The organism is Flavobacterium glycogeni, from assembly GCF_048286775.1.
Taxonomy (GTDB): domain Bacteria; phylum Bacteroidota; class Bacteroidia; order Flavobacteriales; family Flavobacteriaceae; genus Flavobacterium.
The window spans coordinates 56,560-111,260 of sequence record NZ_JBLVPV010000013.1; the positions used below are offsets into that span (position 1 = coordinate 56,560).

Sequence of the window (54,701 nt, forward strand, 5' to 3'; positions counted from 1 at the left end):
GAGTAGCCAAAGACAATAAAATTGTAGTTGAAAAATCGACGCTTCCTGTTAGAACTGCTGAAGCGATCAAAAGCATTTTGGATAATACCGGTAATGGGGTGCAGTTTCAAATTCTTTCTAATCCAGAGTTTCTGGCTGAAGGAACAGCGGTTCAAGATCTATTGAATCCTGATAGAATATTAATAGGTGGGGATTCTTCGGATGAAGGGCAGAAAGCGATTCAAGCTCTTGTTGCTGTGTATTCCAATTGGGTTGCTGCTGACAAAATATTAACGACTAATGTGTGGTCGTCAGAGTTGTCTAAACTGACGGCGAATGCTTTTTTAGCACAAAGAATTTCGTCCATAAATGCGATGTCAGAGCTATGTGAAAAAACGGGTGCAGCTATAAATGAAGTTGCTAAAGCCATAGGAATGGACAGTAGGATAGGATCAAAATTCTTGAAAGCTTCGGTTGGATTTGGAGGTTCTTGTTTTCAAAAAGATATTTTGAATTTGGTTTACATCGCAAAATCGTATGGTTTAAACGAAGTAGCCGATTATTGGGAACAAGTAATTATCATGAATGACCACCAAAAAAGACGTTTTTCTAACAACATCGTTCAAACGCTTTATAATACTGTTGCCGATAAAAAAATTGCATTTTTGGGTTGGGCTTTCAAGAAAGACACCAATGACACCAGAGAATCGGCGGCTATTTATGTTGCAGATGATTTAATAAATGAACATGCAAAAATCGCTGTTTACGATCCTAAAGTATCCCATAAAAAAATCATAGCCGATTTAAATTATTTAGAAACCAGAGCTGCTTCAAATAATGCCACTAGTGTTAGTTCATTTGATACTCCTTATGAAGCCTGTCAGAATGCACATGCTATAGCTGTGCTTACGGAATGGGATGAATTTATAAATTACGATTGGCAGAAAATATATGACTCCATGCAAAAGCCTGCTTTTGTTTTTGACGGGAGAAACCTGCTGAATGCATCGGAATTAAAAGCTATTGGGTTTGTGTATCAGGCTATAGGTTCGTAAATAATAGGCAACAAAGCAACAAAGTTAGAAAGTTAGAAAGAGGCAAAATAACAAAGAGAAATGGTTACAGGGTTACTAAGGAATGAAGCACGGCGTATTGTCGCGTGCAGAAGTTTATTCTGAATACTTACGCTGAAAACTAATTTTATTGCAATACAAAATACAAGATGAATTGGTATGTAGTTTATACAAAACCCAAGTGGGAGAAGAAAGTTGCAGAGCAATTAAAAAGCAGCGGAATAGCGTGCTATTGTCCTTTGATTACACAAGTACGACAATGGTCTGACAGGAAGAAAAAAGTAGAAGTACCGCTTTTTAATTCCTATGTTTTTGTTCAATTAGCAGATTCTGAAAGGAATGCAGTGTTTCAATCAGTAGGCGTGGTACGGTATTTATTTTGGTTGGGAAAACCGGCTATTGTTCGTGATGAAGAGATCAGTGTTATAAAAAAGTGGTTGGATCTTTCTGATGGTACTGATATTTCGGTGGCATCAGTTCAAGTTGGGGATGCCATACAATTAGATTCGGGTCCATTTTCAAATCAAAAAGCAATTGTCCAAGAGGTTAATAATACCCATTATGTATTGGTTTTGGAATCGTTGGGTTGTGTTTTAAAAATGAAATACAAATAAAAAAAAACACTTAGAATATCGTGTTACTATTGAAAAGACACTACTAAAAAGACAGTCTAAAAATTTTAGGCATTTGTTTTTGATTTGTCAATGAATTCAGGATTTTAATAAACAAAGAGATTAAGAGTAACCCGTTGGGTGTAATTAGTTTTTAATTATAATTTTCGTCAGTTCGAGTGTTTTTTATGGAGTATAACGGAACAAAAAATGTATCGAGAACCGTTTTTAATTCAAAATTTTCTTGTTCTCGATACAATTTTCTAACGAAAATCACTCGAACTGACGAAAATTATAATTAAAAACTAATTACACCCAACGGGTTAAGAGTAATATTTAAGTAAGTAACTCGATAAAAACACACACTAATAAAAAAGACAGTCTAAAAATTTTAGGTATTTGTTTTTGATTTGTCAATACATTCAGGACTTTAATAAACAAAGAGATTAAGAGATTAAGAGTGGTATTTAAGTAAGTAATTCGATAAAAATAATACCTCTGTGCTGGGGCTTCGGGATAGGGATGTGTTGTGATTTTGAAAAATATTTCTCGGTAGCATTTCTAATGCTTAAAATACAATTGTATTCATTTTTTGGCGCCTTTTTTGGTTCTTTTTTATATATTAAAGGAGTGTTCTTGCTTAGAATACGTCTTTTTTAGCATTTTTGAGATCACTAAATTAGGTGATTTTAAAAAAAAGAAACAGGTAATTCATTTTCTTCTTTTGATTGGTTATTAGTTGGTTGTCTGTTTTTTATTCTCCTTATTCATATTTTGAGATTCCGGATGACTTGAGATTTAAGAAAGAATAGTTTATTGTAACTATATTTGTGCACAAAATTTATTCCGAATTTAACTCATTTCTGTGAGTTTGAATGGCGTAGCGGTAGGCCGAAATTAACAATAGTTGATTAAAATTGTTTAAAAAAATGAGTTCAAATATAAAAATAGCAGTTATAGGTTTAGGTTATGTGGGTTTACCATTGGCACGATTATTTGCCACAAAATATGCTGTTGTAGGATTTGACATTAATCAAGACAGAGTTGCTTCATTGCAATCGGGTACAGATACCACTTGTGAAGTAACTGATGCTACCTTGCAAAAAGTACTGTTAGGTGAACCTGCGAGTGGTGCTGTTGGATTGTATTGCACCACTGTTTTGGCTGATATAGCGGAGTGTAATTATTATATAGTTACCGTTCCCACTCCGGTGGATAAAAATAATCGTCCTGATTTAACTCCTTTATATAAGTCAAGTGAAGCCATAGGAAACGTTCTGAAAAAAGGAGATATCGTCATTTACGAATCTACTGTTTATCCCGGGGTAACTGAGGAGGAATGTGTGCCTGTTTTAGCACGGATTTCAGGATTAACGTTTAATGTTGATTTTTTTGCAGGTTACTCCCCTGAAAGAATAAATCCAGGAGATAAAGAACATACTGTTGATAAAATTTTAAAAGTCACTTCTGGTTCCACTCCAGAAATCGGGCATAAAGTAGATGATTTGTATAAATCTGTCATCTCAGCCGGAACACACTTAGCATCTTCTATAAAAGTTGCCGAAGCGGCTAAAGTAATTGAAAATTCCCAACGGGATATTAATATTGCTTTTGTAAACGAATTGGCTAAAATATTCAATTTGATGCATATAGATACGCATGCCGTTTTGGAAGCTGCGAGTACTAAATGGAATTTTTTGCCTTTTAAACCTGGATTGGTTGGAGGGCATTGTATCGGGGTTGATCCTTATTATTTGGCTCAACGTGCCCAGGAATTTGGATATCATCCTGAAATCATCTTGGCAGGAAGACGTTTAAATGACAGTATGGGGGATTATGTAGCTTCACAAGTGGTAAAGTTGATGATTAAGAAAGGTATTTCGGTTAATGGCGCAACGCTTTTAATGTTAGGAATTACTTTCAAAGAAAACTGTCCTGATGTTCGTAATACTAAAATTGTCGATGTCATAGCTGCTTTAACGGATTATGGAATTACAGTAACGATTTATGATCCTTTGGCCAGTCCAAGTGAGGTTGAACATGAATATGGTTTGTTAACTACGAATGTGGTGCCCAATCAACGATTTGATGCTGTAGTTTTAGGTGTTGCACATGCGGCATTTTTGAACATGGACTTGTCACAATTGCAAAATACAAATAGCTTATTGTATGATGTAAAAGGAGTTTTAGGGGGTGCCGTCGATGGAAGATTGTAGATCTCGGTTATCAGTTATTAACCCTTTGGATGTGATTCAAAAAGGATTTCTTTTTACCACATAGAAACATAGAAATAAAACTTCTAATTAAAGAAATAATAGAAAATAGCACTATTTTTCGCATAGTTTGACTATGTGAAAAGTTAAACATTTATCAAACTCTTTTCAAATACTATAATTTCTATGTGGTGAAAAATTAATTACACCCAACGGGTAGTTATCGGTTGCCGGTTATCTGATCTCAGGTTATAGATAGTAGTACACAACATCGCTGATGTAATTTATATAAAAGTGAAGCGCCTGATTTATTTTAAATTATACCATTAATTAGTTCATTATAGTCCAATTGTTTTTTGTCACATCGAGCGCAGTCGAGATGTCACAACGGTTCTCGACTGCGCTCGAACTGACAATTGGACTATTTTATAATAATGAATGGTATTAAATCTATGTTTCCGAAAATAAGAGTTGTGAGTCCTAACAGTAGTTCGTTTTTTAGACTACAACTGAAATTACAAATAAAAAATAACATATGAGAGTAGGAATAACCTTCAGTGCATTCGATTTACTTCATGCGGGGCATATTAAAATGTTGGAAGAAGCAAAAAGGCAATGTGATTATTTAATTGTCGCTTTGCAAACTGATCCAACTATTGATCGTCCAGAAAAGAACAGACCTTCATAGTCTGTTGTGGAGCGTTATATTCAGCTCAAAGGATGCAGGCATGTTGATGAAATTGTGCCTTATGCAACAGAACAAGATTTAGAGGATATTTTACGTTCCTTTAAAATTGATGTACGTATTATTGGGGATGAATATAAAGATAAAGACTTTAGTGGTCGCAGTTATTGTGAGGAGAAAGGAATTGAGCTTTATTTTAATGTTCGTGACCATCGCTTCTCCAGCAGCAGTCTGCGTAAAGAAGTAGCTGAAAAAGAATTAAAAAAAATAATGTAAGGGTATAAATCCTTAAAACTAAATTATGGAAAAGAATTCAATTACACATGTCATTCTTACGGGTGGTGTTGGCAGCAGGTTGTGGCCTCTATCACGTAAAAGCCAGCCAAAACAATATCTGGATATATTTGATGGAAAGTCTTTGTTTGAAATGACAGTGGATCGTAATCGCAATATAGCTGATAAAGTTATGGTGGTAGGAAATATTGATAATTGCCATCTTAGTAAAAAAGTTTTAGAAAAGTCGAATACGTCCTATATTGATATCATCGAGTCTACCCCAAGAAACACAGCTGCTGCCATAGCTTTTGCTGCTTTTGCTTCTGATCCGGATGCTATTTTAATCGTAACTCCATCGGATCACATTATCGATGAAATGGAGCATTATGAAGAGGCGATTAATGAAGCTGTCGAAAAGGCTTCCAAAGGATATATAGTCACTTTCGGGATTATTCCCACTAAACCGGAAACGGGATATGGTTATATTGAACGCAAAGGAGATGATGTTGTCTCTTTTCGTGAAAAACCAAACCAGGTTTCTGCCAGAGATTTTATAGCGAAAGGAAATTTTTTATGGAACAGTGGTATGTTTTGTTTTAAAGCTGGAGTATTTCTGGAAGAATTGAAATTGTTTCATCCCGAAGTATATGAAAAATCAAAAATTGCATGGGAGGCCAATATCAATGGGAATTTAGATTTGGACTTGTCTCTCGAAATCCCTTCTATCAGTATTGACTATGCTGTTATGGAAAGGAGTAAAAAAATTAAAGTAGTGTCCTCTAAATTTGCCTGGTCTGATTTAGGTTCTTTTGAATCCGTTTATGATTACTTGGTCTCCACAGGTCATCCGGTTGATAAAAACGGGAATATGGTTATTGGTACCAATAATTATACTGCTTTTGTCGGGCTTATAAATACCATTTTTGTGTATACCGATACAGCCAATTTAATTTTGCAGAAAGATAATTCCCAAGATGTCAAGAATGTATATAATGAGCTTGAAAGAGAAAATTCAGACTTGTTGGATTAAAAATAAAAGGGTGTAATCTATTTTCTTGGTTTTGCCCCAGCCCTAAAGAGAATAAAGGATCTTCTTGGTTTTAGCCTGATCCGCCGCGGCGGAAGCCCAAGAAGATGCGTTACGATAATTTTTTTACTGGAGATCCACAGATTTTTAAAATGATTTTCAATAATCTGTGAATCTGCGGTCTCCTTTTTTTGTTTTCACAGTGCGGACTTTTAGTCTGCTGAACCGAAACTATAGACAAGATATGGGAGATTAAACAAAATCATTGCATCTTGATTTTTCAAAAGTATTTAATGTGTCTTAAAGCAGAATAAAAGGGGGTAAAAAAACGTTAATTTAAAATTTTAATTTTTGTAAGATTACTTGCTTAGATAATGAGCTGGTATTTAGCGCTTTGTAAAAATAGTATAAGATATGTCTTATGCTATTTTTTTCGTTTAATAAATCAGGGTTTAAATCTTTTAAACTAAATTTGCTGTCGCAAAGAAAATCTGGTAAAACCTAATGGGACTTACCAAGGCGAAGCCATTTGGGGTTATTGCTGTTTACCATTGAAATATATTTATAAGTCGAACTACAATATGACTAACAGATTGTAGATTTGAAGAATTTAAATTTTAGAATAGATATGAGAAAAATAATTACAGTCACTTTATTGTTCATAGCACTTTTCCAATCTTCCACTTTGTTGGCGCAAGATTTGTTAAAAAGTACCGATTTAAGTACGTTAAAAGTAGATTATTTATCGGATAGTGATATTGCAAAAATAAAAGCACAGTTGCAAACTAATAATGTGACTATTGAGCAGGCGGAACCTATGGCTTTGGCAAAAGGAATGCCTGCCAGCGAATTTGCAAAATTAAAGGAGCGCCTTGCGATGCCGGCAACCAAAACCGATGTAGTTAAAAAGGATCGTAAAGATGACGATGAGGATAAAGACAAAGGATTAGAGAAGGAATCTGGAAGAAAACAAGAAAAGATTGTCAATACTAAAGTTAAGGATTCGATTAATGCATTGGTTTTTGGTTCAGAACTATTCGATAATCCAACTTTAAATTTTGAGCCGAATCTGAAATTGGCCACACCCGTGAATTACATTTTAGGGCCTGGTGATGAATTGCAAGTCAGCGTTTATGGCGTTCAGGAATTTAATGCCAGTATCCCAGTAAGCGTTGAAGGGAAAATAACGATTCAATATGTGGGTCAAATAGCTGTTTCCGGAATGACTATCGAGGCTGCAACCCAAAAAATCAGAAATGCGATTGCTGGTGTTTATAGCACCGTACGATCAGGACAATCACAGGTAAGTGTTAATCTGACTCGTATCAGAACGATTAAAGTAACTTTGATAGGCAGTAAGCAACCAGGAAACTATTCTATCTCTTCTTTGGCAACGGTTTATAATGCGTTGTTTTTAGGCGGTGGGCCAGGGAAAAATGGCAGTTATAGAAATATTGAATTGATTCGAAATAACAAAGTGTTTACAAAAGTCGATATTTATAATTTTTTGGTCAATGGAAATCAATCTGATAATGTTGGGTTAAAAGATAATGATGTTATTCGAATACCAGCCTATAATCAGCGAGTTACCCTTGAAGGGCAGGTTAAACGCCCGGGCATTTTTGAAATGAAAGCGGGAGAAACCTTTACTGATTTATTATCATTCGCTTCAGGATTTAATGAGTTTGCTTACACTGCATCTGTAAATGTATTGCAGAAAACGGATAAAGAATTTAAAGTGCGAGACATAAAAGCGTCAGAGTTTACCAGCTACACCCCTTTATCCGGGGATGTATTCCGAGTGACTAAAATTTTAAACCGATTCGAAAATCGTATCAAAATTGATGGTGCCGTTTTTAGACCGGATACCTATTCTTTTTACGAAGGCATGCGTATCTCCGATTTGATTGCAAAAGCCGATGGATTAAAAGAAGATGCTTATAGTAACAGAGCCAGAATCATTAGATTGAAATCAGACTTGACTACGGAAATCGTCAACGTGAATTTGGCTAAAGCTTTGAAGGGAGATCTTGAGGCTGATGTTGCTTTGAAAAAAGAAGACATCGTAACTGTTTATTCTGTTTTAGATTTCGTTGAAGAATATAAAATAACGATCGATGGCGAAATTAAAAAGCCTGGAGTTTATGATTATCATGAAAATTTGACGTTAAATGATTTATTGGTGCAGGCTGGCGGATTAACGGGTTCAGCTTCAAAAAGAGTGGAAGTGGCACGAATGATTCAATCAGAAGAAATTGATGATGCCAATCCTAATAAAGCGCAACTATTTAATATTGAAATTACGGCAGAAAACAACGAGCAGTTAAAAAACTTTGCCTTGCAACCTTTTGATGTAGTGAATATCCGTAAAATGGCGGTGTATGACAAACCAGAGATGGTGACTATAAGTGGTGCCGTGAATTATGCCGGAAAATATGTTTTGGCTAATAAGAAAGACAAAGTATATGATGTAGTACAAAGAGCCGGAGGATTGACTTCATTGGCGAATGTAGAAGGCGTTAAAATCAAAAGACCTATTCAAGCGAAACAAATTGAAGCGGTAGAAAGCGTTGATTTGAATTTGGGTACGAAAGACAGTATTCAAAAAAAATTGACCAAAAAATTGAAGGAAGATTTAAAATTTGCTATCATACCTGTAGATTGGAAAGCCATTGTCAAAAATCAAAATAGCAGTACCAATGTGACTTTGTTTCCCGGTGATGAAATTGAAGTCGCCACTTTTAATGAAGGAGTTAAAGTGACCGGAAATGTTTTGTTAACTTCTGAGATTCCTTACGATAAAGGAAAGTCATTTGGTTATTATTTGAATGCCGTGGGTGGCGTAGATGCGAAAGGCTGGAAGAAAAAAGCCTATATTATTTATCCTAATGGTAAAGCAGCAGTAGCCAGTTCATTCCTGTTTGTTAGATCTTATCCCAAAGTGAAACCAGGGTCTCAAATTATAGTGCCTGAAAAACCCGAAGTCAAAAAAATGAGTACGGGAGAGTTTGTCAGTATAGCTGGAGTGTTAGCAAGTTTGGCAGGGATTGTGATTGCTTTAATCCGATAATAGTGATCAGTTTGCAGTATACAGTGTTTAGTTTTTAGTTTCAGATGGCAGATAGTGGATTTCATTTGTTTTGCCCCAACCCTAAAGGGAGACAAATGAAAACAGACAACAGGTTTTTGTCGACACCGTTTAGAATGCACATTTCAATAATTAATAAAATACAAGCGTAAAATCTTGATACAATGAATAAAGAAATACCTAACGACGAAATATCGTTAAAGGAATTATTAGAAAAAGGAAGAGAATGGTTTGCTTATTTGTTTTGCCCCAGCCCTAAAGGGAGCCAAGTAAGAAACCGATAACCGATAGGCGTTTTTCATTTGTTTTACCCCAGCCCTAAAGGGAGCCAAATGAAAAACAGATAGCCGACTTCTCGATACGATTTTATAAAACGCTGTCGCTAATTTATAAAATCACTCGAAGTGACCCCTCGGTAAAAACTCGGGGCAGGCTGATTAACAGAATCCCGATAGCTATTGGGAGATAACAGAAAACCGAAAAATGAACGAACAAATACCCAACGACGAAATATCGTTAAAAGAATTACTGGAAAAAGCCAAGGAATGGTATGCCTATTTGCTTTCGCAATGGAAAATTATTGTGTTAGCAGGAATTATAGGGGCAGTTTTAGGCTTGGCCTATTCTTTTAGTAAAAAACCGGTTTATACTGCAACACTATCCTTTGCGCTAGAAGATGAGAAAGGCGGTGGATTGGGAGGTGCTCTTGGATTGGCGAGTTCGTTTGGTATTGACCTTGGTGGAGGGGGAGGCAGTATCTTTACCGGATCCAATTTAACCGAGTTGTTCAAGTCCCGCACTATGGTGGAACAAACCTTGTTGAGCCCAGTTGTTATTGATGGGAAAACTATTTCTTTGGCGGAGATGTACATTCAAAATCAGGGCTGGAGGGAAAAATGGAATGACAAACCAAAGTTTAAGGCTATCCAGTTTTTACCCGATACCAAGCGTACCTATTTTACCCGAGTTCATGACAGTATCTTGGGTGTGGTATATAAAGATTTGTCCAAAACCGGATTGACAGTAGGGCAAAAAGACAAAAAAATAGGCATCATTACTATAGATGTGAATGCTACTAATGAATTATTTTCCAAGTATTTTACGGAAGCCCTAGTCAAAGAAGTGTCTGATTTTTATGTCACGACCAAGAGTAAGAAGGCCAGAATGAATATGGATATACTGGAAAGGCAAACGGATTCTATCCGTGGCGAATTGAATGGTGCGATTACTGGTGTGGCGGTGGCCAATGACAATACGTTTATGTTAAACCCGGCGCTCAATGTGCGTCGTGCCCCTTCTGCCCGCAGACAGGTGGATGTGCAGGCCAATACAGCGATATTAACAGAGTTAGTGAAGCAAACTGAATTGGCGAAAGTAACCTTGCGTAAAGAGACTCCTTTAATTCAAGTGATTGACCGACCTATTTTGCCTTTGAAAAAAGAAAAGTTTGGGAAGGCAAAAGGTTTAGTAATGGGTGGTTTATTAGCGGGGTTTTTGATTGTGTTAGTATTAATCATTAGACGATTGTTGAAACAGTTGACTTTATAAAGAAATGATTAGTTATCTGTTCGAGTGCAGTTTAAAAATACAATCAACAATCTAAAACAAAATACATATTACAAATAATAAAAAATATATGATAATAAATTTATACATAGACCCAGGAACTGGGAGTTTATTGATTCAAGCCTTAATAGCAGGGGCGATATCGACATTAATGTTTTTTAAGAACATCAAAATGTTTATTACCCATTTTTTTCAAAATATTACTGGTAAGTTCAAGAAAAGAAATGATTAAAGAACAAAGTTCATTCCGAGATCCCGAAGCTACTTTGATGTATGATGACGCGCATTATTATAGAACACTGAGTACAACGTACGCAGAAGAACACTATACTAATTTCAAAGCATCAGGACTAAAGGGCGCCTTGCTGAATCAAGGATGCATACTGCCTTTTGAAGAAATTGCGGAACAAGGGAATGTGGTACTCAAAACAGAAAAGTTATCTTTTGTGTCTTACCCTTACGAATGGTCCTTTTCACAATTCAAAACGGCTGCCCTTTTTACCCTAAAAATAAACTTGATTGCTTTGGAACATGGGATGGTACTGAAAGATGCCTCTATGTTTAATGTGCAGTTTGTGGGGAGTACCCCTGTTTTTATCGATTTGTCTTCTTTTGAGGTGTATAAAGAAGACAAACCTTGGATTGCCTATTACCAATTCTGCAAACATTTTTACGCACCTTTGTTTTTAGGAGCCAAAAAAAACCTCCATTTGCCTAAGCTATTGCTTTATTTTATTGACGGTATTCCATTGAAGGAAGCTGTGTCCTTGTGTAGGATGTCGGATTTCTTTAATCTAGGAGCTTTTATGCATCTCTATTTACATTCCAAAGGAGAAGGAAGCGTAAATAAAACAGGAGTAGAGAAGAAAGTAACTAAAAAACAGTTGATAGATCTATGTACCCATCTTTCTGACTCGATTGAAAGTTTAAAGCCGAAACAAAAGAAAACAGTTTGGGACGATTATAACCAAAATAATAATTATGTAGAAGGAAGCAAAGACAATAAGGCCGAAATCATAAAAGAGTTTATGGAGCAGATTCCTCACTGTAAAATGGCAATGGATATTGGAGCTAATGACGGTATGTATTCGAAGCTATTTTCTGAAAATAAAATTTACACTTTGGTGGTCGATATTGATGAATTGGCCATAGAACGCGCTTTTGTAGAAAACAATAAATTGCAAAATACTTTTTTGCACCCGTTGCATATTAATTTGGCGAACCCAACTCCAGCAATAGGATGGAATAATGTGGAGCGCAAATCTTTTTGGGAACGCTGTAATGTCGGTGTAATACAGGCCTTGGCAGTGGTACATCATTTGGCTATTACGCATGATATTTCATTTGAAGAAATTGCTTCTAAATTGGCAAAACACACGCAGCATTTGATTATTGAGTTTGTATATCCAGATGATTCCCAAACACAAATTTTATTAAACAATAAACCCCATCATAATAGCGATTATAACCAATTGAATTTTGAAAAAGCGTTCAACCTCTTTTTTGATTTGAAAGAAAAAGTTACTATTGATGGAATGAAAAGGGATTTGTATTTCTATGAGACAAAATAACCATTAAAGAATCTATAATCATAATTTTGTTTAAAAAGATCAATATTAATTTAAAAGAGTTTTATAAGCTAGAAAGGCTTTCCTTACTATTGCTGGTATTACCTTATATAGCCATTAATTGGGGTAAAATCTATAATGTTGGTTTTTTTACTTACCCAAAAATGGGACTTGTATTATTATTACTTATTCTCTCAGACTTAGTGTTTAAGACTATAATAAAAGAAAACAGTAAAATAGGTAATTACTTTACAATAGTTTTGGTTACTATCGTTATCCTATTTTTTTATGGTGATATGTTTTTGCTGCCTAGTGTTTTATTAGTGAATAATTTTTTCGAGACGGTTAATATTAGATATAGATGGGTTTTTATTTTTTATTTTTTATTGATTTTTTTTGTGCAACTTTATTTTTTGAAAATAAATAAAAAAATATTTAAGGTTGTAAATTCGTATTGTATTATTTTATTTTTTATTGTAATAGGTACATATATATATCAAAAGCAAGAGACATCCATAAAAAACATCAATACATTTAAAAATAGTCCTATTTTAATAGAAGCAGACGATACAGTTCAAAAGCCAATACTTCTTCTAATTACTGATGAATATGCTTCTCCTGATGAAGTATTCAAAATTGTAAAAGATTCATCAGTTTATAATTATTCTAACAGTTTGTATAAAGCAGGATGGGTAACTAAGAATAGTTTTTATTCTTTTGAAACGTCTACTATTAACAGTTTGAGTTCTTTATTTAATTTTAATTTATCTAAAAGCAAGGATTACTTTAGTCAACCAATTATTACTGTGGCAACTCAGAAATTATTGAAATGTGCTTTATATGACAGTATTCAGGAGAAAAAAGGGCACGTGATTAATTATGGTATATTTGATGTAGGCGAATCCAAGCCATTTTCGAGATTGTATAGTTATCCAGAGAATTTCAAGGAACAACTTTTACTAGGGTCTTCTTTTTTTTCATTGATTATGAAGAAGGGTGTATTAGAGACTTCCGTGGTTTCAAGAGATGACTATCCTTTTGAAAATCACAATAAAAACATATTAAATAAAATGAATATTCTGGAGCTAGATGCTAAGACGGTATTATATGCTCATCTGTTTTTGCCTCACAATCCCTTTGTTTTTAATCCGGAATTTAAATTTAGAAAAATTAACACTGCTAATTATATTGCTTATTGGAATTTTACCAATGTAAAAATGACTCAACTTTTAAAAAGTCTTACCAAGGAAAATAAATACAGAATTATAATAACCGGAGATCATGGATATCGGTCTGATAAAAGAATAAATCCCCATAATACCTTTACCGCTTTTTGGGGATTTGATAAGGCATCAATTGAGAAAATGCATTCCGTACAGGACTTAGGTAGTTTAATTAATGGATATATTTTTAAATGATTTATGAATACAAATAATTTTAAAATTGGAATTACCTTTAGTGCTTTTGATTTGTTGCATGCTGGACATATCAAGATGCTGGAAGAAGCCAAAAGGCATTGTGATTATTTGATTATAGGATTACAAACAGATCCTACTCTCGATCGTCCTGAGAAAAACAGACCGACACAAACGGTTGTAGAACGGTACATACAGCTAAAAGCCTGTATGCATGTAGATGAAATTGTGCCATATGCCACCGAGCAAGATTTAGAAGATATTTTACATTCATTCAAAATTGATGTGCGTATTATTGGAGATGAATACAGAGAGAAAAATTTCACTGGAAGAACCTATTGCGAGGAAAAAGGAATTGAATTGTATTTCAATAAAAGGGATCATCGGTTTTCGAGTAGTGCTTTGAGAGAAGAAGTAGCTAATAATGAATTATTAAAAAAAGCATGAAAATAGTTGTAGTAGGTACAGGTTACGTTGGACTAGTAACGGGAACTTGTTTTGCAGAAGTTGGTATTGATGTTATTTGTGTTGATATTGATGAGAAGAAAATAGATAATTTAAATAAAGGAATACTTCCTATTTTTGAGCCAGGTCTTGAAGCTTTAGTGGTTAAAAATGTATCTAAAGGAAGATTACAATTTTCAACTTCATTAGAAGAGAGTATTCCGGGTGCTGATGTTGCTTTTATTGCAGTAGGAACACCTCCAGGTGAAAATGGAAGTGCTGATTTGAAATATGTTCTTGCAGTAGCAAAACAAATAGGGCAATTTATGAATAGTTATGGGGTAATTGTGACCAAAAGTACTGTTCCTGTTGGAACAGCCGAAAAAGTGCAACTTGCCATAGAAAAAGAATTAGAGAAACGAAATCTTACAATTTCGTTTGATGTAGCTTCTAATCCAGAGTTTTTAAAGGAAGGAGCAGCTATCGATGATTTCTTAAAACCTGACCGGATTGTGGTTGGGGTTTCCAGCAAAAAAGCGGAGGAAGTTATGCGTAAATTATACAAACCATTTTTATTGAATGGACACCCTATAATATTTATGGATGTACCAAGCGCAGAGATGACTAAATATGCTGCTAACAGTATGCTGGCTACAAAAATTAGCTTCATGAATGATATTGCTAATCTTTGTGAAATTATGGGAGCTGATGTGAATATGGTACGAAAAGGAATTGGAAGTGATGCTCGAATCGGAAACAAATTTATTTATCCAGGAATTGGTTACGGGGGGTCTTGTTTTCCAAAAGATGTTAAAGCATTGATAAAGACAGCTGCTGAGAATGGATATTCTATGCAAATTTTACAAGCCGTTGAAGCGGTTAATGAATACCAGAAAATAGTTTTGGTTAATAAATTAAACAACCGTTTTCAAGGAAATCTTAAAGACAAAATAATTGCAATGTGGGGGCTTTCCTTTAAGCCCAATACAGATGATATGCGTGAAGCTCCTTCATTAGTATTAATTGAGAGTATTTTGGCAGCAGGAGGAAAAGTACAAGCGTATGATCCAGTTGCTATGAATGAAGCTAAACATATAATTGGTGATAAGATAGTTTATTGTGACAATGAATACGAAGCTCTAGCAAATTCAGATGCTTTATTGATTGTTACAGAATGGACAGATTTCAGATCACCTGACTTCAATAAAATAAAAAAACTATTAAATAGCCCCATTATATTTGACGGAAGAAATATTTATGATCAAGCTGAAGTAAATTCTTTTGGAATAGAATATTACGGTATTGGTACCAACTAATTTAAATTGATTTTTTAAAATGTATGATTTTATAATAATTGGAGGGGGAATAGTAGGACTGTCCTCAGCTTTGCACATCAAAAAAAATAATTCCAAATTAAAAGTTCTTATTTTAGAAAAAGAAAATATAATTGCAAAACATCAAACGGGCCATAATAGCGGAGTTATTCATTCAGGAATTTACTATAAACCAGGAAGTTTAAAAGCCATAAATTGTAAAACGGGCTACGATAAATTAATTCAGTTTTGTAACGAAAATGAAATTAAGTATGATCTTTGCGGTAAAATAATTGTAGCCACCGAGAAAGAAGAATTGCCTATTATGGCAGGGATTTATGATAGAGGAGTAGCCAACGGACTTTTGGGAATTAAGAAAATTAATGCACAAGAGATCAAAGAAATTGAACCTCATTGTACCGGGATAGGAGGGATTTGGGTTCCTCAGACAGGGATTATTGATTATAAGGAAGTTTCACAAAAATATGCGGATTTATTTCTAAAATTAGGAGGCGAAATTCTATTTGAACAAAATGTTCAGGAAATAAAATCTATTGGAAACAGTTCTGAAATACAAACACAAAATAATCTTTTTGAAACGAAATGGGTTATCAACTGTGCAGGATTGTACTCGGATAAGATAGCGAAAATGACCAACGTTGGAGTTGATGTTCAAATTTTGCCTTTTAGAGGAGAATATTTTAATATTAAAAAAGAGAAAGAATATTTAGTTAAAAATTTGATTTATCCAGTACCAAACCCGAATTTCCCTTTTTTAGGGGTTCACTTTACACGTATGGTTCATGGAGGTGTTGAAGCTGGGCCAAATGCAGTATTAGCTTTTTCTCGTGAAGGGTATACCAATAAAATAGTTAATTGGAAAGAACTTTTAGAAACTTTAGGGTATTCTGGATTTCAAAAAGTAGCCTTAAAATATTGGAAAGACGGTATGTATGAAATGTATCGTTCTTATTCTAAAACGGCATTTACAAAAGCTTTACAACGATTAATTCCAGAAATTCAAAAAGAAGATTTAGAAATAGGTGGTGCCGGAGTTAGAGCTCAAGCTTGTGATAGTAAAGGTAATTTGTCAGATGATTTTTTAATATTCGAAAATCATAATGTAATTAATATATGTAATGCGCCTTCGCCTGCAGCTACTTCCTCATTATCAATAGGTGAAAATATAGCTAATTTAGCTTTGAAAAAATATAATTAATTTAACTTCGAATAAGTTTAAGACTTAAGAATATAATATATGAATATCCTCAAATTAATAGGCAGAGAAGAAGAAATATTCGACAAAGATATTTCAACTTATGAAAATGAATTGTTTGAAATTGTTAGTAATTCTTCTTTTTTGGTAATTGGTGGAGCTGGATCCATAGGGCAGGCTGTTACCAAAGAAATCTTCAAACGTAATCCTTCAAAGTTGCATGTTGTCGATATCAGCGAAAACAATATGGTAGAACTAGTTCGGGATTTGAGAAGTTCGTATGGTTATATTGATGGTGATTTTCAAACGTTTGCCTTGGATGTTGGATCTATTGAATACGATGCTTTTATCAATTCGGATGGGAAATACGATTATGTTTTAAATCTTTCGGCTTTAAAACATGTACGAAGCGAAAAAGATCCATTTACCTTGATGCGAATGATTGATGTGAATGTTTTCAATACGGAGAAAACGTTGCAACAATCCATCGAAAACGGAACCAAAAAATATTTTTGTGTTTCAACAGACAAAGCGGCCAATCCGGTAAATATGATGGGAGCTTCCAAGCGTATCATGGAAATGTATTTGATGCGTAAAAGCCGACAGATAAAAATTTCCACCGCCCGTTTTGCCAATGTGGCCTTTTCGGACGGTTCTTTGTTGCATGGATTCAACCAGAGAATTTTAAAGAAACAACCGATTGTTGCTCCCAATGATATTAAACGTTATTTTGTAACGCCAAAAGAATCCGGCGAATTATGTTTGATGTCCTGTATTTTTGGAGAGAATAGAGATATTTTCTTTCCTAAACTGAGTGAAAATTTACATTTGATTTCCTTTGCCGATATTGCAGTAAAATATTTGGCTGAAATTGGGTACGAACCTTATTTGTGTGAATCGGAGGAAGAAGCTAGAAATAGTGTGGAAGACTTGATGGCGCAAAAAAAATGGCCGTGTTTGTTTACGGTCAGTGATACTACTGGAGAGAAAGATTTTGAAGAGTTCTTTACAGATATAGAAGTTTTGGATATGGAACGATTTCAAAATTTAGGGATTATTAAAAATGACGCTAATTTTGACCCATCTAAATTAGAGAATTTTACCTCCAGAATTGAACAGATGAAAGCATATAAATCATGGGAAAAAGAGGAAATCGTTGCTTTGTTTCACAATATGATTCCTAATTTCGGACATAAAGAAACTGGTAAATATTTAGATTCAAAAATGTAATTATGGCAGATTTCAATTCAGTTATATCCTTTATAAAAGCTCAGTATAAAACGGAAAATTTTATTCCGTTGCACGTTCCTCATTTTGGAGGTAATGAAAAAAAATACTTATTGGAAACTATTGATTCTACTTTTGTATCCTCAGTTGGAGCATATGTAGATCAGTTTGAGTCGATGATGCAAGGCATTACCCAAACTCAAAAAGCAGTTGCCGTTGTCAATGGTACAGCGGGGATTCAAGTGGCTTTGCGTTTAGTGGGTGTTAAAGCTGGGGATGAAGTAATTACTCAAGCCTTGACTTTTGTGGCTACTGTGAATGCTATAGCGTATCAAAACGCAACCCCAATTTTTTTAGATGTTGATATAGATACAATGGGATTGTCTCCTAAAGCAGTTACTTTATTTCTAGAAGAATTTGGTGACTTGCGTGAAGACGGTTGTTATAATAAAAAGACAGGTAAAAAAATAAGTGCTTGTGTACCGATGCACACTTTTGGATTTCCGGTACATTTAGACGAATTGCTTGCCGTTTGTAACTCTTGGAAAATTCCTGTGGTAGAAGATGCTGCCGAATCATTAGGAAGCGTGTACAAAGGAAAGCCAACAGGAAGTTTAGGGAAAGTAGGCGTTTTTTCATTTAACGGGAATAAAATAGTGACCTGCGGAGGTGGTGGTGCCATTGTTACCAACGATATTTCAATAGGTGAGAAAGGGAAATATTTAACCACTACGGCCAAAATTCCACATCCATATGAATATGTGCATGATGAAATGGGTTATAATTTCAGAATGCCTAACTTGAATGCCGCTTTGGCATGTGCGCAATTGGAACAGTTGGATAGTTTTTTAGAAAATAAAAGAAATTTAGCAAAAGAGTATCAATCTTTCTTTGCGACTAATGGAATACAATTCAGAACGGAAACGCAAGAGACCAAGGCAAATTATTGGTTGATGTGTGTGGAGTTGGAAAATAAAGCCGAACGAGATTTGTTTTTGGAAGTAACTAATTCAAATGGAGTTATGACCCGACCCATTTGGCAGTTGATGTATCGTTTGCCGATGTATGCACATTGTCAGAGAGACGAGCAGGCCAATGCCGAATTTTTAGAAGAAAGAATTGTAAACATACCGAGTAGTGTTAGATAGAAAAATAATTCTTATCGGGTATTCGGGGCATGCTTTTGTGGTTGCCGAAACGGCTTTGGAGAATAGCTTTGATGTTATCGGTTATTCTGATAAAGAGAAATCGGATTTAGATCCCTATAATTTACCCTATTTAGGATTTGAAAAAAAGGATGATTTTATAGGATGGCAAAACGAAGTTTCTTTTGTTCTCGGGATAGGCGATAATACATTGAGACAAAATATAGCCCATTTGATTGAAAGCAAAGGAAAGACAATCGAAACGATTATACATAAAACGGCAAATGTTTCAAAGAGTGCAGTTATTGGGAATGGCAGTTTTATTAACAAAAATGTAGCCGTTAATGCCCTTGCAATAGTCGGAAAGAACGTAATCCTGAATACTGGCTGTATTATCGAACACGAATGTGTTTTAGGGGATGCAGTTCATATAGCACCAGGAGCAGTTTTAGCAGGAAATGTTAGTATTGGAGAAAGAACATTTGTGGGAGCCAATGCGGTAATAAAACAAGGAATTATTGTAGGAAAAGATGTTGTAATAGGAGCTGGTACCGTAGTTATTAGTAATATACCAGACGATAAAACAGTAGTTGGTAATCCAGGCAGAATAATCTAAATATGAATAAAGTAATTATTATAGCCGAAGCAGGTGTAAATCATAACGGAGATATTCAAGTAGCCAAAAAGCTAATTGATGAGGCGGCTGATGCGGGCGTAGATTATGTTAAATTTCAGACTTTTAAAGCGGATAGTTTAGTAAGTAAATCGGCTAAAAAAGCGGAATATCAGAGCGTCAATATTAATGACGGCGATGACTCCCAATATGTTATGTTGAAGAATTTAGAGTTAAGCCATGAAAATCATTTAGAGTTAATGGCGTATTGCTCAGAAAGAAATATTAAGTTTTTCTCTACTGCATTTGATGTAGAGGGGGTGAATTACCTAAATGATTTGGGGCTTTCGTTTTTTAAAATCCCAAGTGGAGAAATAACAAATTATCCCTATTTGAAAGCTGTTGCTTTGTGCGGTAAACCAGTTGTTATGTCAACAGGGATGTGTTCCGAAATGGAAATTAAACAGGCACTAGATGTTTTAATAAAATTTGGATTAAAAAAAGAGACTATTTCTATTTTGCATTGCAATACAGAATATCCAACGCCTATGCAAGATGTCAATTTAAAGGCAATGTTGGCTATTCAAAAAACTTTTGAGGTACAAATAGGATATTCAGACCACACACTTGGTATTGAAGTGCCTATTGCAGCAGTAGCGTTGGGAGCTACAATAATTGAGAAACATTTTACTTTGGATAGAACTTTGCCAGGTCCCGATCATGTGGCCTCATTAGAACCAACTGAATTAAAGCAGATGGTTACCGCAATACGCAACATAGAATTAGCAATGAGTGGTGATGGTGAAAAAAAGCCAAGCGAAAGTGAAACAAAGAACATAGCGATTGCCAGAAAAAGTATTCATATTAATAAGAATTTATCAAAGGGGCATACTATTACTGATAATGATATTATTTCATTACGACCAGGAGACGGAATTTCTCCAATGGAATGGGAAAATATTATAGGCAAAAAGTTAAATGTCGATAAAAATGAATTTGATAAATTATTAGTATCAGATTTAATATGAAAATAGGAATTCTAACCAGTTCAAGAGCCGATTACGGAATATATCTTCCCTTGCTTCAAAAAATGAAAAGTGATTCTTTTTTTGAAATAGAGATTATTGCTTTTGGTACTCATTTGTCAAAAAGCCACGGATATACGGTAAGGGATATAGAGAAGGATGGATATATTTGTATTCATACCATTTCTGCATTGATTTCAAATGATGATGCACAATCTATTGCGTCGTCTTACGGCTTGACGGTGTTAAAATTTTCGGACTTTTGGGCGAGTCATACTTACGATTTGGTGTTTTGTTTGGGCGATCGTTTTGAGATGAGTGCTGCAGTACAGGCAGGAATTCCTTTTGGAGTAAAATTTGCTCATATACACGGAGGAGAAACCACATTGGGAGCGATAGACAATGTGTACCGCCACCAAATTACACTAGCCTCAAAGCTGCATTTTACCGCTACAGATGTTTTTAGAGAAAAAGTAATTGATTTGATTGGATCATCAGAGGGTGTTTTTGACATTGGTTCGTTGAGTTTGAATGATATTAAATGCTTTGTTCCGATAGATAGGGCTACTTTTTTCGAGAAATTCAATATACCAAATAAAGAATTTGCATTAGTAACTTTTCATCCAGAGACGATGTTGGTGCAAGAGAATGTTAAATATGCCCAAGCTATGAAAAATGCCTTGGTAACAATTTCAGAGAAACTTTTTGTGATTATCACAATGCCTAACGCCGATACACAGGGGTCGGTTTATAGAGAAGCCATTGAAAAGTTGAAAAAGGAATTCCCTGAACGATTTTTATTGATTGAAAACTTTGGTAAGATTAATTATTTCTCAGCGATGCATTATGCCAAAATTTTGATAGGGAATACCTCCAGTGGTATTTTGGAAGCGGCATCTTTTGGAAAATATGTAGTCAATGTGGGTGACCGACAAAAAGGAAGGGTCCAAAGCCATAATGTTTTGAATTCTGAGTTTGAAGAAACGGCTATGATTACAGCTGTTGCCAAAGCCATGAGTTTTGAAAAATACAATGGTGAAAATGTTTATTTTAAAGAAGGTGTCGCCGATAACATAATAAAAACACTCAAAGGATATTTATGAGAAAATATACAGACCACTTAATACTTTTAGGCTCTAAAATCAAAGATGCGTTGGTACAGCTAAATGAATTAAATTTAGATAACATACTTTTTGTTGTAGATAAAAATAATAAGTTAATAGGCACTTTAACTGATGGAGATATTAGAAGAGGTTTGATAAAGGGGATTGGAATTGATTCTTTAGTGGATCAAATCATTCAATCTAAACCAAAGTTTATAGTCAAAGGGTATAATAATTTAAATAAAATAATAGAATTTAGGGAGGGTAATTACAAGATTATTCCTGTTGTAGATAGTAATCTAAAGATAGTAAATATTATTAATTTTAGAAATATAAAATCATATCTTCCTGTTGATGCAGTTATTATGGCAGGAGGCAGAGGACTGCGTTTACAACCTTTAACAGATGTTACTCCGAAACCACTTTTAAAAGTAGGGAATAAAGCTATTATGGAGCATAATCTGGATCGTTTGGCTTTATTTGGAATTGATGATTTTTGGGTTTCTGTAAAGTATCTGGGGGAACAGATTGAAAATCATTTTGGACAAGGGAAAGAAAAAAATATTAAAATTGAATATGTTTGGGAAAACGAACCGCTAGGAACTATTGGAGCTGTTTCTCAAATTAAAAATTTTGAACACGACTATATTCTGGTAACTAATTCGGATTTATTAACCAACATTGATTACGAACAGTTTTTTCTTGAGTTTATTAATCAGGACGCCGATTTAGCAGTGTTGACTATTCCGTATCAAGTAAGCATTCCTTATGCTGTTTTGGAAACGAGTAATGGAACTGTAAAAAGTTTTAAGGAAAAACCAACCTATACCTATTATTCCAATGGAGGGATTTATTTGATAAAAAAAGAAATGTTGAAGTATATACCTCAAGATACTTTTTTCAATGCAACCGATTTAATGGAAGAGTTGATAAAGAAAGATTTGAAGGTTATCTCTTTTCCCTTTTCGGGCTATTGGCTGGATGTAGGTAAACATGAAGATTTTGAAAAAGCTCAGATCGATATTAAATATATGACGTTATAATGAAAATTCTTTATTTAATACCAGCACGTGCGGGGTCTAAAGGCCTGCCAGGGAAGAATATAAAAATTTTAGGGGGTAAACCTCTCATAGGGTATACAGTTGACTTTGCATTGAAGAATATGAAGAAAGGAGATGAATTGTGTATTTCAACAAATGACGACAGTGTTTTAGCTATAGCATCTGATTTAGGAATCGATGTGCCATTCAAACGCCCTGAAGAATTGGCATCCGATATAGCTAACTCTTACGATGTTATTATGCATGCAATAAAATATTATGAAGATAGTAACAAATACTTTGATTTAGTATTACTTTTGCAGCCCACATCTCCTTTTCGGAACCAACAAGATTTTGAAAATCTGATTCAAAGTTATGATGATGAAATTGAAATGGTGGTAAGTGTAAAAAAATCAAAAGAGAACCCTTATTTTACTCTTTTTGAAGAAAATGAATTCGGTTTTTTGGATAAAAGTAAAAAAGGAAATTTTCAAAGACGACAAGATTGTCCTGATGTTTTTTCTTATAATGGATCAATGTATTTAATGAGTGTAAATGCTTTGAAAAGAGCAAAAATCCATGAGTTTAAAAAAATTAAAAAAATAATAATGCCGGAAGAAAGAAGTATCGATATTGATACAATGGCAGACTGGACTTTAGCAGAGTTTTATTTAAATAAACAATGAAAACAGTAAGAATAATACCTAAGTTAGACATTAAGGGGCCGAATTTAGTTAAAGGTATCCATTTAGAAGGGCTAAGAGTTTTGGGGAAGCCATCTGATTTTGCTAAATATTATTATGAGCAAGGTGCTGATGAATTGATGTTTATGGACGTTGTAGCTTCATTATATGAGCGTAACAGTCTTCATGATATTATTTCAGAAACAGCTAAAAGTATCTTCATACCTATTACCGTAGGAGGAGGAATAAGAAGTTTGAATGATATAAAATCAATGTTACGAATAGGAGCTGACAAGATTTCTATCAATACTGCTGCAATAAAGCGTCCTGAATTTATAAGAGAAGCTTCCGAAGAATTTGGTAGTTCAACTATTGTTGTGTCCATAGAAGCAATAAAAAATTCAGATGGTAAACATTATGCATTTATTGATAATGGGAGGGAGTTTACTGGTATTGAAGTGATTGAGTGGGCTAAAGAAGTAGAGAGATTGGGTGCGGGTGAGATTGTAATTACATCTGTAGATAAAGAAGGAACTGGTAAGGGGGTAGATGTTCAATTGACAAAAGAAATTTCAGACTCTGTTTCATTACCCATAATAGCCCATGGTGGTATTGGTTCAATGAATGATGTTGAAGACTTACTTGAATCAGGAATAATTGATTCAATTGCAATTGGATCGGCATTGCATTATGAGGCTCTAAAGAATTTTAATTTAGATTTGAATAATAGAAAAGAAGGTAATGTAGATTTCCTTTTAAGCGGAAGAAATGCTAGTAATTTTAAGAGTTTTGACTTAAAAGATTTAAAAAAACATTTGCATTCAAAATCAATTTATTGTAGATAATTATGAATAAGAAAAAAGTAGTGATTATTGATTATGGTCATGGAAATTTATATAGTATAAACCAAGCATGTATTCATCTGGGATATAGCCCAATTATTTCTTCTGACCAAAAAGTTATATTAAATGCAGATTCATTAATATTACCTGGTGTTGGAGCTTTTAAAGTTGCCATGGATGAATTAGCTAACAAAAATTTGATAGAACCAATTAAAGAATTTGTGAAAAAAGGTAAGAATATGATGGGTGTATGTTTAGGGATGCAATTACTTTTTGAAACCAGTGAAGAATTTGGAATTAATAATGGATTAGGACTTATAAATGGTGATGTCAAAAAATTCCCTTCTACTTTTAATGAAAAAAAAATAAGAATTCCTCAAATTGGTTGGAATAAAATATTTGAAGAGAAAAGTTTAAATAAATGGAGGAGTACTCCATTAGAAGAGATTACCGAAGAAGATTATATGTATTTTATACATTCCTATTATGCTAATCCAAGTGATACTAAAGATATTTTAAGTTTTTCGTATTATCAAGACATAAAGTACTGTACTTCTGTACAAAAAGAAAATATTTTTGGCTTTCAATTTCATCCAGAAAAAAGCGCTGAAAAAGGACTAACAATATATAAAAATTTTTTAAAACTATAAAATGGAAAATAAAAACACTCAAGAACGTTATAATTTGCCTACAGAGATTAAGTTTTGTGTTAAATGCACAATTTCAAATCAAAGACCAAGAATTACATTTGATGAAAAAGGAGTATGTTCAGCGTGTAATTTTGCTGAATTTAAACAGAATAAAATCGACTGGTCAGAAAGAGAGCGAGAATTAATGACACTGTTGGATAGGTATAGAAGAAATGATGGAAGATATGATGTTGTTGTTCCATGTAGTGGCGGTAAAGATGCAGCTTATATCGCTCATGAATTGAAGCATAAATACGGAATGAATCCATTAACTGTAACTTGGGCACCACACCTTTATACCGATATAGGATTTAAAAATTTGCATGAAATGATAAGAGTTGGCGATTTAGCTAATATACTTGGATCACCTGCTGGGGCAACCCATAAAAAATTGACCAAATTATCTTTTGAGATATTAGGAGATCCATTTCAGCCGTTTATATATGGACAAACCAACTTCCCTTTACAAATTGCCGTTCAGCATGATATACCGCTAATTATGTATGGTGAAAATGGAGAAGTGGAATATGGTGGAGATATGAAAAACGCATTTAGCCCAACTAGGGATTATAAAGGAGATCATAAAAAGCATTATTTTTCAGGTTTGGGACCAGAAGATTTAATTAAATACGGTGTAAGTGAGAATGATTTAGTTCCCTATATGGCTCCTCCGATTGAAAAATTAGATGCATTAAAAGCTGAAATTCATTTTTATGGATATTATAAAAAATGGATACCTCAAGAGAATTATTATTACTGTGTTGAGAATACAGGATTTGAAGCGAATCCTGTAAGAAATGAAGCCACTTATTCTAAGTATGCCTCTTTAGATGATAAAATTGATGGATTTCATTATTATTTAGCATTTATTAAGTTTGGTTTAGGAAGATGTACTTCTGATACTGCACATGAAATAAGAGACGGTCATATTTTGAGAGAAGAAGGAGTCGCACTTGTTAATAAATTTGATAGTGAGTTTCCAGAGAAATATTTTAAAACCTTCCTAGAGTACTGTGATATTACGGAAGAATATTTTATAGAACAGGTTGATAGTTGGAGATCGCCTCATCTTTGGGGGAAAGATGAAAATGGAAAATGGAAATTACTGCATAATGTGGCAGAAACTGGATTGAATGATTAATTTTTACAAGTAAAATATGAATATTTTAGTAGTAGGCTTTGGTAATATGGGTTGTCGTCATGCACAATCTTTATTAAAAAGAAAAAATGATGACAATATATATGTTTTAGAACCCAATAAGGAAATAATTGAGATCAATAAATCAAAAATAGGTGATGAGGAAAATAAAATAGTTTTTATAGATATAATTGATGATTTGACTTGTGAAATTGATTTTGCTATTATAGCAACCTCTGCTTATCCAAGGTTCGAAATTGTCAAAAAATTGTTAGATGGCGGTATTAAAAAATTCTTACTTGAGAAGGTTGTTTTTCAGTCCGAGAAGCAGTTTGATATCGTAATTAAAATGTTGAACGATTATGACGCTGTTGCTTACTGTAACTTTGTAAATAGATACTTCCCCAATTATCAAACAATAAAAAAAGAAATGTTAGATAACATGCCTTTTAAAATGATAGTCTCTGGTGCCGATTTTGGTTTAGGATGTAATGCTTTACATTATGTTGATCTTTTTGAATTTTTGAGTGATGAGTTTTCATCTGTAAAATCATCAAATTTAGTTTTATTAAATTCTATAAATAGAAGAGGTGATATGTATAAAGAAGTTAGTGGACAATTAGCTTGGGGGACTTTAAAAGGTAATAATCTCTTAATTAATTCAGATGTTAATAAAACAGGAGGGGTTGAAATCATCATTACCCAAGGAGGAAACACTCATATTCTTAATGAAGAATCATTAAAGCACATAGAGTTGTCAGCGGATTTGTCTCTGAAAAGTACTGATTTCGTTATAAAGTACACTAGTGAGTTGACTAATATAATTGTAAATGATGTATTAGAAGGTAATATAATTTTACCGACTGTTCAAGCAACAAAAAATTGTCATACACAATTTTTTGCAATTCTAAATCAAGTATTTGGATTGTCTAAAAGTGATTTATGTCCTATAACTTAAATTTATGAACGTACATAAGGTTTTATTGATTGGTGCCGGATTTATGGCAAGTGAATATTTGAAAGTATTAAAACATTTAAATTGTGATGTAACTGTTGTTAGTCGTAGTGAGGGTAAAATTAATTTGTTAAAAAAAGATTTTACGGATTATTCCTACTATACAGAAGGTTTAGATGATTACTTGAGTAAAGTAAATGAATTGCCTGAGTTTGTAATTAATACTGTGAACGTAAGTAGTTTGAGAGATGTTTCTTTAGCTTTGTTAAAAGCTGGTGTTAAAAATTTATTAATTGAGAAGCCAGGTGATTTATTTATTGATGGGTTAAAGGAATTAAAAAATTATGCTGAAAACATATCTTCTAATGTTTATATTGCCTATAATAGACGTTTTTATTCTTCGATTAGTGAATTAAAAAAGCAGGTTGCAATTGATGATGGTATTACTAACTGTCATTTTGAATTTACTGAATGGATTCATACAATTGATCCTTCAATTTATGACAACGAAACTCTTAGAAAATGGATTATTTCGAACTCTTCTCACGTGATTGATACTGTTTTTCATCTTATAGGTTTTCCGAAAGATTTAAATACAACAGTAAGTGGGCTTGATGAAATTATTTGGCACCCAAGTGGTTCAGTATTTACTGGTTCAGGTGTCTCAGAAAAAAATATACCATTTTCTTACAATACTGATTGGTCTAGTGCTGGGAGGTGGTCAATTGAAATATTTACAAAGAAGAGAAGGTTTTATTTGAAACCAATGGAAAAGCTTTTTGAACAAAAAAAGGGTTCGATAAATATATGTGAAATTTTATTAGATGATCAATTAGATATAACTTTTAAACCAGGCTTATTGATGCAAACTCAAGCTTTTTTAAATTCAGATTTTTTTGATTTTGTTTCAATTGATGAACAAATAAAGGCTATTGGCATTTATGAGGAAATAGGTGGTTATTAGTTAATAGTGTAAGGAAATAATTATTTTGGCTTCAGCATGTAATTTTAGATTTTTTAAGTTCAAATAATTAGGAATTGGCTTAAATTTTTAGAGGGTAAAATTTAAAAGTGTTTGCTGAACACGTTAAAATAAATAAAGTTTAAAAAAAATACCTGTCTGAAATCAAATGAAAAGCAGGCTACGTTTGCAGAAGATATGAGCAAACAAATAGTCAAACTTATAAGGCTTCTTCAAGAACATGTGAAATTTAAGCAATAGAAAATTGGTTAGTCCAAGTGTCTTATTAAAAAGGTGAAAAGGGTATTGCTAAAAATCCTTATGTATCTCCGATGTCGTTCTTTTTCGAATTCACTAAAGAATCCAAGATTGTTTATTCATAGTTTGAGAGGCGATGAGATCTAAGGAAAAGTTTAAGTTGACGCAATTGTAGGTAGATATGAAGAAGGTAATACAGTAAAAAGAAAAAGTTAGTTCGTGCGGTAGGAGTCAATGGTGAGGTAAAGTTAAATAATTTTATACTTTTAAAATAGTCGATTATTTAGTAAATTCATTTCTAGAAATGCTGGATTAACACATTAGAAAAAAAACAATAACAACACCGCCAAGTCTAAAAGCTATGTTCCAACTACAAAAGTGTATTGTATTTCTTAAATAGAAATTACAAAGGCAACAAATTATAATGGATTGCATATAATGATTAGTCAAATTCAAATCTTTTGGATAATACCAACTTATTTTGAAAAACAAAATAAATATTGATAATGTTTTCTATTTATCATACCAATCAATAAAAAAATAATGATGCAATATTTAATAATCTTATCAAAATAATGATTAAAGTCAGAGAATATTCTACACTAATAATTTTGGATCTCTTAAATGCCGACTTTTATAATGATTAAAAAGTTCTTTTTACATAGTTTTATTTATGCCCTTGGACCTCAAATCCCAAAGCTAATTGTTTTAGTAACCTTACCTATAGTGACGCCTTTTTTGTCTTCATTTGACTTTGGTGTATATGGATTGATTATATCTTATATTGGTTCTGTTCAGTTAATAAAAGATTTGGGTTTAAATCTTTTGTTTTATAACTCATTTTATAAAAAAACAAAAACTTATACTTTAATATGGAGAAATTTAATTGGAATCCTTTTTGTTTGGTCTTTCTTTTATTCTCTCATTATTGGATCCATTACTTATTTTCTTATAAACAGATGGGATAGTAAGCATTCAATTTTAGTTGCATTTCTTTTTTTTATTCCCGCTTTATTTTTCGAAAATATTAATTCAATCGGTATAGCATTTTTTCGAACTCTTGAAAAACCATTACCTATTGCAATAAATGCAATTATTAGTGGGACAGTTTCTGCAATTGTTAGTTTTATTTTTATTGTTTATTTCAAGTCTGGTTATATTGGGTGGGTTTTAGGAATTGCTATTGCTTCATTTATAAGTTGCCTGCATTATTCATATGTACTTTTTTTAAAAGAAAAACTAATACCATTATTTCGATTTAAGAAAAAGTCTTTAAGATACTATTTGGGTATTGGGCTTCCGATGATTCCTCATAATTATTCTTCATATTTACTCAATACTTCAGACAGGTTGGTAATGGATGTGTTGAAAGTAGATATTAATGAGATAGGTAAGTATAATGTTGCTTACATGTTTGGGTCTTATTTTTCGATGTTAGAAAATGTTATTTCTTTTTCTTCAAGTACTTACTATATTAGGTATTTTGTTGAAAACGAATATTTAAAAGTAAGAACACTAACATTTTTTTTGCAAGTACTGTTTTTAAATGCAACATTTATTGTTTGTTTATGGCTGAATGAGATTTTATTTTTGATGATTAAGAATGTTGAATATTCTAATATTTCAACAATAGGGATTTTGATTATTATGGGTTATAATTACAAGCCTATGTATATGGCTTCAAATATGCAGCTTTCAATTGAAGGGAAAACAAAAAAATTATTAAAAATTTCATTTGTTGGAGGGGTGATTAATGTCATATTGAATTTTATTTTTATTCCATTTTTTGGGATAATAGCTGCGGCTATCAGTACATTTATTGCATTAATGTATATAGGTTTTATGGGGTTTTATTTAAATGATTTCAATCTGGAATTAAAAAAATTAGTAAATCCTAAAATTTGGTTATCACTAATTGTTTTAATGACAATATTATTATTAATATCAAATCATCTTCCTATTTATTACAAAATATTATTTATGGGACTACTTATTTTTATAAATTTAATGTTATATAAAAATCAAAAGGTGAATATTCAAAATTTAAATTAGATAACTATGCGAATTCTATTTCTAACGGATTCGTTGGGTCTTCCAAGGGATTCTCCTGAACTTGTTCGTTTTGAAGAATGTTGGATACAGATAGTTAAATCTAATTTTCCAAAATTTCATTTTGATCAAGTATCATTGGGAGGCGCAACAATAGATGTCTTGTTTAATCAGTATGATTATCATAAGCAATTCGAAGCAGATCTTATTATATTGCAATGTGGTATTGTTGATTGTGCCCCTAGAGCATTTAAAAAATTTGAAAATGCCTTATTGAATTCTAATTCGCTTTTCAGATTTATCTCAAATAAAATATTAAACAAGAAAGTGATTAATTATTTAAGAAAGAATAGAGGTATTCAGAAAACTTCACTAACTGATTTTGAGAGATATCTGAGTAGTTTTCGAGATTTGAATTGTAAAATTATTACAATTGAAATTTTGCCTGCTTCTATCGATTATGAATTGCAATTGCCAGGTATTATGAGAAATATTGAGATATACAACCAGAAACTTAAAAAATATTTTAATACTGTTGAATTATCGAATTTTGAAAAAGGTTTGGTGATGTCTGATTTTCACCATTTGAATGTTGTAGGAAATCGGGAATTAGCTAGAGTTATTAATGCTAAAATTTTTGATTTTGAAAAGTAATGCTAAGTTTAGTAGTGGGTTAATAGGTAAAAGTTTGTTTGAATTTGAAATTTCCAATGTTCAAAACGTATGTACTATACAATATAAAGAGTGGATTATCTGGCCTCTTATTAAATTTAATCTTTATTATAAAATTTTAGGTGACTTGGAAAAATCTAAGTCTCAAATAAATCAATCTAAGAGCAAGATACGTTATTTTGATGTTTTTGTGTTTATTTGGTCTTTTTTTATGATTTTTTTTCAAAAAAAAAGGAAATATATAGTTTTTCCGTATGATTTTGAAAAAATCTATGTGAATGACAAAAATGAAAGGGTTAATGTGACTTTTGATGAAATAGTTAGCGTAATTGGAAGAGATAATGTTTTATATATAGAAAGATCAACGAATGGAAATTTTTCTAAAGATTCAAAATTTAAATATGATTTGAATGAAGATATTCTTCGTGCTTTTATATACTTATTAAATAAGGTTCTTCGTTTTTTTAAAAGATTTAAAAACAAATCTGTTTCATTAGAGGAAACTCTTGAGGGATTTTATAGAGAAAAATTCAACTATTCGGGAACTGATTTTAATGGTTTTGTTGAACATATCTATTATCAATTTATTTCAGAATACTTTATATACAGATTAGTTTATTTTTTATTAAGTCCAAAATGCATAATAACATCGGATCAATTATGTGCTGGAAAAATAGCTGCGGCAAGAAAAATGAATATTATTGTGTATGAATTACAGCATGGGTTTATTGAGGAATTTAAGCCTGATTATGTTATTTCAAATAACTTAAATATATATAAAAATAATATTCCTTTACCAAATCATATCCTTGTTTATGGAGATTTTTTTAAGGAAATAATTATGGAACATGGTTTTTGGGCAGATACTGATATCACCTGTATCGGTAAATTTCGATTGTCAGACATGAAAAAGTTATCCAGAAATAGTAATGTCTCTGACTATGTTAGAATTTTATTTCCAACTCAATGGACAAAAATAGAAGAATCAAAAGTTATTTTGCAATACATCTCTGATTTTAAACTAAATGATGGGTGTAAGTATTATATCAAATTACATCCAGTTGAAAATGAAATAAATATTGCTTGGTATATGGATTTTTGTACTAAAAACAATAATTTTTTTGTTTTACCAATGAATGTTGATATTTATAGTGAAATATGTGATTCTGATTTGGTTTTAGGCTTTGATTCCGCTAGTCTAATTGAATCGATTGCCCTTAAGAAGCCAGTTTTTAGTATTTTGGACAGCCATAGCGGTTCAAGTATAATATCAAGCATAAGTACAAATATTATAAATAAGTATATCAAAAATTCAATTTTAGAAATTTCAGATTTAGAAAGTTTGGAAAAATCCATAAATATTTTTTTATCGGATTCTGAGTTTAGAATTAAATGGTTGAAAGACATAGAACTTAAATGCGATTTATTATATGCTGACAACTATTCAGAAAACATAAATACTCTTTTAAAAGCAAATTAGTTTTTGTTTGAAAATTTCGAAATTTAGAAATACTTTTATATGATTGGTATAGTTAATTACGGGTTAGGAAATATTGGTTCAATAAAAAATATGTTGAATAAAATTGGTGTTCAATCAGAGATTATTGATACGCCACAGAGTTTGGATAAAGTTGATAAAATCATATTGCCAGGTGTTGGTCATTTTGAAGAAGGGATGAGAGTACTTAATGAAAATGGTTGGTTACCAATTTTGAACCAAAAAGTAATTATTGAAAAAATTCCAGTTTTAGGAATTTGCTTAGGAATGCAGTTGATGGCAAAACGCAGTGAGGAAGGAAATTGTACTGGGTTGAATTGGATTGATGCAGATGTTAAGCGTTTCAAGTTTGAAGAGCAAAGCATGAAAGTGCCACACATGGGTTGGAATGAAGTGTTGCCAAAATTTAGTTCGCCATTATTTGAAGATTTTGAAAATTTAGAAGATATAAGATATTATCATGTTCATTCTTATTATGTAGAGTTGAATAATCCAGAATTTGAGATTGCAAAAACGGTTTATGGGATTCCATTTACAAGTGGATTTCAAAAAAATAATATATATGGAGTCCAGTTTCATCCTGAGAAGAGCCATAAATTTGGATTGAAGATGTTGTCTAACTTTGCTAAAATATAATATGTTAAAACCTCGTGTTATTCCAATCTTACTCTTACAAAATGATGGTCTTGTTAAAACTACAAAGTTTAAAGGTGCTAAATACATTGGCGATCCTATTAATGCAATTCGCATTTTTAATGACAAGGAAGTTGATGAATTAATATTTCTTGATATATTAGTTTCTAGAGGAAAAAAAACCATCGATTATGATTTAATATCAAAAATTGCTTCAGAGTGTTTTATGCCACTTTGTTACGGCGGCGGAATAAACGATATAGATTCCATTCGGAGAATATTGCGGCTAGGAGTTGAAAAAATTTGTATTAACAGTTTTGCTTTTGAGAACCCAAAATTTGTAAAAGAAGCAGTGCTTTTATTTGGTAGTTCAACAATAGTGATTTCTATTGATGTTAAGAAGAATTTTTTTGGCAAGTATGAGATATGGACAAATGGAGGCTCAAAGAAGTTGAGAATTGGTCTTAATGATGCCCTTTTGCAAATGGAAAAATTAGGCGCTGGCGAAATATTAATTAACTCCATTGACAGGGATGGTACTATGCTTGGTTATGATTGTACACTGATAGAACAAGTAAGTAAGCTTGTTTCCATTCCGGTTGTTGCTTCGGGTGGCGCAGGGAAAGTCTCAGATTTCTCTAATGCTATTGAAAGCGGTGCTTCTGCTGTTGCGGCAGGGAGTATGTTTGTCTTTCATGGAAAGCATAAAGCAGTTTTAATTACTTATCCAAATAGAAAAGAAATTTGGTAATTCGATAAATTTTTATAAGAATAAAATCATGAGTGAAAAATATAGAATATGTACTAAATGTGTGATGGACACAACTGATCCTGATATTACTTTTGACGAGGTTGGGGTTTGTAATCATTGTACACATTATGATAAACAAATGGGTCAACTTCCTAAAGGAAAGGAAGCTCAAGAAATTTTGAATGAATTAATTGAGCAAATAAAAAGAGATGGACAATCTAATGATTATGATTGCATTATTGGACTGAGTGGAGGCGTTGATAGTACATATGTTGCTTATTTAGTGAAAGAAAAATTCGGATTACGTCCACTTGCTGTTCATTTGGATAATGGGTGGAATTCTGAATTATCGGTTGTTAATATGGAGAATATAGTTAAGAAACTGGATATAGATTTATACACGCATGTGATAGATTGGGAGGAGTTTAAAGAAATACAGCTATCCTTTTTAAGATCTTCAACACCTGATTCAGAAGTTCCTTCAGATCATGCGATATTTTCTGTATTAAGACAGGTAGCCAAAAAACATAAAATAAAGCATGTCATAAACGGTATTAATATAAAAACGGAGAGTCATCATGCTTTAAGTTGGTCTCAAGGACATTCAGATTTTGGATATATTAAAGGTATTCAAAAAATGTTTGGTACTAAGAAGATTAAGACTTTTCCTCACGGAAATAGATTAACTATTTTTGAAGATGTTTTTTCAAAAAAATGGATTAATATATTAAATTATATTGATTACGATAAAAATGAGGCTAAAAGAATTATAACTGAAAAATTAAATTGGAAAGATTACGGAGGTAAGCATTATGAGTCGATTTACACAAAGTTTTTTCAAGGATATATTCTACCTCAAAAATTTGGTTACGATAAAAGAAAGATGCATTTGTCGAGTCTTATTTGTGCCGGAGTTGTTACTCGTGAAGAGGCATTAAAAGAATTAGAGCAACCTCCTTATCCAATTCAGGAGCAATTAGACGATAGAGAATATTTGATTAAAAAATTTAAAATCACTCCAGAAGAATTTGAAGAAATTATGAATCGTCCTATAAAAACGTATTATGATTATCCATCGTACTACGGGAAAATTCTTAAAAGTAGACATTTGCCTAAAATTAAAAAAACACTAAAGTTTATATTAAATCGATCTAAATCAGATGATAATTCTTAAACATATAATAAGTTTTGAAATTTAGAAAAAATAGCAATAAATATTTACTTTACTTTACGATAGTTTTTCTCTTAACAATGGGGTCTGAATTATTAAGTAATGCGATAATTTTAATTTTGTTTTGTACTCAATTTAAAGAATTGAAATTTAGAAAAATTGATTTGTTTCCAGCAATTGTTTTTCCATTAATTCTTTTTCCATTTTATTTGTATTCAGGAAATGAGTATTTGTTGCGTTTTATAATTTACATCCCTAGATTTTTATTAATACTAGTAGTGTTTGAAAAATTTCTATTAAATACATCGTATGAATTTCTTAGAAGTATTCTACAAAGGGTTTTCATTATTCATTGTGTTGTAATTCTTCTTTGCGCGGTTTATCCGCCATTAAATGTTTTTTTTAATATTATTTTGGCTAAACCGTTTGTCTCTGAGTTTAGAATTTCTGGTCTTTTTTCTGGTTATGATTTTATTTCCTTTTTTACAGTTTTATATTTATATGGAGAATATAGATGTAATGACTATAAGTTTAATGTTTTTGGGTATTTTCAACTATTTTTAGGTTTTAGTGCAACGTTGGTTACAGGAAGGTTTGGGATTGTATTGTATTTAGTTTTTTTTTCAATAATTTTTTTTAGGAAGGTAACTTTATCTAAAATTGTATCTTTATTTATTAGCGGAATTGTTTTAATGATATTGTTTTATGATAGAATTCTTTTGTTTTACAATACATTTTTGCTATTGCGTGATACTTTACAATTGGACGATCCTGGGAATAGTAAACTTTCTTTAGAAGATTATGGGTCAGAGAAACAAGACGGGATGTATCAGTTAAGCCCCTTGACACTATATGAAGAGGCAACAAAACCATTTCATGATATTCCGAGTTATTTATTGCCAAATGTCATTCCTACTGTAGTGGATTCAGGACCGTCATTTGTTATATTGAACATAGGTTTTATTCTTTTTGTACTACTTTATATTTATTATTTCAGATTAATTTATAAATCAATTACTGGGGTTGCATTTCTTACTGTTCTAATTTTTATAATGGATATTAAATTTAGAATCATATTAGTTATGATGCCGACGATTTGGATTATATTAAATCTGGAGAGAATAAAAAAACATGAAAATATATAATTAATTTTTTTTTAAGTAATGCACATAACATATTTTACAATTGAAGATATAGGTTCTGGTTTATTCAGAAATCAGGTCATCAATAAATTAAACGCAATATTAGCAGTTGATTCAGATGTAACTTTTGAGATTTTAATTCTTAATAGTCCGTTAAAATATAGTAAACATCAAAAAATATTAAAAGAGTATCGGTCAACTCTTTCTAATAGGATTAAAATTAAGTATTATCCAGTATTGCCTCCTTTACGATATGCTTTAAGTAGTGTTTTACAATCAAATTTAATTTTAAAATGGCTGGAATTATTTTGCAGATTATTTGTTAAAGTTAAAGGAGATATAATTCATTGTCGAAGTTACTGGCCGACTATAATAGCATCTAAAGTTTATAATACTCCAATTTTATTTGATTTAAGGAGTCTTTATCCTGCAGAAAATGTAGCTGCTGGTAAATTAGAGTTTAATTCAAGAGAATATAAATTTTGGCTCAAACAGGAGAATTATTGTATTCATACTGCTAAAGTTAATAGCGCAGTTTCAGAAGCAATGGTTTCTTATATCAATAGTATTAAGCCTTCATCTGTGACTCATCTTAACCCAATTATTGTAAATACAGAAGAAATTTATTTTGATGCAGAGGAAAGGATTAATATGAGAACTAAATTAGGTTGGCAAGAAAATATAATTTTAGTTTATTCTGGGAGTCTGGGAGTTAGTGGTTTGAATAGAGAAGCGTTGTCTAATATTTTGGTATTGTTTTCAAATTTAAGCGATAATTTTAGATTTTTATTTTTATCTAGCGATAGTAAACATTCTATAGAAGAACTTTTAATTAGGGCGAATATCCCTCAAGATCATTTTTATATTACGGAATCTAATGCAAAAGAACTCTATAAATGGTTATCCGCATCTGATATTGGTTTTCATGCTCTTCCTTTGCAGTTAGATTCTGATACACGTTTAGGAACTAAAGTTGTAGAATACTGGGTGAGTGGTTTACCTGTAATAATTAATAAAAACGTTGGAGCAGCAGTTGATATCGTTTCAAAGTATGGAATAGGTTTAGTAGTAGATGAGCTTACCAATTCTTATGAGGGGCTATTTGATGAAATCAAACAGTTATTAACCAAAAATAGAAGGGAAATAAGTAATACTGGTAAATCCATGTTTGATTCAAAGATAATAGCTAAGAAATATGTTAATTCGTATAAAGATTGTCTGAAAAATAATAGAAATAATAAAAAATAATAATTAAAATGGAAAAAATTAATTTTGCAATTATCGGATGTGGAAGAATTGCTCAACGACATGCTGAGCATATTAATAATAATGGTAATTTAGTTGCAGTTTGTGATATTGATAACGAAAAATCCGATTTATTAGCTGAAAAGTATGAGGCAAAAGCCTTTTACTCTATAGAAGAAATGTTAAATTCAGACGATCTTAATATTGATGTTGTTGCTGTTTGTTCTCCAAATGGTTTACACTCTAATCATAGTATTTTATCTTTAAAATCTGGTTATCATGTAATTTGTGAAAAACCAATGGCTATAAATGTAAGCGATTGTGGAGACATGATTCAAGTAGCAGAAAAAGCTAATAAAAGACTTTTTGCAATAAAGCAGAACCGTTTTAACCCTCCAGTTGCGGCTGTTAAACAAGCTATAGATGAGGGTAAACTTGGTAAGATTTACAGTGTTCAATTAAGTTGTTTTTGGAATAGAAATGATGATTATTACAAGGATTCGTGGAAAGGTACCCAAGATATGGATGGAGGTACATTGTTTACTCAATTTAGTCATTTCGTTGATTTATTGTATTGGATGATTGGTGATGTGCGTAATGCTTATGCTCTCACAGGGAACTTTGCACACAAAAACATTATAGATTTTGAAGACACGGGTGTTGTTGCATTAGAATTTAATAATGGGGCTTTGGGAACTATTAATTATACTGTAAATAGTTATGGTAAAAATATGGAAGGTTCTTTAACTATTTTTGGAGAAAAGGGTACAGTTAAAATTGGTGGACAATATCTTAATGAATTAGAATATCAAAATATTGAAGGATTTAAGATAGAAAATCTACCAGAAGGGAATACAGCTAATAATTATGGTGCTTATCAAGGATCAATGTCTAATCATGACAAAATATATGAAAATCTTGTTGATGTTTTAACTAATGACGGTGTAATTACCACCAATGCTTTTGAAGGATTAAAAACTGTTGAAATTATAGAAAAAATTTATAAATCAGCCAAAAAGTTGAATTCATGAATGAACCATTAATTTTTAATTCTCAAATAAAATCTGATGTGATATTTGGGACTGGAGTTAAAGTTGTCAACCCTGTAAATTTATATGGATGTACCATTGGTAATAATACATTTGTGGGGCCGTTTGTAGAAATACAAAAAGATGTTAAAATAGGGGATAATTGCAAAATTCAATCTCATACTTTCATTTGTGAACTAGTCGAGATTGGGGATAATTGTTTTGTAGGACATGGAGTAGTATTTATTAATGATTTATTTACAAACGGTAAGCCTGCAATGGGAGACAAAAGTCTTTGGAAAAAAACTAAAGTTGGTAATAATGTTTCAATAGGTAGTAATGCAACTATTTTACCTGTAGAAATTTGTGATGACGTTGTAATAGGAGCAGGAGCAGTAGTAACAAAAAATATAATTAAGCCAGGAGTATATATTGGTAATCCGGCAAAACTTTTAAAAAATAGTAACTAATGAAAGTACCATTTGTTGATTTAAAAAGTCAATATATTTCTATAAAGGAAAATATTGATAGCGCTATTGAAAATGTTATAAATGAAACGGCATTTATTGGAGGAAAGTATGTTGAGGAATTTGAAAATAAATTCGCATCCTTGTATGGTGTGAAGCATTGTGTGGCAGTGGCTAACGGAACGGATTCGTTGTATATTTTAATGAAAATGCTTCAAATTGGAAATGATGATGAGGTAATAACAGTAGCAAATAGTTGGATATCTTCATCCGAAACAATTACGCAAACAGGAGCAAAACCCGTATTTGTAGAGATTGATCCAATATTGTATACTATAGATGAAAATTTATTGGAAGCTGCCATTACTTCTAAAACAAAAGCAATTATTCCCGTTCATTTACAAGGTCAGATGTGTGATATGGATAAGATAATGAGCATTGCAAATAAATATGGCATTTCAGTAATTGAAGATTGTGCCCAATCTCATTTTTCCGAATATAAAGGAAATAGAGCGGGTACAATTGGTGTTGCTGGATCGTTTTCGTTTTATCCAGGTAAAAATTTAGGAGCGTATGGAGATGCAGGATGTATAATAACAAATGATGATAAACTTGCTTTAAAATGTAGAATGTTTGCTAGGCATGGAGCATTAAAAAAGCATAATCATATTATTGAGGGTATTAATAGTAGAATGGATGGTATTCAAGCTGCCATATTAACTGCAAAACTTCCTCATATATTATCTTGGACAGACAACAGAATAACTAATGCTAATTTGTATAATAAATATTTGGGAGAAATAAAAGATATTATTTTGCCAGTTGTTAGACCAGAATCTAAGCATTCGTTTCATTTATATGTAATTAGAACAAAAGAAAGAGAGGAATTAGCAGCTTTTTTAAAATCAAAAAATATTGAAACAGCAGTTCATTATCCTGTTGCTTTGCATAATATGGAAGCCTATAAATATTTGAAATATAGTCCAGATGATTTTCCTATTGCAAATTTATATCAAAATCAAATTCTTTCATTACCAATGTATCCAGAGTTGAGCGAAGCTCAAATTGTGTATATATCAAAAGCAATTAAAGAGTTTTTTGAAAAATAAATATATGGTATCAGTTTGTATTGCAACCTATAATGGCGAAAAATATATTAAAGAACAAATTGAATCAATTTTAGTTCAGCTTTCAATTGATGATGAACTTATAATCTCAGATGATAATTCGACTGATAATACTGTCGAAATTATAAAGCAAATTTCAGATTCAAGAATAATATTTTTTTTAAATAAAGAAAAAGGTTACACTAGTAACTTTGAAAACGCTCTTAAACAAGTTGCAGGAGATATTGTGTTTTTAAGTGATCAAGATGATATTTGGGTACATAATAAAGTTGAAGTTTGTTTGGAAGAACTCAAGAACTATGATCTTGTTATTTCAGATTGTAAAATAATAAATAGTGAAAATGAAATAATTTCAGATTCGTATTTTGAGTTAAGAAATCCCAAAAAATCTTGTTTAGGTAATATTGTTAAATTTAGTTATTTAGGTTGTTGCCTAGCTTTTCGTTCCGATATATTAAAAAAAGCACTTCCTTTTCCTCCAAATAGAGAATTATGTACTCATGATAATTGGTTGTTTTTAGTTGGATCTTGTTTTTATAAACATAAGATTTTAAATAATAAGCTCATTCTTTATAGAAGACATGATGGGAATGCTTCAACGGGTGGCTTAATTTCAACGACATCAATGTGGTTTAAAATTAAATATAGAATTTATGCGTGTGTGTGTTTAATCAAAAGATTATTTAAAAATAAGTGAGTTTAACGATGAAAATATCCATAATAACTGTTTGCTATAATAGTGCTACCACGATGGAAAAAACAGTTCTTTCAGTTGCCAGCCAAACTTATAAAAATATTGAATATATCATTATTGATGGTAATTCGAAAGATAATACTTTAGGAATTATTCAAAATCATCAGGATAAAATTTCGAAATGGATTTCGGAACCAGACAAAGGCCTTTATGATGCAATGAATAAAGGGATTGCTATGGCATCTGGAGAGATAATAGGAATTTTAAACTCAGATGACACTTTTAAATCTGATACCGTAATTGAAGAAATAGCTAATTTTCATACCCAAAATAGTATTGAAGCTTCTGTTGGCAATATTATGCAACACAGAGAAAACCGAAAAGTTATAAGGGTATATTCTTCAAAATATTGGAGCCCTGAAAAACTTAAAATTGGATTTATGCCTCCTCATCCGTCAATTTTTTTCAAAAGAGAACTTTTTAATAAACTTGGACAATATGATCTTGGTTTTAAAATTGGTGCGGATTATGAATTAATTACTCGTTTTTTTCTTAAAAATAATATTACATGGAAGTATTCTGGAATTACAACAACAGCTATGCTTGTTGGCGGTTTGAGTAGTTCAGGTTCTTCCTCCTATAAGTTAATAACCAAAGAAATCCAAAAGGCATTAATTATGAATGGAATAATGTTTACTCCTTTTAAGATTAAAATGCGATTTTTTTGGAAGATTATTGGATTTTTAAAGAAATGAAAGAAAAAAATCACGTTTTAATCACCGGAGTTTCAGGCTTTGTTGGTGTAAATCTTCAAGATTACTTGAAGCCTCCATTTGAAGTTATACCAATGAGTGTTCGATATCGGCCTAATCAACAATTAGAGATAAAAGCAGGGGCTATTATTCATTTGGCGGGAAAGGCTCACGATTTAAAAAAGGTGTCTAAACCAGCTGACTATTACGAAGCTAACTTTGAGTTAAGTAAGCAATTATTTGACTTTTTTTTGCAGTCAAAGGCATCTGTTTTTATTTTTATGAGTACGGTAAAAGCTGTGGCTGATGAGGTAAATGGAATATTGAACGAAACTGAAATACCCAATCCCAAAACGCATTATGGAATTGCCAAACAACAAGCGGAGAAATATATTTTGAGTGCAGCATTACCAGAAGGCAAAAGAGTTTATATCCTAAGACCCTGTATGATTCATGGGCCAGAAAACAAAGGGAATCTCAATTTGTTATACCAATTGGTTGCTAAAGGTTTGCCTTGGCCATTGGGCGCATTTGAGAATCAGCGTTCTTTTTTGAGTATCGAGAATCTTTGTTTTGTTATAAAAGAGTTATTAGAAAACGTTTCGATTCCTTCGGGTGTTTATCAAGTAGCGGATGATAAGCCTTTGTCTACAAATGAATTAATTAGATTGTTGGAGGTGAGTTTGAATAAAAAAAGTAGTATTTGGTCAATTCCAGTTTCATGGATTAGAGGAGTAGCCAAATTGGGAGATGTTTTGCATTTGCCTTTAAATTCAGAACGTTTACAAAAGCTAACGGAGAATTATGTGGTGAGCAATCAAAAAATTGTGGAGGTAATTGGGAAATCGTTGCCCGTTACGGCAAAGGAAGGATTATTAAAAACATTTGTTTCGTTTAGAAAAAAATAAAAATAAAAAATATGAAAATAGCACTTATAACAGGAATTACAGGTCAAGATGGTGCATATCTAGCTGATTTATTATTAAAAAAAGGATATGAAGTTCACGGAGTTAAGCGCAGAAGCTCGTTATTCAACACCGATCGTATTGATCATTTGTACCAAGACCCCCATGAGAAAAATGTGCGTTTCAAATTGCATTATGGGGATTTAAGTGATTCTACGAATTTGATTCGTATCATTCAGGAAGTACAACCTGATGAGATCTATAATTTGGGAGCGATGAGCCATGTCAAAGTAAGTTTTGATACCCCTGAATATACCGCTAATGCGGATGGTATTGGTACACTACGATTGTTAGAAGCCATGCGTATTTTGAATTTAACGAAGAAAACAAAAATTTATCAAGCTTCCACTTCAGAGTTGTATGGTTTGGTTCAAGCTGTGCCACAATCTGAAACTACGCCTTTTTATCCTCGTTCGCCTTATGCAGTGGCCAAGATGTATGCCTACTGGATTACGATCAATTACAGAGAGGCTTACGGAATGTTTGCGTGTAATGGGATTTTATTCAATCATGAGAGCCCATTACGCGGGGAAACTTTTGTAACCCGTAAAATTACCAGAGCAGTATCTAAAATGGCTTTGGGTTTACAGGATAATTTATTTTTAGGAAATTTAGATGCCCGACGCGATTGGGGACATGCTAAAGATTATGTTGAAGCCATGTGGTTGATTTTGCAACAAGACCAACCCGAAGATTATGTAATTGCCACGGGTGTAACCACTACGGTTCGTGATTTTGTGCGTATGTCATTCGAGGAAGTGGGCGTTACAATTGAATTTAAAGGAGAAGGAGTAGATGAAAAGGGGTATGTTGTATCTTGTTCTAATCCTGATTATCAAATTGAGATAGGGAAAGAAGTGGTGGCTGTTGATGCTGCCTATTTCCGTCCTACAGAGGTTGATTTATTAATTGGTGATCCAACCAAATCCAATACCAAATTAGGATGGAAACCCAAATATGATTTGCCTATGTTGGTCAAAGAAATGATGGCCTCAGATGTGGAGCATTTTCAAAAAGAAAAAATGTTGAAAGAGGCGGGGTATTTTATTAAGAATCAGTTTGAGTAGTCCTCGGTTCTCGATACAATTTTGAATAATAAAGCTGCCGGTTCTCGATACATTTTCTCTACAATTGCTGTCGCATTGCATAGAAAACACTCGAACTGACGAGTAGGCTCTTTGATGAAAACTCGGGGGGTAGGCTGTCTTATATACTCGCACGTTTCTTCGAGTGTTTTTTTAGCCTAGACAAATTTGTCTGGTTTGACGGAAGGCAGTAGGCTAAAAAATGTATCGAGAAGTTTTGATTACACAATGGTTCTCGATACATTTTCTCTACAATTGCTGTCGCATTGTATAGAAAACACTCGAACTGACGAGTAGGTTCTTTGATAAAAACTCAGAGCAGGCTGCAGGGAATGATACAATCTACTTAAATGAAGGAAACATGAAACAATCCTATGTTTATATTTTAAAATGTTCTGATAATACCTATTACACAGGTGTTACAAGCAATTTAGAAAGTAGGATGTTTAAACACCATACGGGATTTTATCCGGAGAGTTACACTTCTAGTCGAAGACCATTGCAACTGGTTTTTTATTGTGAGTTTACAGATATTAACTTGGCAATTGATACCGAAAAACAAATTAAAAAGTGGTCGAGAGCTAAAAAAGAAGCATTAATAAATGGTGATTTTGATGCATTGGTGAATTTAGCAAAAAAGAGTTTTGATAAATAGCGGTTCTCGATACAATTTTTAGAAAATAGCTGTCGCAATTTTCTAAAAATCACTCGAACTGACCCTTCGGTCCTTCGATAAAAACTCAGGATGAACTCGGGGCAGGCTAGTTCTCGATACAATTTTTGTTCCATTTCATTGTACAAAAATCACTCGAACTGACGAGTTCTTAACAACAATATGAGGAAATAATCAATAGCCAATATTTTAAAATATAATGAACAAACAAGATAAAATATACATTGCAGGTCACCGAGGAATGGTAGGTTCTGCCATTTTACGGGCTTTGCAAGCGCAAGGATTTAGCAATTTCCTGTTGCGTACTTCTGCTGAATTGGATTTACGTAATCAACAGGTAGTGACTGATTTTTTCACAAAGGAAAAGCCGGATTATGTATTTTTGGCAGCAGCGAAGGTTGGGGGGATTATAGCTAACAATACTTATAGAGCGGATTTTATTTATGAGAATTTGATGATTCAGAATAATGTGATTCATCAAGCATATGTGAATGGAGTTAAAAAATTGATGTTTTTAGGATCGTCTTGTATTTATCCTAAGCTTGCTCCGCAGCCTCTAAAAGAAGAATATCTACTTACAGGTGAATTAGAACCAACCAATGAACCATATGCTATCGCTAAAATTGCAGGGATTAAAATGTGCGATGGGTATAGAGATCAATACGGTTGTAATTTTATCTCCGTAATGCCAACGAATTTATACGGACCTAATGACAATTATGATCTTACTACTTCTCATGTACTACCGGCAATGTTACGCAAGTTTATTATGGCGAAACGCAATGGAGATACATCCGTAACCATTTGGGGAACGGGCAGCCCAAAAAGAGAATTTTTACATGCCAATGATTTAGCGGAAGCTTGCTTGTTCTTAATGGAAAATTATAATGATTCGGGATTGGTAAATATTGGAATTGGCGATGATATTTCTATATTGGATTTAGCTCGATTAGTAAAGAAAACAGTAGGTTTTGAAGGAGAAATTTTGACAGATATTACAAAACCAGACGGAACACCGCGAAAATTGATGGATGTTTCTAAACTGAATGGATTGGGATGGAAAGCGAAAATTACCTTAGAAGAAGGTATTCAAAAAGTATATGAGGAAATAAAGGATAATAAGTGGGAATAGAATTAAGAATTAACCCGTAGGTTGCAATTAGTTTTTAACGATAAATTTTCGTCAGTTCGAGTGGTTTTTTTAGCCTTATAGAGAACAAGAAAATTAGTGCTAAAAACGGGTTCTCGATACTTTTTTTGTTCCGTTTTACTCCACAAAAAACACTCGAACTGACGTTTTTAATAAATACACTCATTGGGTAATAAGTATGATAGAAAATAAAAGTAACAACTATGTCCTAATTATGGCAGGTGGAGTTGGCAGTCGGTTTTGGCCAAAGAGTCGCAACCATTTTCCGAAACAGTTTATTGACATATTGGGAATAGGGAAGTCTCTTTTGCAACTCACTTACGAACGTTTTGCGAAAATTTGCCCCTTAGAAAATATTTATATTCTGAGCAATCAACAGTATTTGGGTTTAATCCAAAAACAGTTGGCAGGGATTTCGACAGCTAACATTCTACTGGAGCCGAGCCGCAATAATACGGCGCCTTGTATTGCTTATGCGTCTTATAAAATATTGAAAAGTAATCCTGAGGCCAACATCGTTGTGGCGCCTTCGGATCATTTGATCTTAAAAGAAACGGGATTTCTAGATAAAATTACTCAAGCTTTACATTATACCGCAGTAAACGATGCCTTAGTAACCCTAGGTATTAGTCCAACACGACCGGATACGGGTTATGGTTATATCAATTTTCATAAAGAGGGTGTTGATGGCGTTCATAAAGTGGGGTGTTTCCTTGAGAAGCCTGTTTTAGAAAAGGCTGTAGCTTATGTGGCGAGTGGAGATTATTTGTGGAATGCGGGAATTTTTATTTGGCGAGCCAAAAGTATTCAGCATGCTTTTCAAAAATACGCCCCTGAAATTCACACGTTATTTATGCAAGGAGATGTTGTTTATAACACAAGCTCCGAAGCGGCATTTATAACAGAACATTATCCAAAAAGCCCTAATATTTCTATAGATTACGCCATTTTAGAAAAGGCAACTAATGTCTATACGATTCCTGCGGATATCGGTTGGTCGGATTTGGGTACTTGGGTTTCCTTACACGAAGTTTCTGAAAAAGACGATTCAAATAATGCTTTGAGCGTGGAGAACTTACATATTGTAGCAACTGAAAATTGCATTATTCATTTGCCTAAAGGGAAGGCAGCAGTGATAAAGGGATTGAAAGACTACATTGTGGTCGATGATGGGAAAGTATTGCTGATTTATCCTAAAGACAGTGAACAAGAAATCAAGCCTGTTGCCGCTGAAATGGTTGTCGCTTTTGGGGATGTGTATTTGTAATAGTTTTTTAATTTTTTACCCCGGCCCTAAAGGGAGAAATTAAAAAATAGTTTAAAATCTAAATTTATTAAAATTTTTATTTTACCCCGATCCGCCTCGACGGAAGCCGAAAATTTAGAACTTAATTTTAAATAGGATGATTTTCGTTTTACCCCGACCCTAAAGGGAACCGAAAATCTAGAGCATCTGGATTACAAAGGTTCTCGTCCCGATAGCTATCGGGGCATTTTTTATTACATTTCATTATATAAAATCCCGAAGTGTCGGGACGAACTGACCCTTCGACCCTTCGATAAAAACTCAGGATGAACTCAGGGCAGGCTAATAATTACACCCAACGGGTACTAAATAGATTTACGATATGACGATTGAAAAAACATTTATAGAAGATTTAGTAATCATACAACCCACCGTATTTGAGGATTCGCGTGGGTATTTTTTTGAGGCTTACAACCAAGCCAAATTTCTTGAAAATGGAATTGACTATCCCTTTATACAGGATAATCAGTCATTCTCTAAGCGAGGTGTGATTAGAGGATTGCATTTGCAAATCAATCCTTTTGCACAAGCCAAATTAGTACGGGTTTTGGAAGGGGAGATACTTGATGTTGCTGTTGACTTACGCAAAAATTCTCCTACTTACGGGCAGCATTTTAGTGTGGTTTTGAGTGCAGACAATAAAAAACAATTAATGGTGCCTCATGGTTTTGCCCATGGGTTTTCGGTTTTGAGTGATACTGCTTCTGTACTGTATAAAGTTGATCAATTGTATCATAAGGAAAGTGAAAGAGGGATTCGTTATGATGACCCGGCCTTAGCTATTGATTGGCAATTAGACCCTAATGAAGTAATCGTTTCAGAAAAGGATTTGGTGTTGCCGAGTTTTGAGGATGTTGATTGGGAGTTTTAGATTTCAGAATTTAGAATTTAGATTTTAGAGTTTGTCTATTGGGGTGTATAAAATAATTCGAATATTGTATAGTGTATAATGAATTTTCAAGTGTTTTTTGTACTCTATATCATGATGTCTGATTAAGTTCAAAGGCAAAATTTATTTTGTATTATTTTCTCGCAAAGGAGCAAAGACGCAAAGCGTAGTGTTATTTTTCTTTGTGTCTTTGAGACTTTTCGGCAATATTATTTGATTTCTTAGTGGTAAAACGAACCTGAATAGTCATGCTTTGTTAGATAGATTGAACAATAATTTATTATTTTGTATTGTTGATAGAACAAAATAAAGCTTTTTTGTATTGCCTGACGAACAAAAATAAGTATTTTTGTATTGTAAACAAAACAATATGGAAGAGTTAGTTGAGAAATTTCGTTTTAAATTAAGTCTTACTTCAACGGATTTCGTTAGGAGTTTGGGGAGTGATATTAATTGGAACGCAAGATTAATAGGGGTTAAAGGGGCAAGAGGTGTTGGGAAAACAACAATGCTCTTGCAGCATATTAAAATGAATCTGACGAAGGTGTTAGATAAGACATTGTATGTGTCTTTGGATTCAATTTGGTTTAGCAATAACACACTGGTCGATTTAGCGGATGATTTTGTAAAAAAAGGAGGTGAGTATCTTTTCTTAGATGAGGTACATAGATATGACAACTGGTCGCAGGAGTTGAAAAATATCTATGATGATTACCCGATGTTAAAAGTCGTGTTTACAGGGTCTTCTTTGTTGCAAATATTGAACGCTAGAGCTGATTTGAGTCGCAGGGCTATTACTTATACCATGCAAGGGCTTTCGTTTCGTGAATATCTTAGTATTGAAACTGGACAACATTTTGATAAATTGACTTTAGAGTCTATTTTGAGTAATCACTCAAAAGAATCGGCTTTGATTAATGCCAAGGTAAAACCATTGCAATATTTTGATACTTATCTCAAGCAGGGGTACTACCCTTTTTATAAAGAAGAATTAGATTTGTATATGCCTCGTTTGGAAGCGGTTATTAATATGATGCTTGAAATTGAGTTGCCTTTGTTGCGAGGTTTGGATTTGGCTTATGTTCATAAAATAAAGCAATTGTTGCTTATTATTTCCGAATCGGTACCTTTTATTCCTAATGTGAGTAAATTGAGTGAAAAAATTGGAATTGCTAGGAGTACTTTGCTTTTGTATTTTCATTATTTGGCTGAAATTGGTCTTACTATTAACTTGTTTAAACAGTCGGGAGGTATTAGTAAACTACAGAAACCGCTTAAAGTGTATTTGGAAAACTCAAATTTGATGTATGCTTTAACTTCGAGGGCTGCTAATACTGGAAATATAAGAGAAACATTTTTCGCAAATCAGCTCGGGTATACCCATAAAATCATGTATTCTGACAAGGGTGATTTTTTGATAAATGAGAAGTATGTTTTCGAAATAGGCGGAAAGGATAAATCCAGAAAACAAATTGAAGGTATTGAAAACGCCTTCATCGCAGCCGACGATATTGAGTATGGTTTTCAGAACAAAATACCATTATGGTTGTTTGGTTTTTTGTATTAATTCGTGAATGGTGAGAAGTTAGAGGTGAGGAGTTAGAGGTGAGGAGTTAGGAATGAGAAGTTAGAAGTTAGAAGTGAAGCTTGAAAATGGAAAGATTAAAAAATAAATGAAAAAAATACTAATTACAGGTGCCAAAGGGCAATTGGGTTCAGAATTGCAAGTTTTGTCAAAAGACTATAGCCAGTTTGAATGGGTTTTTACCGATAGGGAGGAATTGGATTTATGTGATTTGGCGCGATTAGAAATTGCTTTAACTAAAATTAATCCTCAAATTATTATCAACTGTGCGGCACATACCGCGGTTGATAAAGCAGAATCGGAGTTTGAATTGTCGGATGTATTGAATCATCAATCAGTTGCGGTACTGGCTCAATGGAGTCATGCCAATGACTGTAAATTGATACATGTTTCTACCGATTATGTTTTTGACGGTACAGCTTCTACTGCCTTAACGGAAACTGCCCAACCTAATCCGATTAATGTCTATGGGGTAACCAAATTAGCCGGAGAAAAAGCTTGTTTGGAACTGAATCCAAATTCAATTATTATCCGGACTTCTTGGGTTTATTCCAGTTTTGGGAACAATTTTGTTAAAACGATGTCTCGATTGATGCAAGAGCGGGATAGTCTGAATGTGGTTAATGACCAAATAGGCAGTCCGACTTATGCTGCTGATTTGGCACAGGCTATCATGACAATACTAACACATGATAACTGGCAGGCCGGTATTTATCATTTTTCTAATGAGGGGGAAATAAGTTGGTATGAGTTTGCTCTGGCGATTCGAGAAATTGGCGGTTTTGACTGTGAAATCAGTGGTATTCCATCGTCGGCTTATCCAACGCCTGCGAAGCGTCCGCAATATTCTTTATTGGATAAAAGCAAGATAAAAAACACTTTTGGAGTTATAGTGCCGAGCTACAAAGAAAGTTTGCAAAAATGTTTAAAGTTTAAGGTTTTTCAATAGTTCTCGATACAATTTTATAAAAATGCTGTCGCTATTTTATAAAATCACTCGAACTGACGAATATTAAAATATAGAAATAAAAATGAAAAAAATATTAATTACCGGTGGTGCCGGTTTTATTGGGTCTCATGTAGTACGGCTTTTTGTAAAAAAATATCCGAAGTATCAAATTTTTAATTTGGATGCGCTGACGTATGCCGGGAATCTCGAAAATGTTGCAGATATAGAGGCAGCACCGAATTATACTTTTATCAAAGGTGATATTGTTGATGCGCCGTTTATAGATCAATTGTTTGCGGAACATCAATTTGACGGAGTTTTGCATTTGGCTGCAGAGTCACATGTGGATCGTTCTATAACCGACCCGTTATCGTTTGTGAAAACAAATGTGATTGGAACCATGAATTTATTGAATGCGGCTAAGGCTATCTGGCAAGGGAATTACGAAGGGAAACGTTTCTACCATATCAGTACTGATGAGGTTTATGGCAGTTTAGGTGCCGAAGGATTGTTTACGGAGACTACCGCTTATGATCCGAATTCGCCTTATTCCGCTTCTAAAGCCAGTTCGGATCATTTTGTTCGGGCTTATGGGGAAACCTACGGTTTGCCTTATGTTTTGACTAATTGTTCCAATAATTACGGGCCGTATCATTTTCCTGAAAAATTGATTCCATTGTTTATCAATAATATCATTCAAAATAAACCCTTGCCAGTTTATGGTGATGGGAAATATACGCGTGACTGGCTTTTTGTAGAAGACCATGCCGTAGCGATAGATTTAGTCTTCCATGAAGGTAAAAACCACGACACCTATAATATTGGTGGTTTTAACGAATGGCAAAATATTGATTTGGTGAAATTGCTGTGTAAAATAATGGACGAAAAATTAGGAAGAATTGCCGGGACATCGGAACAATTGATTTCGTATGTAAAAGACCGTCCTGGACATGACTTAAGGTATGCTATTGATGCGACTAAGATTAATAAAGAACTGGGATGGAAACCTTCTGTTACTTTTGAACAAGGGTTAGAAAGAACCGTAAACTGGTATTTGGAAAATCAAACGTGGTTGAATAATATCACTTCCGGAGCTTATGCTTCGTATTACGAAAAACAGTATCGTTAGTGAGTTATGGAGTATAAGTTATGAGTTATAAGTTATGAATGGTGATAGGTTAGAAGTCGAAAGTCAAAGGTCGAAAGTTAAAAAGTCAAAAAAAATGAAAGGAATTATATTAGCTGGAGGTTCAGGAACCCGCTTGCATCCGTTAACGCTTGCTATGAGTAAGCAAATGATGCCTGTGTATGATAAGCCCATGATTTATTATCCGTTATCTACTTTGATGATGGCAGGGATTCATGAAATATTAATTATTTCCACTCCACATGATTTACCTAATTTCAAAAAATTGTTGGGAGATGGGACAGCAATAGGCTGTCAATTCAGTTATGCGGAGCAGGCCATTCCAAATGGATTGGCACAAGCTTTTGTCATTGGGGAAGAATTTATAGGAAAAGACAGTGTGGCGCTGGTTTTAGGGGATAATATTTTCTTTGGTTCCAACATGGATGAATTGTTACAATCCAATACCAATCCGGAAGGTGGCGTTGTTTTTGCTTATCATGTTTCAGATCCAGAACGATACGGTGTTGTGGAATTTGATGCCGATTTTAAAGCACTTTCTATTGAAGAAAAACCATTGGAACCCAAATCCAACTATGCGGTACCGGGACTTTATTTCTATGATAATTCGGTAGTGGAAATTGCCAAAAATATCAAACCCAGTGCAAGAGGCGAATACGAAATCACCGATGTGAATAAGGTATATTTGGAAAAAGGAGCATTGAAAGTGGGGATTTTAAGCAGAGGAACCGCTTGGCTAGATACCGGAACTTTTAACAGCTTAATGCAAGCGGGACAATTTGTACAGGTTATTGAAGAACGTCAAGGATTGAAAGTAGGCTGTATAGAAGAAATTGCCTGGAGACAAGGTTTTATTTCTGACCAACAACTAAAAGATCTTGCCGAGCCTTTGAAAAAATCGGGTTATGGAGAATATCTTTTAGGATTGTTGAAGCACAAGGTGTAACGGTTATGAGTTATGAGTTATGAGTTATCGGTTGTGGGATGTGGGATGTGAAAAGTTAATAGTGAGTTTTCGAAGTGGCATTGGCTAGCCTCCACCATAAATTTTAATATAATGCAGTTATATAGCAGTGCGAAATCGGATTGATTTAGAAAAATATTTTATGTTTTTATGTGTTGAAAAAATAGAGTATTTTTGTGGGCTCTACAAATCAAATAATTAACGAACAACAAACGGCAACATGAAATACATTGTACTGACCTTTTTATTTCTGATTATCAAACTTCTTTATTTCAAAATTGCAGATAAATACAATATTATCGATAAACCCAATTCCAGGTCCTCTCATACTGCTGTAACTTTAAGAGGAGGCGGGATAATTTTTCCAATAGCCATAAGTATCGCTTTTTTTTTAGGATATATCTCCTGGGAAATAACAGTCGCAGTTGTTTTGGTTGCCGCAGTTAGTTTTATAGACGATATACGACCGTTACCTCAATTGCCACGATTTGCATCTCATGTTATAGCTGTAGGTTTGGTTTTTTATGATTTAAACTTGTTTTCTGAATCCCTTTGGTTACTTCCTATAGTATTTATATTAATGACTGGTTGGGTGAATGCCTTTAACTTCATGGATGGTATTAACGGGATAACGGTTTTATATGCACTTACCGCGATTGCCAGTTTTTCTTTTTTACCCATTCACGAAGCCAGTTTACCCTTATTAATTACGATGGGATTGTCTTGTTTTGTTTTCGGAATATTTAATGTTCGAAAAAAGGCCAAAACATTTGCCGGAGATGTGGGCAGTATCAGTATGGCACTGTTTTTAGGCTATTTTATGATAAAAACTATTATTGATTTGGGGCAATTGGGGTACATTCTTTTCTTTTCCGTTTATGGGATTGATGCTATCATAACTATCATAAGCCGAATCAAAAAGAGAGAGAATATATTTGAATCGCACCGTTCTCATTTGTATCAATATCTGGCCAATGAAATGGGATATTCCCATGTTTTAGTTGCGTTTATTTATGCGGGAATCCAATTGGGAATAAACGCACTGGTTATTTATATGGATGTTAAAGGGTATTTGACGCTGTTTTTTATGGGTGGATTTTTAGTACTACTTACCATTATTTATTTACTTGTTCGAAATTTTGTTACTCGTAAAATGGTCCTAAGAAATTCATAATTTATTGGTCACAGAAATAGGTAAAACTATGCACTTTAGTGCATTTCGCTTTTGCTTCTAAAAAATGTTTGGCCACAGATTAAATGGATTATCACTGATTAATCTGTGTGAATCTTTTTAATCTGTGGCAAATTAAAAAGCTTTAACCTTGCAGACTTTAAGTCTGCCAAACCAAATTTATGGACTTCAAGTCCATAGTGGTTTAGTTTTGATGCTAAATTTTCGTGAGTTCGAGTGATTTTCGATAGAGAATTATATAGAAAGTTTTTTGCTAAAAAAAATACTCGAACTGACCCTTCTATTAAAACTCAGGGCAGGCTAATACTTACACGCAACGGATTTTTTTTAGAAATTAAATACTTCGAAGGTATGGTGAAGCGAGTTTTTGATGTTGTTTTTTTCCTATTTATACTCCTTTTGTTTTTTTGGGTTGTGTTAATTTCCTGGCTGGTGGCAGTTATCGATACGCATACTAATGGAATTTTCATCCAAGAGCGTATTGGTCAATATGGCAAAAAGTTCAAAATATATAAACTCCGTACCATGCAAGTTTCATCGCTTTCAGAAGAAGTTTGTATTTCCAGAATTGGGAAAATACTTCGGAACTATAAATTAGACGAGTTGCCACAACTTTTCAATATTTTAAAAGGGGAGATGAGTGTAGTAGGTCCAAGACCTGATTTGCCGGGTTATTATGATTTGTTAGAAGGAGAAAACCGAAAAATATTAGAGTTGAAACCCGGATTAACAAGTTTGGCTTCTTTAAAATATAATAAGGAGGAACAGCTGTTAGAAAAACAAGAATCCCCTGCGATTTACAGCGACAGTGTTATTTTTCCGGATAAAGTGCGGCTGAATTTAGACTATTATTACCACCGAAGCTTTTGGGGAGACATAGTAATTGTTTTGAAGACCTTTTGGTTTACTTTTTTAGCGAAAGATGGTTCGACCCTTCGAGCCTTCTATAAAAACTCAGGATGAACTCAGGGCAGGCTCTGCTCAGCCAGACAGTTTGAATGTCATTTTATATTGCTTTTTTTTTAAAAAAAAATAAGTCTCAACCTGACAATAATCAAAATCAATTTATTGTAATATGACTGTCCGTTACTAATATCAAAAAATATTTCAATCTCTTTATTAAAATTTGAACTTACAAAAGTACTTTGTAAGCCCCTGTAAATATTGAATTAAACAAAGAAAACATTATAATTTTTAAACAGTGAGGTTTAGAGGTTAAGAGCAGGTCAAACGTATTAAAAATTGAACCACATAGATTCTGTGTTGATTTCCAAATAAATCTATATTTTTTTTATACTTTTGTTTTTAAGTCAGTCATAGAACTAGACTCTATAGCGTGTTTAAGCCGTTTGTGTTTGCACGCTATTTTTTTGTGCTTGTTTTTTATTTTCATATTCTTTATCGTAAGTGGTTT

General features: G+C 33.0%; 48 protein-coding genes and 1 pseudogene (1 of these 49 running past the window's edge). All 49 read left to right on the plus strand.

Features of this window, described 5'->3' with window-relative positions:
• Positions 1-1,034, plus strand: the 3' portion of a protein-coding gene (locus ACNQGX_RS11765; protein WP_417976443.1) for a UDP-glucose 6-dehydrogenase. Its footprint begins 358 nt before the window's first position; 1,034 of the gene's 1,392 nt are visible here — the last part of the coding sequence; its start codon lies beyond the left edge, outside the window; the stop codon is at positions 1,032-1,034.
• A 167-nt stretch (positions 1,035-1,201) separates the two neighbouring features.
• On the plus strand, positions 1,202-1,666 hold the full coding sequence (locus ACNQGX_RS11770; protein ID WP_417976445.1) for a UpxY family transcription antiterminator: 465 nt from the start codon (positions 1,202-1,204) through the stop codon (positions 1,664-1,666).
• Positions 1,667-2,592: 926 nt separating this feature from the next.
• Complete coding sequence (locus ACNQGX_RS11775) at positions 2,593-3,879, plus strand: nucleotide sugar dehydrogenase (RefSeq protein ID WP_417976446.1); 1,287 nt, start codon at positions 2,593-2,595, stop codon at positions 3,877-3,879.
• Between the two features lie 532 nt (positions 3,880-4,411).
• Positions 4,412-4,837: pseudogene (locus tag ACNQGX_RS11780) on the plus strand (adenylyltransferase/cytidyltransferase family protein).
• A gap of 25 nt (positions 4,838-4,862) precedes the next feature.
• Positions 4,863-5,867, plus strand: coding sequence for a mannose-1-phosphate guanylyltransferase (locus ACNQGX_RS11785; protein WP_417976448.1), 1,005 nt, complete (start codon positions 4,863-4,865; stop codon positions 5,865-5,867).
• Between the two features lie 625 nt (positions 5,868-6,492).
• Positions 6,493-8,934 carry an SLBB domain-containing protein gene (locus ACNQGX_RS11790; protein ID WP_417976450.1) on the plus strand — a complete coding sequence of 814 codons (2,442 nt, stop codon included), beginning with the start codon at positions 6,493-6,495 and terminating at the stop codon, positions 8,932-8,934.
• A 501-nt stretch (positions 8,935-9,435) separates the two neighbouring features.
• Complete coding sequence (locus ACNQGX_RS11795) at positions 9,436-10,500, plus strand: Wzz/FepE/Etk N-terminal domain-containing protein (protein ID WP_417976452.1); 1,065 nt, start codon at positions 9,436-9,438, stop codon at positions 10,498-10,500.
• Between the two features lie 242 nt (positions 10,501-10,742).
• Positions 10,743-12,089 (plus strand): hypothetical protein, encoded by a 1,347-nt coding sequence (locus ACNQGX_RS11800; protein WP_417976454.1) that lies wholly within the window; start codon positions 10,743-10,745, stop codon positions 12,087-12,089.
• Between the two features lie 26 nt (positions 12,090-12,115).
• Positions 12,116-13,504, plus strand: coding sequence for a hypothetical protein (locus ACNQGX_RS11805; protein WP_417976456.1), 1,389 nt, complete (start codon positions 12,116-12,118; stop codon positions 13,502-13,504).
• A 3-nt stretch (positions 13,505-13,507) separates the two neighbouring features.
• Entirely contained in the window at positions 13,508-13,948 is a 441-nt protein-coding gene (locus ACNQGX_RS11810) for an adenylyltransferase/cytidyltransferase family protein (RefSeq protein WP_417976458.1), read from the plus strand.
• The gene (locus ACNQGX_RS11815) at positions 13,945-15,261 is read left to right on the plus strand and encodes a UDP-glucose dehydrogenase family protein (protein WP_417976460.1); all 1,317 of its coding nucleotides are present in this window, start codon (positions 13,945-13,947) and stop codon (positions 15,259-15,261) included. Before ACNQGX_RS11810 ends, ACNQGX_RS11815 begins: the two co-directional genes overlap by 4 nt.
• A gap of 19 nt (positions 15,262-15,280) precedes the next feature.
• Complete coding sequence (gene lhgO, locus ACNQGX_RS11820; protein WP_417976461.1) at positions 15,281-16,477, plus strand: L-2-hydroxyglutarate oxidase; 1,197 nt, start codon at positions 15,281-15,283, stop codon at positions 16,475-16,477.
• A gap of 39 nt (positions 16,478-16,516) precedes the next feature.
• Positions 16,517-17,704 carry a UDP-N-acetylglucosamine 4,6-dehydratase gene (locus ACNQGX_RS11825; protein ID WP_417976463.1) on the plus strand — a complete coding sequence of 396 codons (1,188 nt, stop codon included), beginning with the start codon at positions 16,517-16,519 and terminating at the stop codon, positions 17,702-17,704.
• Between the two features lie 2 nt (positions 17,705-17,706).
• The gene (locus ACNQGX_RS11830; protein WP_417976465.1) at positions 17,707-18,849 is read left to right on the plus strand and encodes a LegC family aminotransferase; all 1,143 of its coding nucleotides are present in this window, start codon (positions 17,707-17,709) and stop codon (positions 18,847-18,849) included.
• On the plus strand, positions 18,839-19,462 hold the full coding sequence (locus ACNQGX_RS11835; RefSeq protein ID WP_417976467.1) for an acetyltransferase: 624 nt from the start codon (positions 18,839-18,841) through the stop codon (positions 19,460-19,462). Before ACNQGX_RS11830 ends, ACNQGX_RS11835 begins: the two co-directional genes overlap by 11 nt.
• 2 nt (positions 19,463-19,464) lie before the next feature.
• Positions 19,465-20,487: an N-acetylneuraminate synthase gene (gene neuB / locus ACNQGX_RS11840; RefSeq protein ID WP_417976469.1), complete on the plus strand. Its 1,023-nt coding sequence runs from the start codon at positions 19,465-19,467 to the stop codon at positions 20,485-20,487.
• Complete coding sequence (neuC, locus tag ACNQGX_RS11845) at positions 20,484-21,587, plus strand: UDP-N-acetylglucosamine 2-epimerase (protein ID WP_417976471.1); 1,104 nt, start codon at positions 20,484-20,486, stop codon at positions 21,585-21,587. The genes neuB and neuC overlap by 4 nt, the downstream gene beginning before the upstream one ends.
• Entirely contained in the window at positions 21,584-22,630 is a 1,047-nt protein-coding gene (locus tag ACNQGX_RS11850; RefSeq protein ID WP_417976473.1) for a nucleotidyltransferase family protein, read from the plus strand. Before neuC ends, ACNQGX_RS11850 begins: the two co-directional genes overlap by 4 nt.
• Complete coding sequence (locus tag ACNQGX_RS11855; protein ID WP_417976475.1) at positions 22,630-23,313, plus strand: acylneuraminate cytidylyltransferase family protein; 684 nt, start codon at positions 22,630-22,632, stop codon at positions 23,311-23,313. The genes ACNQGX_RS11850 and ACNQGX_RS11855 overlap by 1 nt, the downstream gene beginning before the upstream one ends.
• The gene (gene hisF / locus ACNQGX_RS11860; protein ID WP_417976477.1) at positions 23,310-24,155 is read left to right on the plus strand and encodes an imidazole glycerol phosphate synthase subunit HisF; all 846 of its coding nucleotides are present in this window, start codon (positions 23,310-23,312) and stop codon (positions 24,153-24,155) included. Before ACNQGX_RS11855 ends, hisF begins: the two co-directional genes overlap by 4 nt.
• Before the next feature lie 2 nt (positions 24,156-24,157).
• The gene (gene hisH, locus ACNQGX_RS11865; RefSeq protein ID WP_417976480.1) at positions 24,158-24,802 is read left to right on the plus strand and encodes an imidazole glycerol phosphate synthase subunit HisH; all 645 of its coding nucleotides are present in this window, start codon (positions 24,158-24,160) and stop codon (positions 24,800-24,802) included.
• A 1-nt stretch (position 24,803) separates the two neighbouring features.
• Positions 24,804-25,982: an N-acetyl sugar amidotransferase gene (locus ACNQGX_RS11870; protein WP_417976482.1), complete on the plus strand. Its 1,179-nt coding sequence runs from the start codon at positions 24,804-24,806 to the stop codon at positions 25,980-25,982.
• A gap of 16 nt (positions 25,983-25,998) precedes the next feature.
• Positions 25,999-26,937: a Gfo/Idh/MocA family oxidoreductase gene (locus tag ACNQGX_RS11875; RefSeq protein ID WP_417976484.1), complete on the plus strand. Its 939-nt coding sequence runs from the start codon at positions 25,999-26,001 to the stop codon at positions 26,935-26,937.
• Positions 26,938-26,941: 4 nt separating this feature from the next.
• A complete protein-coding gene (locus tag ACNQGX_RS11880; protein ID WP_417976486.1) occupies positions 26,942-27,898 on the plus strand; it encodes an NAD-binding protein in 957 nt (318 codons plus the stop codon).
• An 894-nt stretch (positions 27,899-28,792) separates the two neighbouring features.
• Complete coding sequence (locus ACNQGX_RS11885; RefSeq protein WP_417976488.1) at positions 28,793-30,205, plus strand: oligosaccharide flippase family protein; 1,413 nt, start codon at positions 28,793-28,795, stop codon at positions 30,203-30,205.
• Positions 30,206-30,211: 6 nt separating this feature from the next.
• On the plus strand, positions 30,212-30,856 hold the full coding sequence (locus tag ACNQGX_RS11890; protein WP_417976490.1) for a hypothetical protein: 645 nt from the start codon (positions 30,212-30,214) through the stop codon (positions 30,854-30,856).
• The gene (locus ACNQGX_RS11895) at positions 30,846-32,354 is read left to right on the plus strand and encodes a hypothetical protein (RefSeq protein WP_417976492.1); all 1,509 of its coding nucleotides are present in this window, start codon (positions 30,846-30,848) and stop codon (positions 32,352-32,354) included. Before ACNQGX_RS11890 ends, ACNQGX_RS11895 begins: the two co-directional genes overlap by 11 nt.
• Positions 32,355-32,393: 39 nt before the next feature.
• Positions 32,394-33,008, plus strand: a complete 615-nt coding sequence (gene hisH / locus ACNQGX_RS11900) for an imidazole glycerol phosphate synthase subunit HisH (RefSeq protein ID WP_417976494.1) — start codon at positions 32,394-32,396, stop codon at positions 33,006-33,008.
• A 1-nt stretch (position 33,009) separates the two neighbouring features.
• Positions 33,010-33,756, plus strand: a complete 747-nt coding sequence (locus tag ACNQGX_RS11905) for an AglZ/HisF2 family acetamidino modification protein (protein ID WP_417976496.1) — start codon at positions 33,010-33,012, stop codon at positions 33,754-33,756.
• A gap of 28 nt (positions 33,757-33,784) precedes the next feature.
• Positions 33,785-34,930, plus strand: coding sequence for an N-acetyl sugar amidotransferase (locus ACNQGX_RS11910; protein ID WP_417976498.1), 1,146 nt, complete (start codon positions 33,785-33,787; stop codon positions 34,928-34,930).
• A 740-nt stretch (positions 34,931-35,670) separates the two neighbouring features.
• Positions 35,671-36,072: a hypothetical protein gene (locus ACNQGX_RS11915; RefSeq protein ID WP_417976500.1), complete on the plus strand. Its 402-nt coding sequence runs from the start codon at positions 35,671-35,673 to the stop codon at positions 36,070-36,072.
• An 18-nt stretch (positions 36,073-36,090) separates the two neighbouring features.
• Positions 36,091-37,317, plus strand: a complete 1,227-nt coding sequence (locus ACNQGX_RS11920) for a glycosyltransferase (RefSeq protein ID WP_417976502.1) — start codon at positions 36,091-36,093, stop codon at positions 37,315-37,317.
• An 8-nt stretch (positions 37,318-37,325) separates the two neighbouring features.
• Positions 37,326-38,345, plus strand: coding sequence for a Gfo/Idh/MocA family protein (locus tag ACNQGX_RS11925; RefSeq protein ID WP_417976504.1), 1,020 nt, complete (start codon positions 37,326-37,328; stop codon positions 38,343-38,345).
• Positions 38,342-38,812 carry an acyltransferase gene (locus ACNQGX_RS11930; RefSeq protein ID WP_417976506.1) on the plus strand — a complete coding sequence of 157 codons (471 nt, stop codon included), beginning with the start codon at positions 38,342-38,344 and terminating at the stop codon, positions 38,810-38,812. Before ACNQGX_RS11925 ends, ACNQGX_RS11930 begins: the two co-directional genes overlap by 4 nt.
• On the plus strand, positions 38,812-39,918 hold the full coding sequence (locus ACNQGX_RS11935) for a DegT/DnrJ/EryC1/StrS family aminotransferase (protein ID WP_417976508.1): 1,107 nt from the start codon (positions 38,812-38,814) through the stop codon (positions 39,916-39,918). The genes ACNQGX_RS11930 and ACNQGX_RS11935 overlap by 1 nt, the downstream gene beginning before the upstream one ends.
• Positions 39,908-40,633: a glycosyltransferase family 2 protein gene (locus tag ACNQGX_RS11940; RefSeq protein ID WP_417976510.1), complete on the plus strand. Its 726-nt coding sequence runs from the start codon at positions 39,908-39,910 to the stop codon at positions 40,631-40,633. The genes ACNQGX_RS11935 and ACNQGX_RS11940 overlap by 11 nt, the downstream gene beginning before the upstream one ends.
• Before the next feature lie 8 nt (positions 40,634-40,641).
• Positions 40,642-41,385 (plus strand): glycosyltransferase family 2 protein, encoded by a 744-nt coding sequence (locus ACNQGX_RS11945; protein WP_417976512.1) that lies wholly within the window; start codon positions 40,642-40,644, stop codon positions 41,383-41,385.
• Positions 41,382-42,290: an NAD-dependent epimerase/dehydratase family protein gene (locus tag ACNQGX_RS11950; RefSeq protein WP_417976514.1), complete on the plus strand. Its 909-nt coding sequence runs from the start codon at positions 41,382-41,384 to the stop codon at positions 42,288-42,290. The genes ACNQGX_RS11945 and ACNQGX_RS11950 overlap by 4 nt, the downstream gene beginning before the upstream one ends.
• Positions 42,291-42,301: 11 nt before the next feature.
• Positions 42,302-43,414 carry a GDP-mannose 4,6-dehydratase gene (gmd, locus tag ACNQGX_RS11955; RefSeq protein WP_417976516.1) on the plus strand — a complete coding sequence of 371 codons (1,113 nt, stop codon included), beginning with the start codon at positions 42,302-42,304 and terminating at the stop codon, positions 43,412-43,414.
• Between the two features lie 379 nt (positions 43,415-43,793).
• Positions 43,794-44,087 (plus strand): GIY-YIG nuclease family protein, encoded by a 294-nt coding sequence (locus tag ACNQGX_RS11960; RefSeq protein ID WP_417976518.1) that lies wholly within the window; start codon positions 43,794-43,796, stop codon positions 44,085-44,087.
• Between the two features lie 217 nt (positions 44,088-44,304).
• The gene (locus tag ACNQGX_RS11965) at positions 44,305-45,237 is read left to right on the plus strand and encodes a GDP-L-fucose synthase family protein (RefSeq protein WP_417976520.1); all 933 of its coding nucleotides are present in this window, start codon (positions 44,305-44,307) and stop codon (positions 45,235-45,237) included.
• 196 nt (positions 45,238-45,433) lie between these two features.
• A complete protein-coding gene (locus tag ACNQGX_RS11970) occupies positions 45,434-46,522 on the plus strand; it encodes a mannose-1-phosphate guanylyltransferase (RefSeq protein ID WP_417976522.1) in 1,089 nt (362 codons plus the stop codon).
• 361 nt (positions 46,523-46,883) lie between these two features.
• Positions 46,884-47,432 carry a dTDP-4-dehydrorhamnose 3,5-epimerase gene (rfbC, locus tag ACNQGX_RS11975; protein ID WP_417976524.1) on the plus strand — a complete coding sequence of 183 codons (549 nt, stop codon included), beginning with the start codon at positions 46,884-46,886 and terminating at the stop codon, positions 47,430-47,432.
• A gap of 388 nt (positions 47,433-47,820) precedes the next feature.
• Positions 47,821-49,017, plus strand: a complete 1,197-nt coding sequence (locus tag ACNQGX_RS11980; RefSeq protein ID WP_417976526.1) for an ATP-binding protein — start codon at positions 47,821-47,823, stop codon at positions 49,015-49,017.
• Positions 49,018-49,123: 106 nt separating this feature from the next.
• Positions 49,124-49,984: a dTDP-4-dehydrorhamnose reductase gene (gene rfbD / locus ACNQGX_RS11985; protein WP_417976528.1), complete on the plus strand. Its 861-nt coding sequence runs from the start codon at positions 49,124-49,126 to the stop codon at positions 49,982-49,984.
• 82 nt (positions 49,985-50,066) lie between these two features.
• Positions 50,067-51,113, plus strand: coding sequence for a dTDP-glucose 4,6-dehydratase (gene rfbB, locus ACNQGX_RS11990; protein WP_417976530.1), 1,047 nt, complete (start codon positions 50,067-50,069; stop codon positions 51,111-51,113).
• A gap of 94 nt (positions 51,114-51,207) precedes the next feature.
• A complete protein-coding gene (gene rfbA / locus ACNQGX_RS11995) occupies positions 51,208-52,077 on the plus strand; it encodes a glucose-1-phosphate thymidylyltransferase RfbA (protein ID WP_417976532.1) in 870 nt (289 codons plus the stop codon).
• Positions 52,078-52,315: 238 nt separating this feature from the next.
• Positions 52,316-53,269 (plus strand): MraY family glycosyltransferase, encoded by a 954-nt coding sequence (locus tag ACNQGX_RS12000; protein ID WP_417976534.1) that lies wholly within the window; start codon positions 52,316-52,318, stop codon positions 53,267-53,269.
• Between the two features lie 369 nt (positions 53,270-53,638).
• On the plus strand, positions 53,639-54,250 hold the full coding sequence (locus tag ACNQGX_RS12005) for a sugar transferase (RefSeq protein ID WP_417976536.1): 612 nt from the start codon (positions 53,639-53,641) through the stop codon (positions 54,248-54,250).
• Positions 54,251-54,701 lie beyond the last annotated feature (451 nt).

Excerpts from the sequence above, each read along its gene's own strand:
- neuB (WP_417976469.1), top strand. The coding sequence starts at position 19,465 with ATGAATAAAGTAATTATTATAGCCGAAGCAGGTGTAAATCATAACGGA.
- ACNQGX_RS11920 (WP_417976502.1), top strand. The coding sequence starts at position 36,091 with ATGCACATAACATATTTTACAATTGAAGATATAGGTTCTGGTTTATTC.
- ACNQGX_RS11970 (WP_417976522.1), top strand. The coding sequence starts at position 45,434 with ATGATAGAAAATAAAAGTAACAACTATGTCCTAATTATGGCAGGTGGA.
- rfbA (WP_417976532.1), top strand. The coding sequence starts at position 51,208 with ATGAAAGGAATTATATTAGCTGGAGGTTCAGGAACCCGCTTGCATCCG.
- ACNQGX_RS11945 (WP_417976512.1), top strand. The coding sequence starts at position 40,642 with ATGAAAATATCCATAATAACTGTTTGCTATAATAGTGCTACCACGATG.
- ACNQGX_RS11925 (WP_417976504.1), top strand. The coding sequence starts at position 37,326 with ATGGAAAAAATTAATTTTGCAATTATCGGATGTGGAAGAATTGCTCAA.
- ACNQGX_RS12005 (WP_417976536.1), top strand. The coding sequence starts at position 53,639 with ATGGTGAAGCGAGTTTTTGATGTTGTTTTTTTCCTATTTATACTCCTT.
- ACNQGX_RS11905 (WP_417976496.1), top strand. The coding sequence starts at position 33,010 with ATGTTAAAACCTCGTGTTATTCCAATCTTACTCTTACAAAATGATGGT.
- ACNQGX_RS11770 (WP_417976445.1), top strand. The coding sequence starts at position 1,202 with ATGAATTGGTATGTAGTTTATACAAAACCCAAGTGGGAGAAGAAAGTT.
- ACNQGX_RS11875 (WP_417976484.1), top strand. The coding sequence starts at position 25,999 with ATGAATATTTTAGTAGTAGGCTTTGGTAATATGGGTTGTCGTCATGCA.
- ACNQGX_RS11825 (WP_417976463.1), top strand. The coding sequence starts at position 16,517 with ATGAATATCCTCAAATTAATAGGCAGAGAAGAAGAAATATTCGACAAA.
- hisH (WP_417976480.1), top strand. The coding sequence starts at position 24,158 with ATGAATAAGAAAAAAGTAGTGATTATTGATTATGGTCATGGAAATTTA.
- ACNQGX_RS11890 (WP_417976490.1), top strand. The coding sequence starts at position 30,212 with ATGCGAATTCTATTTCTAACGGATTCGTTGGGTCTTCCAAGGGATTCT.
- hisH (WP_417976494.1), top strand. The coding sequence starts at position 32,394 with ATGATTGGTATAGTTAATTACGGGTTAGGAAATATTGGTTCAATAAAA.
- rfbD (WP_417976528.1), top strand. The coding sequence starts at position 49,124 with ATGAAAAAAATACTAATTACAGGTGCCAAAGGGCAATTGGGTTCAGAA.
- ACNQGX_RS11795 (WP_417976452.1), top strand. The coding sequence starts at position 9,436 with ATGAACGAACAAATACCCAACGACGAAATATCGTTAAAAGAATTACTG.
- ACNQGX_RS11965 (WP_417976520.1), top strand. The coding sequence starts at position 44,305 with ATGAACAAACAAGATAAAATATACATTGCAGGTCACCGAGGAATGGTA.
- ACNQGX_RS11960 (WP_417976518.1), top strand. The coding sequence starts at position 43,794 with ATGAAACAATCCTATGTTTATATTTTAAAATGTTCTGATAATACCTAT.
- ACNQGX_RS11885 (WP_417976488.1), top strand. The coding sequence starts at position 28,793 with ATGATTAAAAAGTTCTTTTTACATAGTTTTATTTATGCCCTTGGACCT.
- ACNQGX_RS11935 (WP_417976508.1), top strand. The coding sequence starts at position 38,812 with ATGAAAGTACCATTTGTTGATTTAAAAAGTCAATATATTTCTATAAAG.
- ACNQGX_RS11790 (WP_417976450.1), top strand. The coding sequence starts at position 6,493 with ATGAGAAAAATAATTACAGTCACTTTATTGTTCATAGCACTTTTCCAA.
- rfbB (WP_417976530.1), top strand. The coding sequence starts at position 50,067 with ATGAAAAAAATATTAATTACCGGTGGTGCCGGTTTTATTGGGTCTCAT.
- ACNQGX_RS11870 (WP_417976482.1), top strand. The coding sequence starts at position 24,804 with ATGGAAAATAAAAACACTCAAGAACGTTATAATTTGCCTACAGAGATT.
- lhgO (WP_417976461.1), top strand. The coding sequence starts at position 15,281 with ATGTATGATTTTATAATAATTGGAGGGGGAATAGTAGGACTGTCCTCA.
- ACNQGX_RS11815 (WP_417976460.1), top strand. The coding sequence starts at position 13,945 with ATGAAAATAGTTGTAGTAGGTACAGGTTACGTTGGACTAGTAACGGGA.
- ACNQGX_RS11930 (WP_417976506.1), top strand. The coding sequence starts at position 38,342 with ATGAATGAACCATTAATTTTTAATTCTCAAATAAAATCTGATGTGATA.
- ACNQGX_RS11855 (WP_417976475.1), top strand. The coding sequence starts at position 22,630 with ATGAAAATTCTTTATTTAATACCAGCACGTGCGGGGTCTAAAGGCCTG.
- ACNQGX_RS11980 (WP_417976526.1), top strand. The coding sequence starts at position 47,821 with ATGGAAGAGTTAGTTGAGAAATTTCGTTTTAAATTAAGTCTTACTTCA.
- ACNQGX_RS12000 (WP_417976534.1), top strand. The coding sequence starts at position 52,316 with ATGAAATACATTGTACTGACCTTTTTATTTCTGATTATCAAACTTCTT.
- ACNQGX_RS11775 (WP_417976446.1), top strand. The coding sequence starts at position 2,593 with ATGAGTTCAAATATAAAAATAGCAGTTATAGGTTTAGGTTATGTGGGT.
- neuC (WP_417976471.1), top strand. The coding sequence starts at position 20,484 with ATGAAAATAGGAATTCTAACCAGTTCAAGAGCCGATTACGGAATATAT.
- ACNQGX_RS11950 (WP_417976514.1), top strand. The coding sequence starts at position 41,382 with ATGAAAGAAAAAAATCACGTTTTAATCACCGGAGTTTCAGGCTTTGTT.
- ACNQGX_RS11785 (WP_417976448.1), top strand. The coding sequence starts at position 4,863 with ATGGAAAAGAATTCAATTACACATGTCATTCTTACGGGTGGTGTTGGC.
- ACNQGX_RS11910 (WP_417976498.1), top strand. The coding sequence starts at position 33,785 with ATGAGTGAAAAATATAGAATATGTACTAAATGTGTGATGGACACAACT.
- gmd (WP_417976516.1), top strand. The coding sequence starts at position 42,302 with ATGAAAATAGCACTTATAACAGGAATTACAGGTCAAGATGGTGCATAT.
- hisF (WP_417976477.1), top strand. The coding sequence starts at position 23,310 with ATGAAAACAGTAAGAATAATACCTAAGTTAGACATTAAGGGGCCGAAT.
- ACNQGX_RS11880 (WP_417976486.1), top strand. The coding sequence starts at position 26,942 with ATGAACGTACATAAGGTTTTATTGATTGGTGCCGGATTTATGGCAAGT.
- rfbC (WP_417976524.1), top strand. The coding sequence starts at position 46,884 with ATGACGATTGAAAAAACATTTATAGAAGATTTAGTAATCATACAACCC.
- ACNQGX_RS11850 (WP_417976473.1), top strand. The coding sequence starts at position 21,584 with ATGAGAAAATATACAGACCACTTAATACTTTTAGGCTCTAAAATCAAA.
- ACNQGX_RS11810 (WP_417976458.1), top strand. The coding sequence starts at position 13,508 with ATGAATACAAATAATTTTAAAATTGGAATTACCTTTAGTGCTTTTGAT.
- ACNQGX_RS11830 (WP_417976465.1), top strand. The coding sequence starts at position 17,707 with ATGGCAGATTTCAATTCAGTTATATCCTTTATAAAAGCTCAGTATAAA.
- ACNQGX_RS11800 (WP_417976454.1), top strand. The coding sequence starts at position 10,743 with ATGATTAAAGAACAAAGTTCATTCCGAGATCCCGAAGCTACTTTGATG.